We start from the raw sequence: 56,511 nt of genomic DNA on the forward strand, positions 1-56,511 counted from the left end.
GTACATCTTCTTCAGCCGGGCATTCTCGGCTTCCAGTTCCTTCATCCGGGCCATCATCGACACGTCCAGGCCGCCATACTTCGCCCGCCACTTGTAAAACGTCGCCGTGCTGATCCCCAATTCCCGGCACAACTCCGGCACCGGCAGCCCAGCTTCAACCCGCTTCAGCGCCTCAATGATCCGGCTGTCCGAAAACTTCGACTTCTTCATGCAGAACTCCCCGTTAACGAGAAAATTCTACTTCTGAACCCCTTCATTGGCCGGGGGGATTACCGTCGTCGAAGGGCGCAGGCGCTTGCCGATCCTCGGCAGCCTCTTCTCGTGGTGCGGCGTCGATCGTCGCCCGGCACGGCAGCGGTTGGCGAGCCAGCCGAAGTGGCGGATGCGCATGAAGCCCTTGGGCAGCACATGCAGCAGGAAACGCCGGAGCGGTTCTTCGCCCGGCAGATTCCGCTTATACCGTCTCCAGCCGCTCCACCCGCTGAAATCCCCGTGGCAGCGGATTGCCGCGCCGCCCTCTCGACCCCCGGTAATGATCCAGGTCAGCTGGCTGCAGTGTGAGGGTGCGCTTGCCGGCGGTGGCGCGCAGCGCCGCGCCGGCGGGCAAGGCGGCCATGGCGACGAGGTAGTCCTGGCGCGCTTCGAGGTCGGCCGGGGTGATCTGGATCAGCTTGCTGCCTTTGCCTTTGTTGAGGCGGGGTATTTCCTCCGCCGGGTAGACCAGCAGCCTCCCTTGCGCCGAAACGAAGGCCAGGCGGTCGCCATCGGGGTTCGCGACACGCAGCGGGGGCATGACCTTGGCGTGATCGGGCACGGTCAGCAGCGTCTTGCCGGAGCGGTTTTTCGATCCCAGTTCACCGAGCTGGACCAGGAAACCGTAGCCGCCGTCGGTGGCCAGCAGATACCAGTCTTCCTCCGAGCCTGCCAGCACGGCGACGAAGATGGCGCCCGGCGGCGGGTTGAGGCGGCCGGTCAGCGGCTCGCCCTGGCCGCGGGCGGAGGGCAGGTCGTGCACGGCCAGGCTGTAACTGCGCCCGGTGGAATCGAGGAAATAGGCGGGCTGGGTGGAGCGGCCCAGTGCGGCGCACAGGAAGCCGTCGCCGGCGCGGTAGCTCAGGGTCGCGGGATCGACTTCGTGGCCCTTGGCCGAGCGTATCCAGCCCTTCTCCGAAAGGACGATGGTGACCGGCTCGCTGGCGATCAGGGCGGTGGTGTCCAGGGCCTGGGATGCCTGGCGGGCGACGATGGGCGAGCGGCGGGCGTCGCCGAATTTCTCGGCGTCCTGCCGCAGTTCCTGCTTGATCAGGGCATCGAGTTCCGTCCGGGAACCCAGGGTTCTTTCGAGCCGGGCGCGCTCCTGTTCGAGCGCCTCCTGTTCACCGCGGATTTTGATTTCCTCCAGCCGGGCCAGATGGCGCAGCCTGAGTTCCAGGATCGCCTCGGCCTGCAGATCGGTGAGGCCGAAACGCGTCATCAGCACCGGCTTGGGCTCGTCTTCGCCGCGGATGATGGCGATGACTTCGTCGATGTCGAGGAAGGCGAGCAGCAGCCCTTCCAGGATGTGCAGCCGCGCCAGCACCTTGTCCAGACGATGCTGGAGGCGGCGACGGACGGTCTCGGTGCGGAAGCTCAGCCATTCCGTCAGGATCTCGCGCAGATTCTTGACCTGGGGCCGGCCGTTCAGGCCGATGATGTTGAGATTGACGCGGTAGGAGCGCTCCAGGTCGGTGGTGGCGAACAGGTGTGACATCAAGGGTTCGACCTCGACCCGCCGGGATTTGGGCATGATGACCAGCCGGGTCGGGTTCTCGTGGTCGGATTCGTCGCGCAGGTCCTCCACCAGCGGCAGCTTCTTGGCCTGCATCTGCGCGGCGATCTGTTCCATCAGCTTGGCGCCGGACACCTGGTAAGGCAGCGCGGTGACGACGATGTTGCCGTCCTCCAGCTCGTAGCGGGCGCGCAAACGCACCGCACCGCTGCCGGTCTGGTACAGCTTCAGCAGCTCCTCCCGCGGCGTGATGAGTTCGGCCTCGTTGGGGAAATCGGGACCGCGGATGCAGCCGCACAGTTCCTCGACCGTGGCTTCGGGCCGATCGATGAGGAGGATGCAGGCCTCGACCACCTCCCGCAGATTGTGGGGCGGAATGTCCGTCGCCATGCCGACGGCGATGCCGGTGGCGCCGTTGAGCAGGAGATTGGGCAGGCGGGCCGGGAGGAGCTGCGGTTCTTCCAGCGTGCCGTCGAAATTCGGCACCCAGTCCACGGTGCCCAGATCCAGCTCGGACAACAGCGACTGCGCATAGGGCGTCAGCCTCGCCTCGGTGTAGCGCATCGCCGCGAACGACTTGGGGTCGTCGGGCGAACCCCAGTTGCCCTGGCCGTCGATCAGCGGGTAACGGTAGGAGAAGGGCTGCGCCATCAGCACCATGGCTTCATAACAGGCCGAATCGCCGTGCGGGTGGTACTTGCCCAGCACGTCGCCTACGGTGCGGGCGGATTTCTTGGGCTTGGACTGCGCCGACAGGCCCAGTTCGGACATGGCGTAGACGATGCGCCGCTGTACCGGCTTTAGGCCGTCGGCGATGTGCGGCAGGGCGCGGTCCAGGATGACGTACATGGCGTAATCGAGGTACGCCTTCTCGGTGAAATCCCGTAAGGGAATGCGCTCGTAATTCGCGACTTCGTTCATGGTGGATGCTTGCCAAGGGTCAGATGTCGGCGAGATTGCCCTTTTCCTCCAGCCAGACGCGACGGTCCCCTGCCCGCCGCTTGGCCAACAGCATGTCGAGGCGCTCATCGGTCGCAGCGGCGTCGTCCAGCGACAACTGCACCAGCCGCCGGGTGTCGGGATTCATGGTGGTTTCGCGCAGCTGGACGGGGTTCATCTCGCCCAGGCCCTTGAAGCGCAGCACATTGACCTTACCCTTGATCTTCTCGGCCTCGATACGATCCAGCACGCCCTTTTTTTCGGCCTCGTCCAGCGCGTAATACACCTGTTTGCCGACGTCGATGCGGTACAAGGGCGGCATGGCGATGAACACGTGGCCGGCCTTGACCAGGGCGCGGAAATGGCGCAGGAACAGGGCGCACAGCAGGGTGGCGATGTGGTTGCCGTCGGAATCGGCATCGGCCAGCACACAGATTTTGCCGTAGCGCAGGCCACTCAAATCGGTGGCACCGGGGTCGACGCCGATGGCCAGGCTGATGTCATGCACCTCCTGCGATGCGAGGATAGCGCCGGATTCCACTTCCCAGGTGTTCAGGATCTTGCCGCGCAAGGGCATGATGGCCTGGAAATCCTTGTCGCGCGCCTGTTTGGCCGAACCGCCGGCGGAATCGCCCTCGACCAGGAACAGTTCGGTGCGGCTGACATCCTGTGCCGCGCAGTCGGCCAGCTTGCCGGGCAGCGCCGGCCCGCTGCTGACCTTCTTGCGGGTGACCCGGCGGGCGGCCCGCAACCGCTTCTGGGCGCTTTCGATCACCAGCTCGGCGATGCGCTCGCCGACCGCGGGATGCTGGTTCAGCCACAGGCTGAAAGCATCCTTCACCACCCCCGAGACGAACGAAGCGCATTCGCGCGAATTCAGCCGCTCCTTGGTCTGGCCGGCGAACTGCGGCTCCTGCATCTTTACCGAGAGGACGTGATTGCAGCGTTCCCAGACGTCGTCCGGCACGATCTTGAGGCCGCGCGGCAACAGATTCCGGTACTCGCAGAATTCCCGCACTGCCTCGGTCAGTCCCGTGCGTAGGCCGTTGACGTGGGTACCGCCCTGCACCGTCGGCACCAGGTTGACGTAACTCTCGGCCACCGGCGCCGCGCCTTCCGGACACCAGAGCACGGCCCACTCCACCGCCTCCTGCCGACCCTCCATCGCGCCGGTGAACGGCTCATCCGGAATGCAGGCGCATCCCTGCAACTGGTCCAGCAGGTACTGCGGCAGACCATTCCGATAACACCAGGTTTCGGTTTCGCCGCTGGCGTCGTCGGTCATCCGGATTTCCAGCCCTGGGCACAACACAGCCTTGGCGCGCAGCAGATGTTTGAGACGCGAGCGGGAAAACCGGGCATTGTCGAAATAATGTGCCTCCGGCCAGAACCGCACCGTCGTACCGGTTGCGCGCCTGGGCGTCGTGCCGGTCTCGGTGAGATCCTCCACCTTTTCGCCCTTTTCGAAAGCGATGGCATGGACTTTCCCGTCACGTCGCACTTCGACCTCCAGCCGCAGCGACAGCGCATTGACCACAGAGACGCCGACGCCGTGCAGGCCGCCGGAATAGCGATAAGCCTTCCGGGAGAATTTGCCGCCGGCATGAAGCCTGGTCAGGATCACCTCGACACCGGACACGCCAAGTTCGGGATGGATGTCCACCGGCATGCCACGGCCATCGTCCCGCACTTCCAGGCCGCCGTCGGCCAGGAGCCGGATCTCGATGAGGCGGGCGAAACCGGCCAGCGCCTCATCCACTGCGTTGTCGATGACCTCCTGGGCGAGATGGTCGGGGCGGGTGGTGTCGGTGTACATGCCTGGCCGGCGGCGGACCGGATCCAGGCCGCTCAGGACTTCGATGGCTGAGGCATCGTAAACTTCGTTCATGGGGTGAGATGGCGATACGGACAGGGTGGAGAGAGACGAGGCGGCCGTCGCGAACCGCGGCGCATTTTAATCAACTTGGCAAGTTTGAGATAATGCCGTGTTCGGCCGCGACGCAAAACCGGCTTCCCTCAGTTTCGACTACCGCGCAGACCTGCCATGGCCCGCAAACCGCCAAGCTTTGAAGAAGCCCTCACCGAGCTGGAGCAGCTGGTGGAACGCATGGAACAAGGCAACCTGCCGCTCGAGGAGTCCCTGAAACTGTTCGAGCGGGGCATCGAGCTCACGCGGACCTGCCAAAAATCGCTGCAGGATGCCGAACAAAAGGTCCAGATCCTGCTAGAGGAAAACAGTTTACCCACTTTGAAGCCTTTTCGTGATGAACCCTGAACGATCTCTGAGCGATTTCATGCGGTCCAGCCAGGAGCGGGTGGAACGAGCGCTGGATGCACGCCTGCCGGCCGCCGACCGCATGCCGGAGCGGCTCCATCAAGCCATGCGCTACTCGGTGCTGGGTGGCGGCAAGCGCATGCGCCCCCTGCTCACCTACGCCACCGGCCAGACCATCGGCGTGGCGGCAGACCTGCTCGACGGCCCCGCCTGCGCGGTTGAATTCATCCATGTCTATTCGCTGATTCACGACGATCTGCCGGCGATGGACGACGACGACCTGCGTCGAGGCAAACCGACCTGCCACAAGGCCTATGACGAGGCCACCGCGATACTCGCGGGAGACGGCCTGCAGGCCCTGGCCTTCCACGTCCTCGCCCAGGATCCCAGCATCGCCGTGCCGGCGGAAAACCGCATCGCCATGATCGAAACCCTGGCAAAAGCCAGCGGCCCCGCCGGCATGGTCGGCGGCCAGGCGATCGACCTGGCTTCGGTGGGTAAGAAGCTGGACCTGCCGGGGCTGGAGAACATGCATATCCGCAAGACCGGCGCCCTGATCCGTGCCAGCGTGCGGCTGGCCTGCCTGGCCCGTCCCGGTCTGCCGGCTGAACAATTCGACCGCCTGGACCACTACGCCAAGTGCATCGGCCTCGCTTTCCAGATCCAGGATGACATCCTCGACGAAGAGAGCGACACCCAGACCTTGGGAAAAACTCGAGGCAAGGACCGCGACCACAACAAGCCCAACTACCCGGCCTTGCTGGGGCTGAGCGGCGCCAAGGAAAAAGCGGAAGAAATGCACGAGGCAGCCCTGGAAAGCCTGGCCGGCTTCGGCCCCGAAGCCGATCTGCTGCGCGAACTCGCCCGCTTCATCATCCAGCGGCAGAGCTAGCGGCGAGCCGCGCTTTCCTTGGGCTTTCCTTGATAAGGAGAGGGTCGCAGTTACATAATTTCCGAGTAACCCACTTTACTTAATTAAGTCTGGACAACCGAAGTCTCCGGCCGGACCGAGCAACCTGGAACGCGATTACATGACCGAAACCAAAAGATATGCCCTTCTCGAAGCGGCAGACCATCCCGCCGCACTGCGCAACCTGCCGGAAGACAGGCTGCCTGAGCTCGCCGAAGAACTGCGGGGCTATCTCCTGGAAAGCGTGAGCCGGTCGGGCGGGCACCTGGCCGCGGGACTCGGGACGGTGGAGCTGACCATCGCCCTGCATTACGTCTTCAACACCCCCGAAGACAAGCTGGTCTGGGACGTCGGCCATCAGGCCTATCCGCACAAGATCCTGACCGGGCGGCGCGCCCGCCTGCCGACCATCCGCAAGAAGGGGGGATTGTCGGCCTTCCCCAATCGGGCCGAGAGCCCTTACGACTGCTTCGGCGTCGGCCATTCGAGCACCTCGATCAGCGCGGCCCTCGGCATGGCCGTCGCAGCCGCGCTGGAACGGCGCCCCATCCATGCGGTGGCGATCATCGGCGATGGCGGCCTCACGGGGGGCATGGCCTTCGAAGCACTCAACCATGCCGGCACGCTGGATGCGAACCTCCTGATCATCCTCAACGACAACGAGATGTCGATCTCGCCCAACGTCGGCGCGCTCAACAACTACCTGGCGAAGATATTGAGCGGGAAGTTCTACTCCTCGGTGCGTGAAAGCGGCAAGCATCTCCTGGGCCGCCACATGCCCGGCGTTTGGGAGCTGGCGCGGCGCGCCGAAGAACACGTCAAAGGCATGGTGGCGCCGGGAACGCTGTTCGAAGAACTGGGCTTCAATTATTTCGGCCCGATCGACGGTCATGATCTGGACACCTTGATCACGACCTTGCGTAACCTGCGGGATCAGAAAGGCCCCCGCTTCCTGCACGTCGTCACCCGCAAAGGCAAGGGTTACGCACCCGCGGAGAAGGATCCCGTGGCCTACCACGGCGTCGGCGCCTTCGACCTCGACGCCGACGAACTGCCCAAGTCCAAGCCGGGAACGCCGAGCTATACGGAAGTATTCGGCCAGTGGCTGTGCGACATGGCGGCGCGCGACCGGCGGCTGCTGGGCATCACGCCGGCGATGCGCGAAGGCTCGGGGCTGGTGGAATTCTCACAGCGCTTCCCGGATCGCTATTTCGACGTCGGCATCGCCGAGCAGCATGCCGTGACATTCGCCGCGGGACAGGCCAGCGAAGGCTACAAGCCGGTGGTGGCCATCTACTCGACCTTCCTCCAGCGCGCCTATGACCAGTTGATCCACGACGTCGCCCTGCAGAACCTGCCGGTGCTGTTCGCCATCGACCGCGCCGGCCTGGTCGGACCGGACGGCCCGACCCATGCCGGCAGCTTCGATCTGAGCTTCATGCGCTGCATCCCCAACATGCTGATCATGGCGCCCTCGGATGAAAACGAATGCAGGCAGATGCTCTATACCGGCTTCATCCATGACGGCCCGGCGGCCGTGCGTTATCCGCGCGGCAGAGGCCCCGGCGTCAGGCCGGAAGAAACGATGACTGCCTTCCCCGTCGGCAAAGGAGAGGTGCGCCTCCGCGGCAAGGGTACCGCCATCCTGGCCTTCGGCACCCCCCTGGCCGCCGCACTCGCGGTCGGCGAGCGGATCGGCGCCACGGTGGCCAACATGCGTTTCGTGAAACCCCTGGATGAGGCGCTTATCCTGGAGCTGGCAGCCACCCACGACCGCATCGTGACCGTCGAGGAAAACGCCATCGCCGGCGGTGCCGGCAGTGCGGTCGGCGAATTCCTCGCCGCCCAGCACTGCGGCATTCCGGTCTGCCACATCGGTCTCAAGGACGAATTCCTCGACCAGGGCACCCGGGAGGAACTCCTGGCCATCGCCGGCCTCGATCAGGCCGGCATCGCCCGATCGATCGACGCATTCATCCAGGCCACGGCTGCCGCAGACAAACCACGGCGGGCCCGCGGCCAGGCCAAGGACAAACACTGATGGACAGGCTGCGCGCGAAAATTCGGGACATCCCGGACTTCCCCAGGCCCGGCATCCTGTTCCGGGACATCACCCCACTGGTCAAGGATCCGGCGGCGCTGAGGCTGGCCATCCACCAGCTCGTCCACCCCTTCGTAGGCGAAGACATCACCGCCGTCGCCGGCATGGAAGCCCGGGGATTCATTTTCGGCGCGCTGGCGGCCTGGGAGCTGGGCGTCGGCTTCGTACCCCTGCGCAAACCGGGAAAACTTCCCTACAACGTCCAGTCCATCGACTACGATCTGGAATACGGTTCGGCCCGCCTGGAAGTCCATCTGGATGCGTTGGGAGTGGGCGACCGGGTGCTGATGGTCGACGACCTCCTGGCGACCGGCGGCACCGCCCGCGCCAGTTGTTCGCTGGTGGAGAGCCTCGGCGCCGAAGTGGCAGCCTGCGCCTTCGTGATCGAGCTGGACGCCCTCGAAGGCCGGGAGGCCTTGCACGGCCGGCGCGTGCATTCGCTGCTGCATTACTGAGCCAACGATAACCGTGCGGATACAAAAAAGCCGGCTTCGAAGCCGGCTTTTTTTGCGGGCGGCCGACCCGGCCGATTACTCGACGGCCTCGATGCGGATCGTCGGACGCGCCTTGACGGGCGCCGCTTCGGACGCGCCGGTTTCGTATTCCGGCTCCGGCTCGGGCGCCATCCTTCCTTCCGTTTTCGGCCCGAACAAAGCGACCCAGGCCGCTTTCCAGGGACGGCGCATGGCGTCTTCCACTGCGCTGGCCTCGTAGCCGCAGTGCGCCATGCAGTTGGCGCATTTCGGATTTTTCGAATTGCCGTACTTGTGCCAGGGGGTCTCCTCCATCAAGGCGCGGAAGGAAGGCGCGTAACCTTCATCCACCAGCAGGTAGCACGGTTTCTGCCAGCCGAAAACGTTCCGGGTCGGGTTGCCCCAGGGCGTGCAGTTATAACTCTGGTTGCCCGCCAGGAAATCGAGATAGAGTCCTGAATGATTCAAACGCCAGCCGCGGCCGCGGCCCAGCTTGAACACCTTGCGGAACAGCTCCTTGCTGTCGCGCATCCGGATGAAAATGTTCTGCTGCGGCGCGTGCTCGTAGCTGAAACCGGGGGCGATGGTCACCCCCTCGACCCCCAGACGCTGGGTGTGATCCAAGAACTCGGCCACCTCCTCGGCCGACTCCCCCTGAAACAGGGTACAGTTGATGGTCACCCGGAAACCCCGGGCAATCGCCATCTCGACGGCTTCGACGGCCCGGTCGAACACACCGGCCTGACAGACCGAGGCATCGTGCCGCTCACGGTTGCCGTCCAGATGGATCGACAGCGTCAGGAACGGGGACGGCTCGTAATCGTCGATCCGTTTCTTGAGCAGCAGGGCATTGGTGCAGAGATAAACGTATTTCTTGCGTGCGATGATGCCGCGCACGATCTCCGGCAATTCCTTGTGAAGCAGCGGCTCTCCCCCTGCGATCGACACGATCGGGGCATCGCATTCGTCAACGGCCTGCAGTGATTCCTCGACGCTCAGGCGTCGGTTCAATATCTCATCCGGATAATCGATTTTCCCGCAGCCGGCGCAGGCCAGGTTGCAACGGAACAGCGGCTCGAGCATCAACACCAGAGGATAACGCTTGACACCGAAAATCTTTTGTTTGAGCAGATACTTCGCGACGGTCAGTTGTTGACGCAGTGGAACGCCCATTCGTTTCTCCTCGATTCTTCAGCTAAGGACGGAACGGGTTGAGACCACCGCTCCGACGACCATTTCATGTCAGCCCTGGCATGCCGACCCAACCATCGCCCGCAAAAGACAGCCTGACGGGATCACAAGGGGACGGTTTCCTAGTCTGGCACTAGGAAATGTGCCCGGATTGTAACAACAATCCTTTTTTCTTGTTCAAAAATGGGGATTGCGGCATTCCCTTGAATGGGAACGCATGTTAGCATCCAGTTGCATATTACTCAACTCATCTTTGATAAAAAAACAACAGAACTTGACTCAAGCCCGCGAACCTGTAGAATTTTATCCCTTTTACAAGGAGTTAGCCCCCGTGGCCGACTCGCGCCCGAGCAACCGACGCCTACCCTAGATGAGCGGAACACCCCCCTCACAGCCCGCCAGACATGAGCATCTGTCGGACGACGAATTCCAGGCCCATTTCCTGGACGGCGTATCCCGTACTTTCGCTTTGACGATCCCGAGGCTGCCGGAAGGTTTGGCCCGTCCGGTATCCAACGGCTACCTGCTGTGCCGTATCGTCGACACCATCGAAGACGAGGTGGCGCTGACATCGACCCAAAAGCGGCGATATTGCGAGCATTTCGCCCGGGTCGTCGCCGGAACGGCACCCGCTGCCCCGCTCACCGACGAACTCTTTCCACTGCTCTCCGACCAGACCCTGGCCGCCGAGCGGGAGCTGATCGCCGCCATTCCGCGCGTCATCAGCATCACCCATGGCTTCGCCGCGCCGCAGCGGGAGGCACTGGCCGAGTGCGTGGCCACGATGTCTAGAGGAATGGCCGAGTTTCAGGACAAGGACCTGCGGCACGGTCTCGAGGACCTGCGACAGATGGGCGATTACTGCTATTACGTCGCCGGCGTGGTCGGAGAAATGCTGACTCGGCTGTTCTGTCACTATTCCCCGGAAATCGCCGCACATCGGTCGCGGCTGATGGAACTCGCGGTGTCCTTCGGACAGGGACTGCAGATGACCAACATACTGAAGGACCTGTGGGATGACCATGCGCGCGGCGTCTGCTGGCTGCCGCAGGAGGTGTTCACGGAATGCGGTTTCTCCCTCACCGAGCTCCGGCCGCACCACGCCAACCCCGATTTCGTCCGCGGCTTCGAGCGACTGATCGGCGTGGCCCACGCCCACCTGCGCAATGCGCTGGAATATACGTTGCTGATCCCGCGCCATGAAACCGGCATCCGCGAATTCTGCCTCTGGGCTCTGGGAATGGCGGTGCTCACGCTGCGCAAGATCCATCGTCACCCCTATTTCAGTGATTCCGCCCAGGTGAAGATCACACGGCAGGCAGTCAGGGCGACGATCGTCACCTCGCGGCTGACCCGCGGCAGCGACACCTTGCTGAAAGCCACGTTCCGGCTCGCCGGTCTCGGCCTGCCCGCCGCGGTGCCTGCCGCTGTGCTGCAGCCCCGGCCCATCGACATTTGAATTCGCACCGAACCGTCAGGAAACATCGCCCATGTTGAGAGAAGCGACAGCAATATCCAACCTCGAACCGCCGCTGACCGCCTCATACGTCGAGTCCCCTCTCGATGCGGCGATCCGGCAGGCCAAGGACCGTCTGCTGAGCCTGCAGCACCTGGAAGGCTATTGGGTGTTCGAACTCGAAGCCGACTGCACCATCCCGGCCGAGTACATCCTGATGATGCATTTCATGGATGAAATCGACGCGGCACTGCAGGCCAAGATCGCCAACTATCTGCGCAGCCACCAGAGCGCCGACGGCAGCTATCCGCTGTTCCGGGGCGGCGCCGGCGACATCAGCTGCACCGTCAAGGTCTATTACGCCCTCAAGCTGGCGGGCGATTCCATCGACGCCCCCCACATGAAGAAAGCCCGTGAGTGGATTCTTGCCCAAGGCGGCGCCGCCCGCTCCAACGTCTTCACGCGCATCATGCTCGCCATGTTCGAACAGATTCCGTGGCGCGGAATCCCTTTCATCCCGGTGGAAATCATGCTGCTGCCGAAGTGGTTTCCCTTCCATCTGGACAAGGTGTCGTACTGGTCGCGCACGGTGATGGTGCCGCTGTTCATTCTGTGCAGTCATAGAGTGACCGCGCGCAATCCATCCCGGACCCATGTCCGCGAACTGTTCACGGTCGATCCGCAGAAGGAGCGCCATTATTTCGACCACGTCAAGACGCCGCTCGGCAAGGCCATCCTCGCGCTGGAGCGGTTCGGACGGATGCTGGAACCCCTCATTCCCAAAGCCGTACGCAAGAAGGCCACCCAGAAAGCCTTCGACTGGTTCACGGCCCGGCTCAATGGCGTGGATGGGCTCGGCGCGATATTTCCGGCCATGGTCAATGCCTATGAGGCGCTGGATTTCCTCGGCGTCCCTCCAGACGACGAGCGCCGCCGACTCGCTCGCGAATCCATCGACCGGCTGCTGGTGTTCCAAGGCGACAGCGTCTACTGCCAGCCCTGCGTCTCGCCGATCTGGGACACCGCCCTCACGTCCCTCACCTTGCAGGAAGTGGCACGTCATACCGCGGACCTCCGGCTCGATGCGGCTCTCAGCAAGGGCCTCAAGTGGCTGGCCTCGAAGCAGATCGACAAGGACGCGCCCGGTGACTGGCGGGTCAACCGGGCCGGTCTGGAAGGCGGTGGCTGGGCGTTCCAGTTCGGCAACGACTATTATCCCGACGTGGACGACAGCGCTGTCGTGGCCCACGCGCTGTTGGGCTCGGAAGATCCCAGCTTCGACGACAACCTGCGGCGGGCGGCCAACTGGATCGCCGGCATGCAGTCCCGCAACGGCGGCTTCGGCGCCTTCGACGCCGACAACACGTACTATTACCTCAATTCCATCCCCTTCGCCGACCACGGCGCCCTGCTCGACCCGCCGACGGCAGACGTGAGCGCCCGCTGCGCCATGTTCCTCGCCAGATGGGTGAACCGGCAACCGGAGCTGCGTCCCGTCCTGGAGCGCACGATCGATTACCTGCGCCGGGAACAGGAAGCCGACGGCTCCTGGTTCGGCCGCTGGGGCACCAACTACATCTACGGCACCTGGTCGGTGCTGCTGGCCTACGAGGCCGCCGGTGTTCCGAACGACGACCCCAGCGTGCGGCGCGCCGTGGCGTGGCTCAAGAGCATCCAGCGCGAGGATGGCGGCTGGGGGGAAGACAACTTCAGCTACCACGATCCGTCGTACCGCGGCCGCTTCCACACCAGCACTGCATTCCAAACCGGATTCGCCCTGATCGCGCTGATGGCGGCGGGCGAAGCCGGCTCACCGGAAGTCCAGGCCGGCGTCGATTACCTGCTCCGCCAGCAGCGGCCCGACGGATTCTGGAACGATGAATGCTTCACCGCACCGGGTTTCCCCCGTGTGTTCTATCTGAAATATCACGGCTACGACAAATTCTTCCCCCTGTGGGCGCTGGCTCGTTACCGTAACGAACGCTACGCCCTGGCGTGATTCGGATAGGTGTCGTCGTCGCCCTGCCGGCCGAAAGCCGTACGCTGACGCGGCGCCCGCTGCGCCGCGGCAAATTGCTCGCCGTCAGAGACACGCTCCATTTCTGCCTGTCCGGCAGCGGTCCGGACAACGCGACGAAGGCCGCACGCCGGCTGGTGGAAGCCGGCTGCAATGCACTGGTCAGCTGGGGATGTGCCGGCGCTCTCGAAGAACATCTGCAAGCCGGTGATCTCATCCTGCCCGCCGAAGTCGTGAACGCCGACGGCACGGTGTGGCCGGCGCATCCCGGCTGGCATCGGGAAGCGGTGCGGTACGCAGAGGCGCTGCCTTGCAGGGTGTCCACCGGGCGGATGACCGCCAGCGGCGGCATCGTCCATGGCCGCGAAGCCAAACGGACGTTGGCGGCCGCCACCGGCGCCGAAGCCGTCGACATGGAAAGCGGAGCCGTGATCCATACCGCCACGGTACTGGGATTGCCGGCCCTGGCGATCCGCGCCATCGCCGACGATGCGGCGACGGCGATTCCCCGCAGCGTGCTCGACGCGCTCGACCCGCATGGCGACACCCGGCTGCCGAAACTGGTCTACAACCTGGCGCGGCGACCGTCGGACATTCCCGACTTGCTCCGCTTGGCCATGGCTTTCAAGGCGGCATCGGCGACCCTTCGCGCAATGGGCCCCCACTTGCACGCTCCCGGAAAATTCTGACTCAAGCAATGTCCAAAGGAAAAAAGACCGCAACGCAGGAAGCCCGGACGAGTTTTCTCATCCGACTGATGCACGGCTGGGAATCCCGGGTGCTGACCCATCCCTGGCTGATCCTGTTCGTCGCGTTTGCCGCCTGCGGCGTGACGCTGCAGTACACGATGAAATACCTGACCGTGAATACCAACACGGCGGACACCCTCTCGACGGAACTCCCGTTCCAGAAGAACAGGATCCGGTTCGAAACGGAATTTCCCCAGGACGTCTCCACCGTCGTGTTACTGGTCGAGGGCAAAACGCCCGAACAGGCGTCGGATGCCGTCGACGCCCTCCAGCAGAAGCTGGCCGGGCAACCGGCAACGATCGAGTCGGTCTATGTGCCCGACGGCGGCGATTTCTTCGCCCGCAACGGACTCCTTTATCTGAACCTGGAAGACCTGGAAAAGGTCAGCCGGGATCTGTCCGCCGCCCAGCCATTCTTCGGACGGCTGGCCGAAGACAACAGCCTCGACGGTTTTTTCGGCATCTATGCCCAGGCGTTGGACGCCAAGGAATCGGACCTCCCGGTGGAACTGGGCGCCTTCACCCGCCGCCTCGACGAGGCATTTCGAGCCGCGCTGGAGCAACGGCCCTACCGCCTGTCCTGGCAACAGTTGATCATGGGGCAAAAGGAAGGCCTCGGTATCACCAAGCGTTTCATCGTCATCCGGCCGAAACTCTTCTTCGAGGAACTGATGCCGGCGGCAAAGGCCATGGCCACCATCGACCGGGCCATAGACGACATCCGCGCCGACACCCTGTCCGACGTCCAGGTACGCAAGACCGGCGAAGTCGTCCTGGAATACGAGGAAATGCTGACGGTGCAGGAAAGCGTCACGGTCGCCGGCCTCGTCTCCACCGTGCTGGTCTGCCTGACACTGTGGTTGGCCTACCGGTCGTTCAGGCTGATGTTCGCCACGTTCCTGACACTGGGCATGGGTTTGGTGTTTTCCATGGGTTTCGCCACCCTGGCGATCGGCCAGCTCAACCTGATCTCGATCTCCTTCACCGTGCTGTTCATCGGCATGGGGGATGCCTATTCGTCCCATTTCTGCCTGCGGTACCGGGAGCTGATCCTGCGCGGCATGCCGCAGCGGGCCGCCTTACGCGAAACCTTCGCGTCGACGGGCTCGGCGCTGCTCCTGTGTACGCTGACCGCTGCCATCGGCCTCTACGCGTTCATCCCGACGGCCTACTCCGGCGTCGCGGAACTCGGCATCATCGCCGGCACCAGCATGTTCATCGCCCTGGCGACCACCTTCACCGTGCTGCCGGCGATCATGAACATATTGCCTTACAAGCCTTCCCGCCGCGCGGTCCAGCACAGACCGCGCGCGTTGACCCGGGCCCTGCTTTCCAACTGGCCGATGCGCTATGCCGGGCCGATCCGGATACTGACCCTGATCCTGGGCGTCGCGGCCGCTGCCCTGCTGAGCCGCATCATGATCGACTTCAATCCGATCAACCTGCGCGATCCGTCCACCGAATCGGTCAAGACTTTCAAGTATCTGCTCAAGTCTCGCGACACCTCGCCAATGACCCTGGCCTCGCTCGCCTCGAACGAAGAGGATGCCCACGCCAGGATTCGACGGTTCGAGGAACTCACTTCGGTCGACAGCGTGCGCAGCATATTCGATTTCGTTCCCGACCGGCAGGACGAAAAACTTGCCGCCATCGCGGATCTGGCGCTGGTGCTCGGACCTCAGCTGCAGAATTTTCCGGCCGCCTCCGAGGCCAAGCCGAACCTGCAGACCCTGGAAAAACTGCATGCCGCGCTGCGCAAGCGCCTCGAAAAAAGCCACGATCCCGATGTCGCCGCGCTGGACGGCAGCCTCGAACGGCTCCTCGAACAACTCCGTGCATCGCCCCCACAGGCGGTTCAGGACCGCCTCGACGCTCTCGAAAAAAGCGTTCTGGGAGGCTTGAGGAAAACCATCACCCATCTGAGTACCAGTCTGGAAGCCGAGCCGATCACTCTGGACTCCCTTCCCGCGGACATCCGCGAGCGCTGGATCAGCAAGGACGGGCTCTACCGCCTGCAGATCTTCCCCAGATACGACCTGAATGATCTGGACAAACTGCGTGAATTCATCCAGCAAGCCCAGACGGTGGACCCCGACGTGACCGACCTGCCGGTGACCTACCTGGAATCGATGAACGCCGTCATCGTCGCTTTCGCCCAGGCGTTCGGCACGGCGCTCGGTGCGATCACGCTTCTGCTGCTGCTGATACTGAGAAACCTCAAGGATACCCTGCTGGTCCTGTTGCCCCTGCTGCTCGCCTCTCTGTTCACCGCAGCCGTGACGGTGCTCATCCACGTGCCCTTCAATTTCGCCAACATCATCGCCCTGCCGCTCCTGTTCGGCCTGGGCGTAGACAACGGCATCCACATGGCGCACCGGCTGCATTACCTGAAATCCACGCACGATGCCTTGCTGGATTCCAGTGAAGCCAAGGGCGTGTTCTACGGCGCTCTGACCACCGTATTCAGCTTCGCCAGCCTCGCCTTCACCCCGCACCCAGGCATGTCGTCCATGGGCATCCTGCTGGCCATCGGCCTGATGCTGTCCCTGGTCTGTGCCCTGATAGTGCTGCCGGCGTTCGCCGCGCGGCGGGTCAAGGTCTGAGGGGCTTGGTGTAGAATGCGAGATTTGACAATTTACCAAACCCGAGGTTGTCGATGTCGAGTCGTATTGCCGACCTGCTGAAGAACCGCAGAGGCGAAAATTTCGATCTGCATGAGAAACATCTCAATACCCAGATGGTCCGGGTGTTGAAGACGATCGGCTACGACCGGGTGTACGTCCGGGCGCAGGGCCCTTACCTCTACGACGATCAGGACCGCGAATACCTGGACCTCCTCAGCGGCTTCGGCGTGTTCGCCCTGGGACGCAACCATCCCCAGGTGGTCGGGGCGCTCAAGGACGTGCTGGATGCCCAGCTTCCCGATCTGGTGCAGATGGACGTATCCCTCCTGAGCGGCCTGTTGTCGGAAAAGATTCTGCAGCGCTGCCCCGGCGACTTGTCGCGGATGTTCTACTGCAACTCCGGCGCCGAAGCCGTGGAAGCGGCCATCAAGTTCGCCCGCTACACCACCAAGCGGGAAAAGATCGTGTATTGCGAACACGGCTTCCACGGCCTCACCCTGGGAGCGCTTTCGCTGAACGGCGAGCAGGTGTTCCGCGACGGCTTCGGCCCGCTGCTGCCGGCCTGCACCGCCGTACCGTTCAACGACCTCGGCGCCCTCGAGGCCGCCCTCCGCCACAACGACGTAGCCGCCTTCATCGTCGAGCCGATCCAGGGCAAAGGCGTCAACCTGCCGGATGACGGCTATCTGGCCGAGGCCGCCCGCCTGTGCCGGAAGTACGGCGCGCTGTTCGTGGCGGATGAGATTCAGACCGGCATCGGCCGCACCGGGAAATTCTGGGCGATCGAACACTGGGGCGTGGAGCCGGACATGATCCTGATGGCGAAGGCACTGTCCGGCGGATTCATTCCGGTCGGTGCCGTCGCCATGAAAAAGCACATCATGGAGGCGGTGTTCAACCGGATGGACCGCGCCGTGGTCCATGGCTCGACCTTTTCCAAGAACAACATGGCGATGGCGGCCGGCATCGCCACCCTCGACGCCATCGAAGAGGAAGGTCTGGTCGAGAACGCGGCGCGGATCGGCGAGCAGATCACTGCCGGAATCCGGGCGATGGCCGACCGGTACGAGCTGCTGCACGCGGTGCGAGGGAAAGGCATGATGATCGCGGTCGAATTCGGCGCGCCGAAGAGCTTTTCGCTCAAGGCCGCCTGGAGCCTCCTGGAAACTGCCAACAAGGGCCTGTTCAGCCAGATGATCACCATCCCGCTGTTCAAGAATCACCGCATCCTGAGCCAGGTGGCGGGGCATGGCATGAACGTGGTCAAGTTCCTGCCGCCGCTGGTGATCGGCCAGAGGGACGCCGACTGGATACTCCAGGCCATGGACACGGTCATCGCCGATTGCCACAAGGTTCCCGGCGCCATCTGGGACCTGGGCAAGAACCTGACCAGCCACGCCCTCAAGACCAAGGCCGGCTGACCCTTCACTCAATCGGACAGGTAGCCATGTTCCTTCACGCCATCCAGCCATTCGGCAAGCCCCTCCGGGGCATCGCCCTGAGCCTGCTTGCACTCAGCTCCGAGGCCTGGAGTCATGCCGTCGTCACCGAATCGTCGCTGACCAAGGAGCCGGTGGAGCCCCACCACGCAACCAAGGTGGTGCTGTTTTTCAACTCCGGGGTCGAACTCGCGCTCTCGCGGGTGTTCCTAGTCAGCAAAGGCGACGTGTTCCACCCCGTCCACATCGCCAAGGGCAAGAAAGCGGGCGAGATGCTGGTCGACATCCCCCCTCTGGAACCCGGCGACTATGCCCTGAAATACAAGGTGTTCGCGGCTGACGGGCACTTCACCGAAAACGTGATCCGTTTCCGCGTCGATAACCCGTAACCCGAGGTCGCTCCCTCCATGTTCATACAAGGCTTGGCCAATTTCATCGATGACTTCCTCGGCGGCTTGATGCTCATCAGCTATGCGCTGATCGTCGGCAGCCTGATCTGGGCCGCCTGGATCCTGCGGATCTGGGACAGAGCCGTGGGGGACGACGGCGCGCCGGAACCGGTCGTCGCCGTTTGCGTCCGTCTGCTGAAGGGAGGCGCGATCACGCTGGCGGCCATGCAGGGCACCAAACTGCTGATCAAGGGCGTGCTGCTCGCCGCGACGCTCGGCGATTTCCCTCTCGAGGCCTATTTCGGGACGGTGCAGTTCATCGCCGGCCTGCTCCGCTTCTTCCTCTCGTGTGGATTCATTTACGTGGCCGGGCGACTCAGCGTTTCGCCGACTGACCGTTCGGCCTGGAACACCGCAGCGATCCTGACCGTGCCGCTGGTGATCAGCGGTGCCTGGCTGGTGCACGGCGTCGGGCGTTTCGAACACCGCGAACGGCTCATGATACTGACGGTGATCCACCAGCTGGCCGCTGCGGTCTGGGTCGGCGGCGTCGCTCAGCTTCTGTTCCTCTGGCATTCCCGGCGCTCGGAACGGGAGGCTCATCAGTTCTGGCCCCGCGCCATCACGCGTTTCGGGTGGCTGGGGGCGGCCTCCGTGCTGCTGCTGGTTTCCACCGGGCTGCCGCTGGCCGTGGAATACATCGGCTCGCTGGACGGACTTTTCGGCACCGGCTATGGCAGCCTGGTGGCGACCAAGGTCGCACTGATGGCAGGCGCACTCTACTTCGCTTACCGCAACCACAAGGCCGGGAAGGAGTGGAAGGAACGCGGCGCCTCCGCCGATCTGACCGGCAAGGTGCCGTATTTCATCGAAGCCGAGACTTTCGTACTGGTGGGCGTCCTGTTCGTCGCCGCCACACTGTCGTCGCAGCCGCCCTCGGTGGATATCAAGGACACCACGGCGACGGTCTCGGAAGTGGCCTACATGTTCTCACCCCGCCTGCCCAAGATCAGCTCCCCGACCCATGAGCAGCTTCTGGCCGGTGAACCAGGCAGAGTCGCGGTGGTCGACAAGGTCCCTTCGGTCGCCGCCACCGAGTGGTCGGACTACAACCACAACATCTCCGGCATCTTCCTGACCGGTATGTGTCTGGTAGCGATGCTGTCCTATACCGGACGCTTCCGCTGGACCCGTTACTGGCCCGTGGGATTCATCGGCCTGAGCATCTTCCTGTTCTTCCGCAGTGACGCCGAAACCTGGCCGCTGGGGCCGATCGGATTCTGGGAGAGCACCTTCGGCAACGGCGAGGTTTTCCAACACCGCATCGCCACGCTGCTGGCGTTCATGCTCGGCGTCCTGGAGCTGCGCGCCCGCACCCGACCCGATGCCCACCGGCTGCGCTATATGTTTCCGGTCCTCAGCGCCTTCGGCGGCATTCTGCTGCTCACACACTCACACGCCGAATTCGAGCTCAAAAGCGAGTATCTGATCCAGTCGACCCACACCGCCATGGGCCTCCTGGCGGTCGTGGTCGCCAGCGGACGCTGGCTGGAGCTCAGACTGGCGGCTGCGCCGGTGGTGTCTTCGCAGTCTGCCTCGAGCCGCTTCGACACGGGTCAGGTGGCCGGCTTCCTGTCGATCCTCGCCATGTTCGTGATCGGCAATTTCCTGATGTTCTACCGGGAGCCGCTGTACTGACCCAGGGAGGACCACGGCGCGCAGAAAAAAAGCATCCCGCAGGATGCTTTTTTTCTGCCGCCCATCGCAGGGCGAGTCAACTCTTGGAGTTGTTTTCGTTGTTGGCGTAGTCGGTGATCTTCTGAGTCAGCTTGCTCATGAGCACATCAAAACCCTCCCGGTCGATGACGCTGGTGTACTGGGCTTTTTTCAGCGCCAGATCGCTGATGCCGTCGACGACGATGTTGATGATCTCCCACTTACCGTCGAACTGGTTGACCATGTAGTCGAACTTCACGGGAGTTTCCTTGGGCGCCACCATTTTGTAGCGCACCACCACGCGGTCGGGCTTGACCGCCTGATCCGAATCGTACTGGAACTGTTCGCCGGCGTAGCTGTTGAACTGAGCGGCATAGGTGGCAATGCTCAGCTCCGTGAGCTTTTTCACGAACTCCCGCTTCTGGTCATCATTCAAGGTCTTCCAGTGCGCCCCCAGGGCAATCTGGGCCACGGCTTCGAACTGGAAGACCTCGCGCACGATGGGATCAAGCTTCTTGTACCGGCCTTGATAACCCAATTGTTTTGCATTTCTCATCACGTCGATGAGCGCGCCGTTCAATTTATCCACCACCGCGCGCGCGGCCTCCGTACCGGTGTCGGCGGTGGCGACCCTCCCCGCCGACAACATCAAGGCCAGCGCCAACCCGCCAAGCATTCGTAAGAACATGGGATTCCTCACCATAGGCATATTTGCAACAAAATATACCATAAGACCCACATCCCCCGAACCGGTTTTGAACCAAATGGCGGCATCGCGCTCCCTTCGATGCAGGCGTCGCGTTTGAAAGACGGGAGGATGATACGCCCGGGAACACCTTCCCGGGGGAAACGGCAGGGCGCCTACCGCCGCTGCAGACGCAGGGAATTCAATACCACGGAAACGGAACTGAAAGCCATGGCGCCCGCCGCGATCATGGGACTCAACCGTCCCATGACCGCGAGAGGAATCGCGATCGTGTTGTAGCCGAAGGCCCACGCCAGATTCTGATGGACGACCCGCAGTGTGAATTGGCTCAGCGCCATGCCGTCCGCCACCCGGCTGATGTCGCCCTGGCTGATGATCATGTCGGCGGTCTGGATCGCCACGTCGGTGCCGCTACCTATGGCGAAGCTCACGTCCGCGGCGGCCAGCGCGGGCGCATCGTTGACGCCGTCGCCGATCATCCCCACCCGCTCCCCTTGCTCCTGCAGGGCGCGGATGATCTCCAGCTTACGCTCCGGACGGGCACGGGCGGTCACTTCCGCAATGCCCACCTGCTGCGCAATGTGCTGGGCAGCCGCTTCCACGTCGCCCGTCACCATCAGGGTGCGGACGTTCAGGTCCTGCAGTCTCTGAATGGCGGCCCGCGCATGCTCCCGGGGCCGGTCCGCGATGCCGAACACTGCCGCGAGCTTGCCGTCCAGCGCCATGAAAACCGGGGTCTTGCCCTGCCCGGCCAGGTTCGCGACCGGCTCTACCGCCGCCGTAAGACCGACGCCGGACTCTTCCAGCCATTCAGCGTTGCCTATCAATACCTCACGCCGATCCACCCGGGCACGGATACCTCGTCCCGGCACGCTGTCGAACGCATGGGAAACCAGCGGTTCGGCTCCGACGTCCCGAGCCTTGCGGACGATCGCCCGTGCCAGGAAATGCTCGGAATCGATTTCCGCCGCCGCCGCCAGGCTCAGCAACCGGGTCTCGCCCAGCCGCGCAAACCGGATGAGGTCGGTGACTTCCGGCTTGCCTTCGGTGATGGTGCCGGTCTTGTCGAACACGATCGCAGTGAGTTTCGACGCCATCTCCAGGCTTTCGCCATTGCGGATGTAGATGCCCTTACGGGCGGCCTGCCCCGTGCCGACCATGATCGCCGCCGGCGTCGCCAACCCCAGTGCGCAGGGGCAGGCGATGAGCAGCACCGCGATGGCATTGGCGAAGGCCCTGGCCGCGGGCGCGCCGAGCCAGACCCAGCCCAGGAAGGTGCCGGCGGAAATCACCAGGACGGTCGGCACGAACACCGCGGAAACCCGGTCCACGGTCTTCTGGATCGGCAGCTTCGAGGACTGGGCCTGCTCCACCATGTGGATGATCCCGGCCAGTACCGTGTCCTCCCCCACGGCCGTGACCCTGACCTGGAGCGCGCCGGAGCCGTTGACGCAGCCGCCGATCACCCGGTCGCCGGGCCGTTTGATGGCGGGAACGCTTTCACCCGTCACCATGGATTCGTCGATCCCGGAAATGCCGCTGAGAACCTCGCCATCGGTGGGCAGACGGTCACCGGGACGCACCCTTACCACGTCTCCCACCTGCAAAGATTCGACCGGCACCTCGAATTCCTCGCCGTCCTTCAGGAGCGTAGCGGTGGCAGGCTGCAGGTCGAGGAGACGCCGAATCGCTTCATGAGCGCGCCCGCGGCTGGTCTCCTCCACGTAACGCCCGTACAGCACGAAACTCACGATGGCGGCCGCGGCCTCGAAATAAAGCTCCCCGCGCCGCGTCAGCAAGGCCACGACACTGGAACCGTAAGCCGCCCCGACGCCCAGCGCGACCAGCGAGTCCATGTTGGCGGTACCCTGACCGGCGAGTTTCCATGCCTTGGAGAAAAACGAGCGGCCGCTGCCGAGTACCACCGGTGTCGTGAGGATGGCGCTCAGCCAGGCCCATACCCGTCCGTGCGGCATTACCATACCGAGGACGATGACGGGAGCGCTGAGGAGGACCGACACCAGAGCCTGACGCCGCGCCTTACGCAGGCGTTCGGCTTCCCGCGCCGCCATGAGTTTGCGCTGGACGATGCTGTCGGCCGCATGGGCGCGATAGCCGAGCCGCGCGATGGCCGCCATGACTGCATCGCGGCCGAGGACGGCCCGGACGGTGGCGGTTTCCGTGGCGAAATTGACTGATACGTCGCGGATACCCGGCTGCCGCTTCAGCATCATTTCGATGAGCAGCGCACAGGAAACGCAGGTCATTCCTTCGATCGCGAACTGCCACTCCCGCACCGGCCCGTTACCGACCGGGATCCCGGGCGTTTCCGGCGCCGGTCTACGGCGGCCCAGGCTGGCGATCAGGTGATCCGCCACCTGCAGCAAATTCGCACGCGGCAGCTGTTCCGGATTGAAGCGGATCGCCACCGAGCCGAGGTCCGCCACCACCCGCACGGACCGTATGCCGGCATGCTTGAGCAGGAGAATCTGCAAGAGGTAACAACGCTCCGGGTCCTTGCGCAGCGCCGGCGCCTGGATCCGGATACGCCGCCGCAAGGCATGCACGACTTCCAGATTGGGCCAGGCATGCGCGAACGGCGCCGCCGGAGCTCGGGGCGTCGAAGTATCCAGCCCTGCGGAGTCAGACATTGCGGGGGCGCCGGGACCGGACCAGCAGGAAAATCAGGTAGAACACCGCCATCCACTCGTAGCGATAGCGCAGCGGCTGTCGCAGCCAGTGCTGGGTGATGAGATGCCAGTGCAGCTTGATGAGATAGAGCACCAGCACATCATTGAAGAACTCTATGAATCCTCTTTCCCGCGCTGGCGTCAGCAGCCTGGGCGATTTTTTCAGGGTCCGCCCGGCGACTATTTTCATGGCCGCCAGGGTTTCGCCCGCTTCCTGCGCTTTTTCCCGCAGCCAGCCGAACGGCCGGCCGCCCACGATGCCCACCCTTCCCGGCACCCGACCCGACTGTCCGACACCGGCATCGACGAGTTGGGCCAGCCGCCGCGCAATGACTTTGAGATCGCACACGGCGATGTCGAAACGCACCGATAGTTTGCGGCTGCCCGGCGACAGGCTGACGCGGTAAACGCCGTCGAGCGCCCGCAAAGCAGCCTCGATCTGAGTCCGGGCCGAAACCTCGCAGAGCGGGGCCGGCAGCTCGAACCGCACGTGGCCGACACCGTTGTAACGCAAGATGATCTGTTTTTTCAGTGACATGATCTCATCGACGCATCGCCTCGGACTGCCCGCTGGTTTCATCCACCTGTTCAGGCATCACCCCGCTCGGACCCCTCCTGGCGTTCGGCCAGCAGGTCTTCCAGATTTTCCCGCTGCTGAAGGATGAAATCCTTGCCGCCTTCGGCTACGCTCATGGCCGAGCCGATGATTTCCTTGCGGTATTTGTGAATGTAATAGCCTGCGGCCATGCCCAGGCCGAACAGCACCAGCGGATGGGTGAACACCCGCTTGAACAGCGAGCGGCCGGTGTGCGTCCCCGCCGTCGCTGCCGCGCCCACCGCCGCACCCTTGGCCACCGTGGCGACGTTGTGCGACGACTGGACCAGCTGGCGGGCGCCGTGCATCACACCGTGATTCATCATGCCCTCCATACCCGCCATCGGCCCCATCATTCCGTGCTCCATCGCCTTGGCCGCGCCCATCGCCGCGTCCGCCATCGTCTTTCCGCCGTGTACATGAGCCATGATCTAGTTCCTCGCTGACTTTGCCGAACAATCCGACGCCCCTTCGAGGGGAGCGGTCGAGAGCCGTGTCCGATTATCGGTCATCGCTCGAAAGAGGTAAATCCGGCGATCCTGCGCGGGCGGGTCCGGCCTCCGGCAGGATATCGGCCTCGTGCAGCATCGCGTAGATGCCCTGGCAGCCTTCACAGCAGAAGACCTTGAGCCCGCTGGTGGTATTGAGGGGAAAGCCCGGCGGGATCACCGGCAGACTGCACAGGTCGCAAACACGCGGTTCGGTGTCCATCCCTCGCCTCCTTGACGTCTCTAACGAAAAATCAACGAACTCGAGCAGTTATAATAATAAAAAACTCCGCGGCAGCTTGACAGCTTGCGGAGTCTGCACCGGGATTCCCGGCGGGAAGGTTGGAATTCAGTGACAGCTGAAGCTCATGGTCGCAGCTTCGGCGCCGTCGCCCGACCCCCGGATGGCACGGCTGGAAGCCTTCATGAGGGCGATCCGGAGTGCCCCGGTCAAACTGGTCCCCAAACCGACCTGGGTCGCGATCGCAGGCACCAGAATCAATGAAGCGAAAGCGAGACCGGTGCCGATCAGCAGGGGTCCGAGGGGCGCATCCTGCTTCCGCGTGCGGGCCGTTTTTGACTTTTCGACGGTTTTCACATGGGCTACCTGGGAAGTTTTCATGTTCGGCTCGCTCTGATGGAAATGAATGCTGCGACGAAACAATCTTTTTCAACATTCGTGCCCAATACCCAGCCGATTGATTCGCAACGAGCCGCGACGCGACGGTGAAGCGGCGACGCATGAAGTCATGGCGTATCACACAGGCAGGCTGCGTGATATCACGCACTTTTGAAACCAATCTTTCCTCCCCCGCTCGCCAAGATCCGGCGACCGGCGGGATTCGACCTACGGACAAACTGGCAGAAAACCTGCACGCTTTATAATCTCCAGGCATCCTGGCCGTCCTCACACATCTTCCGTACCACTACCCATCGGAACTATGAACTCGACCAACGCAGCGAACCGGCAGTCCCTCGCGAGCCCCTCGACCTGGCTCAGACGGCCTGGCACGATCGTCCTGGGAATCCTGGGCGTCATCGTCATCCTCTTCCTGGACGAACGCATGGGTACCCTGGCCCAGATGCCGGAGTTGGGGCGCGACATGAACTACTGGCTGCTGTTCGTCACCGGTCTTCTGACCGGTTTCCACTGCGTCGGCATGTGCGGGGCTCTGGTGCTGGCGTATGCGGCCAAACCCGCCAGCGGCGGCAGACCCACTCCCTTCTCCCATCTGCTCTACGGGACCGGCAAGACCCTGTCCTATACCTTGATCGGAGCGGGTTTCGGCCTGATCGGCTCGATATTTTCCTTCTCGCCGATACTTCGGGGTGCCATCGGCATCGCCGCCGGCCTGTTCCTGGTGCTGTTCAGCTTAGGGATGCTGCGCTGGATTCCCGCCCTGAGCCATTTCCAGATCAAGACCCCAAGCTTCCTGCTGCGCTTCATCGGCGCTCAGTCGAGGCGGTCCCACAGCCCCTTCGTCATCGGCCTGCTCAACGGTCTCATGATCATCTGCGGCCCGCTGCAAGCCATGTACGTCATGGCCGCGGGCACCGGCAGCCCGCTCGAGGGCGCCCTGCTGATGTTCTTTTTCGGTCTGGGGACGCTGCCGGTGATGCTCAGTTTCGGATGGTTCGCCACGCTCATCTCGGCCGGGCTGAAACCCAGGCTGGTCCGGTTCTCGGGTGTCATCGTGCTGATCCTGGGGATACTGATGGTTAACCGCGGCCTCAAGGCCAGCGAAAGCGGGTTCGATTTCCACTCCCTGGTGGTAAGACTCTCCGGCTTCACCGAATCACGCTGGGGATTCGTCCTGGCCACGCCGGATGCCCCCATGTCACCGGACATGTCCGGGATGCATCACAACCACTGAATGTCCGCTTTCCCCGGCGGCTCGAGGAATCGACCGAACGAGAAGCGGCCCGCCACCGCCGATTTTGAGTCGGCCCGCCGGGCCCGCTAGAATCGGCGCTTCCTCTCTCAATCTCCTCGGGCGAACCTCCATCTTGCACGACACCGAATTCGAAACCCGCGCGGCCGAACTCATCGAAGCCGGCCGCTTCATCGACGACCGCGGTTGGGTTCCCGCCACCAGCGGCAATTTGTCCGCCCGCCTCGGCGACGGCCGGATCGCCATCACGGTTTCCGGCCGGCACAAAGGCCGGCTGCGCCCCGAGGACATCATGCTGGTGGACGCCGCAGGCCGTTCGCTCGATGGCAGAAAGCCCTCGGCGGAAACCCTGCTGCACACCGGGATCTATCGGCGCTATCCAGAGGCCCACGCCGTGCTGCATCCACACTCACCCGCTTCGACCCTGTTGTCGCGGCTGGTGTCCGGCGCGGTCATCCTGGAAGACTACGAGTTGCTGAAGGCCCTGGCCGGCATCGATACCCATGCCACCCGCATCGTTGTTCCGGTCTTCCCCAACGATCAGAACATCCCCCGCCTCGCCCTGAAAATCGAGGAATACCTGGTCCGGCACGACGGGGTTCACGCCTACATCATCGCCGGCCACGGCTTCTACACCTGGGGAAAATCGGTCGCCGACGCGCTGCGCCATGTGGAAGCACTGGAATACCTCTTCGACCTGGAAACCCGCATGCACGGAGTCAAACGATGAGCCTTCTGACCATACACCCCGAGTCCGGAACCTCGGCGCCGGAGATCATCCGCGAAGGCGATGCCATCGCCGCACGGCTGGCCGAAATCGGCGTTTTGTTCGAGCGCTGGCAAGCGGACCGGGCATTCGAACCGGATGCCGAGCAGCAGACGATCCTTGCGGCTTACGCCGATTCGGTCGAACGCCTGAAGGCGAAATACGGTTTCGAATCGGCCGACGTCATCAGCGTCGGCCCCGATCATCCGCAGAAGGACGAACTGCGGGCGCGCTTCCTGAGGGAGCATACTCACGGCGATTTCGAAGTTCGCTTCTTCGTCGAAGGCCGCGGCCTGTTCTACCTCCACCCCGGCGACCGCGTCTACGCCATCCTGTGCGAGCGGGGCGACCTCCTGAGCGTCCCTTCGAATACCCGCCACTGGTTCGACATGGGCGCCGAACCCTGCCTGAAGTGCATCCGGCTGTTCACCACCGCGGAAGGCTGGGTCGCCGATTTCACCGGTAGTGACATCGGCGACCGCTTCCCCCGGCTCGAGGATTACCTGAAGCATTACGCATGATCCGCGCGATTCTCACTGACATCGAAGGCACGACCTCCTCGCTGTCCTTCGTGAAGGAAACGCTGTTTCCCTATGCCCGCGCCCGCACGGCCGACTTCGTGCGCAGCCATGCCCGAGACGCCACCGTGCAGGCCCTGCTCGCCGATGCCAAGGCGGCGGCCGGCGACCCCTCAATGGACGATGAACACGTCATCGCCCGGCTCGTCCGCTGGATCGACGAAGACCGCAAGATCACGCCGCTCAAGGCGCTCCAGGGGCTCATATGGGAAGAAGGCTACCGTAACCGCGACTTCTTCGGGCATGTGTACGACGACGCCGTGCGACGGCTCAAAGCCTGGCATGAACAGGGCATCAGCCTGTATGTGTTCTCCTCCGGTTCGGTGCACGCCCAGCGCCTGCTGTTCGGCCATACCGCCGCTGGCGATCTGCAGCCCCTGTTTTCCGGCTACTTCGACACCCGGATCGGCGCGAAGCAGGAACCCGCCGCCTATAGCGCCATCGCCCGGGAACTGAATCTGCCGCCGTCGGAAATCCTGTTCCTGTCGGACATCGAAGCCGAACTGGACGCCGCCAGGGAAGCGGGCTACAAGACGTTCATGCTGGTTCGGGAGGGCGGGGCCAAGGCGAGTCATCACCCACAGGGGGCGGATTTCGACGCCATCCGACCGGAACTCCTCTGATCCTCGGAGACTGCGCCACTCACGCGACCGCGGCGACTCGTAACGGTTTCGTAACATTCAGAGGGTTGATTTCGCGCGTTCGTAGCGCTTAAAGTTCGGCCTTTGCCCGATCGGGGTGCGTCGATGCGCCCCCGGGCCACCAGGATGTCGCAAAAGCCACTGGCATCGGCTCCGGCCGCAGCGGCTTTTCCCGCACCCTGTCATCAAGACGTTCGACTACCGATAGGGGTAATCATGGGATTCAATTCGTCCTTGCGCGCGCCGTCGCGCGCATCCGAACCCAATCTCAGCCGCCGCAGTTTTCTCACCCGTGCAGGGATCGCCGCCGCCGGGGCCCTGCTGATTCCCAGCTTCGACGCCTATGCGTACTCCTTGAGCAGGGAACGCACCCTGTATCTCTACAACAAGCATACCGGCGAAGACATGACCCTGGTGTGCTGTCCGGAACGGAACTACGACCGAGCTCTGCTGCGGCAATTCAGTCACTTCCTCCGGGACCATCACGCCGATGAGAGCCATCCCATGGATCCGGGGCTGATCGACATTCTCTACGCGATCTCCGCGATGACCCGCTCCAGCGGCACCTTCGAAATCATTTCCGGCTATCGCGCGCCGGAAACCAACCGGATGCTGCGCAGACACAGCCACGGGGTGGCGGAACACAGCCTGCACATGGAAGGGAAGGCGATCGATCTGCGCATGAGCGACGTCAGCACCCGCACGATCCGCAAGACCGCATTGGCGCTGCAATACGGCGGCGTAGGTTATTACCGCCGCGCCGATTTCGTGCATCTGGACACGGGACGCATCCGCTCCTGGTAAGGCCCTGGGCCGGGCACGCTGGACAGGTCGGGCCCGCTTGCGCAAACTATGCGGGACCCGCCGTACGGTCGCCGGTGCCCTCCGCGGCCGGCCCAGCGCTTGCCCGGTTCCCTTCAGGATACTCCGGCCGCAGGACGAGACGGTTCGCCCACCTTTGGAATGGATACTCGCCTACGCATGAAAACCCTGCGCCTCATCCTGCTGTGCCTGATCTTCACCACCGCCCAAAATGCCGCAGCCATGGGACCGAACACGCTGAAGGGCCCCATGAGCTTCATCGAAGTGCTCAACGAGGTATTGGTCATGCGGCCGGTCGGCCTGGTGGCCACGATCGTCGGCACGACGCTTTTCCTGGCAACCAGCCCCTTCACCGGCATCGCCTCGGCGGCCGAGCCACACGACGCCTTCCGCAAGGCCGGCGATGCTTTGGTGGTGGGACCGGCGGCGTTTACTTTCTCCCGCCCGTTCGGCGTCTACGGCTACAACCCCAAAGGGGTTTATCCTGAGCGCCGGCCGGACTGAGCGCGGAAATTCGCAGGCCATGGATCCCGATTTCTGGCACGAGCGCTGGCGGCAGAAGCAGACGGGCTTTCACCAGACACAAGTCAATCCGCTGCTCGAGACCTTCTGGCCCCGATGCATCGGTCCTGCGCGGCCCAGGGTTTTCGTTCCCCTCTGCGGCAAGTCCCTGGACATGGTCTGGCTGCGGAATCGGGGGCATCCCGTACTCGGGAACGAACTCAGCCCCATCGCGGTCGACGAGTTCTTCCGGGAAAACGGCCTGTCGGCGGTTACGACACCGCTCGGAAACGGCTTCGCCCGCGCCGATGGCGGCGATATAAGCCTGCTGTGCGGGAACTATTTCGACTTGACTCCGGACCTCGTCGGCAAGATCGGAGCGATCTACGACCGGGCAGCGCTGGTGGCGATGCCCCCGGAAATGCAGGGCCGCTATGCCGAGCAGATCTTCCGGCTGCTGCCGGAAACCCCGCCCATGCTGCTCATCACGCTGGAATACGACGCCGAGGAAATGAGCGGCCCGCCGTTCCCCGTCCCTGAGGAAGCGGTGGTTCGCCTGTTCGGACCAGCCTACCGGATCGAGCTGCTGTCGGCGCGCGATGCGTTGGAAGGGAATCCACAGCTGCGCGCCAAAGGATTGAGCCGCCTGACCGAAAAGGCCTATTGGCTGCGGGCCCAGGCCTCGGCCTGAACCATGAGGGCAGGCTCAGCGGCGCCCGCGGCCGCCCGAGCGTGGCCCCTTGTCCAAGGCGACATAGATCGTCTTGCCTTCGTAATCGGAACCGTCCAGAGCCTCGATGGCCTTGCGGGCCTCGTGGCCTTCCATGCTGACCGAAGCCGTGCCGCGCGCCTTGCCGGTGAACATGTCGCGGCTGAGCTGCAGCTCGAAGACCTTGCCGTAGCCGGTGAACAGTTCCTTGAGGCCCGCCTCGGTCGTTTGGGGCGGTAAATTTCTGACAAAAAGTTTCAACATGGGCTGGGCACCTTCATAAAGGAGGGTCGAGCGGAGCGCTGCGACGAAGCGCGGCGTCGCGCTGAGTGAAGAGGAAAAAACAGGCCGCTTGAAGCGGCCTGTTTTCGTCAGTAGCGGTACGCGACAAGCGGGCTTGCCGCCCGCATGCCATCCCGGCACAACGAGATGGTGGTTACAGAACCACGACGTTCTCGGCCTGCGGCCCTTTCTGGCCGGCGACCTCGGTGAAGCTCACCCGCTGGCCTTCTTTCAGGGTCTTGAAGCCTTGGCCCTGGATCGAACGGAAATGAACGAAAAGATCACTGCCGTTTTCACGCTGGATGAAACCAAATCCCTTGCTTTCATTGAACCATTTAACGGTTCCCTGTTGCTGTTGTGACATATCGAATCTCTCGAAAAAATGGGTGGAAACGTAAAGCGTAGTATTACGGCGAGTGGGCAGGTGGAGCGGGTATGGTTCCGGGTGGAACGAACGCTACTGAAACTTGCGTGGCACGGACCCCAATACGACGGGGCTAAAGTAAAGTAATTCGGTACCGTTTTCAAGAAAAATCGAAAAATACGGATCGAGTGCTCACCGAAACGGATGGAAGGCGGACAGCCAGCCCCAGTAAACGGCCAGGTTCATCAAGGCCAGGGGCACACCCGCCATCGCAAACGTGTGGAAGCCAAGCGTAACTCGATGTTTTTCCGCATGCTGAGCGATGATGACGTTGCTGGCCGCGCCGAGGATCAGAAAATTCCCCGCCACCGTGCTGCCGGCCGCCAAAGCCATCAGCGCCTCGGTCGAAATACCGGCTTCGCGCAGCATGGGCAGATAAAGCGCAACCAGAGGCACGTTCGAGACCAGTTGGCTAAGCCCGGCACTCAGGCCGAGGACGGTGGGAACGTCCGTCGGATCCAAAGGCCATCGGACCATCCAGGACTGGATGGCGCCGCTTTGCCAGACGCTCGCCATCAGAACGAACATGGCCGGGAAGAATGCCAGGGTCGGCCAGTCGATCCGCCGCAGCAACGACCGCCGTTCCGAGCCAAACAGCAACACGGGGGTTGCCGCGGCGAGGGCGATCCAGCTCAACCGCATCCCCTTCTCGCCGCATGGCAAATGGCGCCAGGCAATGAGCGCAACCATCAGCCAGAGTCCCGCTCTGGCGAGCCTTGCCAGTCGCCAGTCCAGCATCTCGACGGGCGTATGGACCAGACGCGCTCCCCGCAGACTGCCGCGGTAGAGCCAGCGCAGCCACAACCACGCCAACCCCAGGTTCACCACCGTCGGCACGCCGAGCATGCCGAGAAAAGTCGGAAACGGATCCGGCAGGCCGGTCATGGTCGCAATCAGCAGATTCTGGGGATTGCCGATCGGACTCGGAACGCTCCCCAGAGTCACCGCAAAGGCCAGCGCAAGCAGCATCATGCGCGGATCGAGATCGTGCTCCCGAGCCAGCCGCAGCACCAGCGGCGTGCCGACGATGGCTACGGTATCGTTCATCAGCAGCGCCGATGCCAAACCGCCGCCGCACAGCACCACCAGGACCAGCCCCTGGGCCGAGCGGAGACGGGAAAACCACCGATAGGCCAGGTAATAGAGGTAGCCGCTCGCCACCAGCGCGTCCCCCAACACGAACATCCCGAACAGGAACAGCATGACGTCGGGATCGATCGCCGCAAGCGCCTCGCGCCAGCCGATCTCTCCCGTCGCCAGCACCGTCAGCGCCCCCGCGCACATCGCCTGCCATATCCTGACCGGCAAGCCGCCGATGGTTCGGGCCGCGATCAGACAGAAGACCACGCCGAGCGTAACGAGGGAGATATTCATGGACGACTTTGAGAAAAATTCTGCCTATGGTAGAGGCCGCACACTTCCACACCGGTGTGCCCGTCAAACCAAGGAAGCACGGGAAAAAAAGGCGTATCTTACCCTACTCGCCGCGGCCGGCTCCGGGATCGTTGCAGTTTCGGCCCAGGTGGGCGAAACCGGACGGTCCAAGACCAAAGGGCACCTCGAAAAACCCCCAACCTGACCCGCCCGGTAAAATTGCTGCCATCGGACCGTGACCTGTGACCAGAGCGCCATGAACAAGCGCAGTGCCATCAAGACGGACCTGTTTGCGGACACGCATCGTCGGGAGAAGCTCGACAAGCCGGGCGGCCCGCTCATGGCAATCGAAGCCTGTATCGACTTTGCCGCGCTGGCGGCGGAAGTCGACCGGATAGCGCCCCGCCCGGTCGGTCCCGAAGGAGATCGGTCGCCGCTTCCCACCGAAACCATGGTGCGCATTCGGGTTCTGAAGCGCCCGTACGACCTGTCCGACGAGCAGATGGAGTATCAGCTGCTGGATCGCATGAGCGGCAAGCGCTGCTGCGGCCTGGTCCAGGCCATGAACATCCCCGACCGGACCACGGTGTGGCCGTCCGGGAACCGGACCGGCGAAGCCGGCGCCAAGGCGGTCTTCGAGGGCGTCACGGCGCAACTGCTCGAGAACGGCTTCATCGCCCGGGCGCCGGATCATCAATGCCACGCGGGTTCCGGCGCCGAAGCAGCACTTCACCCGGAATGACAGGGAAACACTCAAAGAGGGTGACATGCCAGCCGCCTGGAAACCCGCCAAGCGCCGCCAGAAAGACCTGGATGCGGCCTGGCCCAGGAAGCATGGCCAGTGCCACCATGGCTACAAGCTCTATGGCCGCATAGCGCCCGAAGTGGGCCGCATCGCCGCTGCCCACGGCGGTCCGGAACGAGAATCGGGCGAAGCTGCCCGGAAAAGCCGCAGTTTGTCGAGGAATTGGAGCCGGACTCGGTCAGTGGAACCGCCCGGTGGCGAATTCACTGGAAATCGTGGGTCATTCGAGGGGCCCAAGACTTTTCTTGAGATTGTCCAGCCCGGCGCGGAAAAACCTCTGCATCGCCGCAACGGCGGCCTCGTCGTTCAGCTCGTCCGGCGGGAAGTTTCCGGTATCGCCGCGATAGAGCCGACTCTTCCATTCGATCTGGCTGCCCGTCTCGGTGGCCTTGACCTTGAGCACGGCGGAGTAGGAACTGGCCGGCAGCGCCTTGACGTTGTCCTTGCCCAGCCGGTAGGTGTATTCGTGGGCTGCCGGGTCGTAGGCATCAAGTTCCTCGGTGAGCTGCTCGCCGTTGGGAAAATGGAGGATGCGCTTCTCGCCGGTGGTGTTGCCGCCGGTGCTTTCGCTCTTGGCCAGAGCGGGATTCCACTGCGCGATGGCACCGAAATCCTTCACGGCGTTCCAGACCCGGTCCACGGGAGCCGCGATCTCCACGGTCTCGACGACCTTTTGGGGGGTGGGTCCGTGCGCCAACGAAACGGAGGCGAACAGCAACGCGGTCAGGATGAGCATCGGTTTCATGAAGTTTCTCCTTGTTCTTCAGTTTGAGGTTGAAAATCCAGGACGCGGCAGCAGCACCCGCAGATACACCGCCATCAGTACGGCGAGCGCCAGGGCGGCGGGAATCCAGCGGACGTCTGTGGCGATCCGCTGGCGCCGCGCCAAGGCCGGTGCCGTGAGAGCGCGGCCCAGTCCTTCGGGCGATTCCAGGCGGTGGTAGCCTAGGCCGGCGGCTTCGGCGAGCTGGCGCAAATATCCTTCCTTGAGCTGGGACAGATGTTCCGTGCCCCCGGCTCTCTCGCTGCCGAAGGGAGCGTTGCGGGCGTGGTAGCCCTCGATCTGCTCGGGCGGCAGCTCCGACAGGCCGAAGCTCGAGCGCTGCGGGACTTCGTCCTCGCCATAAACGCCCGAACGCCGTCCCGACTCGTCGTACTTGGGGATGGGCGAGAGGCTCAGTCCTCCCACTCCGACGATCAGCCCCCGGACCTTGCCTCTGAGGTCGCTGAAGCCCGGGCGGTAACGGGGATTGAGTGGCGGCGCCTCATGGCCGTCGGTGACGAAAATCACGTCCGCATCGCCGCGCCCCAGCAAATCCAGGGTGTTGTGCAGACCAGCGGCGATCAGACTGTCGGCAGCCCAGGCCATGCGCCAGTCGAGCTGTTCGATGGCGGCGCTGATGGCGGAAAAGCCGGCGCAGGTTTCGATCGGCTCGAATAGCAGCGCCGGCTCGCGTTCGGTGAAAACGCCCAGCCCCAGGGTGGAGCCGCAGGGCAGGTCCGCCGCGGCGCCAATCAGGCTTTGCCTGACGAATTCCAGCCGCGACACGGCGCGCGCGCCTCGCCGGTAGTCCTCGACGTTCATGCTGCGGGTGATGTCGACGACGACGATGTGGCTGAACACCGGCCGCTCCAGCACCAGCCGGAGCGGGAAACAGGCGGCTACCGCCAGAAGGAGGGCTACAATCAGGCCGGCAAAAACCGGATCGGCAACGCGCTTCCGCCAGATGCTCAAGGCAGGCCTCGCGGGAATCCGGGCAAACCGGTCCACAGCCGTTTGGATTCAGCCGCGGGCGCCTCGTCATCGGCAGGGCTGACCCGGTCCATTTCGGGCATGAGGCGCATGGCCACTTCCAGGTTGTATTTGGCGTCCCAGTGGCCGGGTGCCAGCGACAAGGCACGCCGGTAGGCTTCCTTGGCCAGTTCGGCGAAGACCCGGGCCTGGTCCATTTCCGATTTTTCGACGCGGTCCAGAGCCTGGGCAAGCTGCAGATTGCCCTGGTTGTAATACACGTCGGCGCGGAAGGCGCCATCGCCCCGGGTCTCCAGCAGGTTCAGCAGCTCCAGCGCGTCGCCGTAGCGCTCGTGCCGCACGAAATACACGGCCCGCGCCAACAGGACTCGGGGCGATGCCGCCGCCAGCCGTTCCGGCGCGATGTCGTGCCCCCCCAGCAGCTCGGCGATATCGGCATTGGCCGCCGCGGCCTTCCGCCATTGCCTGAGCTCCAGCAGCGCCGACAAGGCCAGCATCAAGGTCAGCCCGGCCGCGATCCGAACACGCCAGTCGCCTCTCATCGCGCCACCTCCATGCCCTTCGCGGCGACCAGCCAGGCCAGCGCCAGCGCCGCCGCCAGATAACAAAAGGCTTGCAGATCCCGCCGCGGCACCCGCTCGGCATAGCGCAGCGGCCGCTGCTCCTCGCGGTCGACGTCGGCGATGGCGCGCTCGAGGGCGTCGGCGTCTTCCGCCTCGTAGGCGCGGTAGGGGATGCCCAGACTGCTGAAAAACAGATGCAGATAGCGCTCGGGCCGCGCCTGGGCGTTGTCGTCCTCCGGGTTGTCCGGAGTTTCGAAGATACCGTGGCTGCCCGCGGTGCGCAGGAATATCCAGTACAGCCGTACGCCCTTCTCCTTGAACCAGCGGCGCAGCTTCAGCTCGCTGTCCGGGTCCACCTCGGCGGCGCCGTCGGACACCAGCAGGACGATACGCGAACCCGCGCTCGAATCGTCGCCGAAATACGAAAGCGCCATCGCCAGCCCCTTGCTCACATGCGTCTGCGCCAGACCCGGCAGCTTCATGGCGTGGACCGCCGCCAGCACCGCAGCCTTGTTGTCGGTCAGCGGCAGCACGAACAACGGGGAGGTGCTGAAGGCGGCGACCCCGACCAGATCGTTGCGTCCGCTCGAGACGAAACCGCTCAGGAGGCGCTCCGCCGCGGCGGACTTGGATTCCTCGCCGCCCGTGGGGGTACGCCCGGCGAAGCTGTCATCCATGCTGCGGCTGCGGTCCAGCAGCAGCACCATGTGGGCGCCGTAGCCGGTGCGTTCGACGGTATACTCGCGCCGATGCAGACCGGCACTGCCCAGCAGCAGCGCCAGGATGGCGCCGGCACCGGCGAGGCGCAGACTCAGGTCGACGGCCCGCGACGCAGTATCGACGGGCAACAATGCATGCCAGGAACACGGGGCAGGACGCAGCGGCAACCGCCACAACGGAAGCAGCATCAGCGGCAGGCCCCACAGCAAGTACGGCGTGTCCAGCGCCCAATCGGTCATGGCCGCCTCCTTTCGGCAAGCTGGCACGAACGGGCCAACGCCTCCATGCGCGCCAGGTCGAACGACGGCACCGGTGCGCCCTCTCCGAAAAAGACTTCATACGAGGCCAGGAAGAAGTCCTGGATCTCGTCCCGCAAGAGATCGTAGGCCGGATGGCTCCGGAAGAACTCGTCCAGCCCTTCGATGAACAGCGGCTCACCCGAAGTCCGATTGAACGCCTGGTGCAGACAGGAAAAACCTCTGCGCAATGCCTCCCGGCTGTCTCCCAGGCCGCGCAGATCCCGCAGCACCCGGCGGGCCTCGGCGAAATGGCGGCCGCGCGACACGAACGGCAGCCAGGCGCTCAGATAGGCCCACCAGGCCAGCGCGCCCGTGGCTGCGAGGCCGGAACCGACGCTCGCGGCGGCGGGGCCGAGAGTCGGCAGCGGCGCCGGTGCGGCGTCCGGACGCATCGACGGGCCTTCGGCGCGCAGCACCGACAGCTCCCGGATCGGCGCGGTGGTGAAAGTCCAGTCCGGGACCGCCAACCGTTCGCCCGAACCGGCCAGTTGCAGCTCGAAGCCGGGAATCGTGAGGTTCTTCACTTCCAACGGGGCGTAGAAGGTCTGGTATTCCAGCGTCAGTATCCGGCGCCTGCCCTCGCGGCGGACTTCGACCCGCCGCAGCAGCAGCCAGCGGTTGATCCAGCCTTCCCTGGGCAGGGACGCAGCCTCTATTCCCTGCCCCGCATCGGTTTCGACCCGCACCTCGTGGCGGATGAGATCGCCGATGACGTAGCCGAAGGCGCGGGGCGTGTCGAACGAGAGCGAAGTGGCGCCATGAAGTGGAACCGATACCAAGGCCGCGACCGGCAGGAGAGACCAAACCACAATTGCTCCGATTCTGGAAGCCGCATGGGAAATCAGGCGTATCACACCCTCATCCCCACCCCCTCTCCCAAAGGGAGAAGGGAGTAAGTCCCCTCTCCCTTTGGGAGAGGGGCAAGGGGTGAGGGCAAACCACACCGGACGACGCTCCAAGCACCGGCATACGCTCCTCCCCCATTCCTTCGGAAACATCAGCCTGCATGGAAGTAGCGTGTGACCGCGTCGGGATCGAAGCCGCCGGACAGAAACAGCGGTTCCCTGCCGAAGCCTCGCAGCATCGCAGCCAGCCGCTCGCGGCGCTCCTGGAAGGTCTGCGACAAACGGGCGCGCAAGGCCGGGCGCAGCCACATCAACCGTTCCATGCCATTCTCCATGTCCTGCATCCGGGCCAGTCCGGACGCCTCCGGCGCCGATTCCTCCGGATCCCACAGCACGACCGGGACGACGTCGTGATGCGCCAGGGATTCCATGACCTGCTTAAGGAAGCCCAAGGGAAAGTGGAAGTCCGACTGCAGAAACACCAGTCCGCGCCGCGACGGCAGATAGCGGACGGCGTGCAACAGCCCGCGCGCGCTGCCGCCCGTGGGTCGGAAACCGCGCAGACGCTCCGCCAGCATCAAGGCGGCTCCCACCTGCCGGGTCGGCGGCAGATGGAAATCCGGAACGCCACGGTCGGACAGTCCGACGAAACCCATGACATCCCCCGTCCGGTACGACGACAGCGCCAACCCCTCGGTGAAATCCGCCAGCACGGCCGTTTTCGATGCGCGCCCGCGGTAGCCCATCGAGGCGGACAGGTCCGCCAGGGCGTAAACCGCGATCCGCCCCCGCTGCTCGTGCAGACGCACCCAGAAGTGGCCGCCAGGGTCGCCGAGGCTGGCCCGCAGATGCAGCCTGCGGGGATCGGGATGCGCCTGAAACGGCACCAGCCGCTGAAAGGCATGCACGCCCCCGCCCTGCCGGCTGGGATGGGCGCCCGGCTGGACGCCGTCGGCGCGCCAGGTCAGCCGGTAATGGAATTCCTTGTGCTTCATGGCGCCGCGATCCGGCGGATCAGCTTGCCGACCAGCTCCGGGATCAGCTCGGCGCGGCGGTATTCGTAGACCGGTTTGAGGAAGATGCGGTGGCCGACCGCCGGAGCGAACACGTATTGAACGTCCTCCGGCTCGACCCGGTCCCGGCCACTGAGCCACGCCTGCACCCGCGCCAGCCGGACCAAGTAGCTCATGCCGCGGGGACTGGAACCGGCCTCGATCATGTCGCCGGAATCCGCCTCGTGGAGAGCGATGCCGAAATCCTCCGGCCGCCGGGTCGCGCGCCACAGATCCTGGACATAGGCTCTGAGACGGGCGCTGACGTGGATGCCGCCTTGCAGGGCCTCGGCAATGCCGTTGAGTTCACGGAACGAGAGCGTATCGGCCGGCGCGGACGCGACCAGCCGGTCGGGATCGTAGAAACGCGGGTCGAACAGGATTTGGTCGATATGCGCAGGATCGGCCGGCGGCTCGATGGCGATTTCGAGCATGAAGCGGTCGCGCGCCGCCGCGGGCAATTCGAAAGTCTCCTCCTTTTCCACCCGGTTGCGGTCGGCGAACACCTGCAGGTACGGAAACCGGTACTCGCGGTTGAAAGCCGACACGCTGCGCTCGGCCATGACCCGTAGCAGGAGGGAATGCACCTGGGGCCGGGCGCGGTTGATCTCGTTGAAGAAAAAAATGGAAAGCTGCTCCCCGTGCTTGAGCAAAGGCCCCGGCGCGACGCCCGGCCTACCTTGCTCGTCCAGGTAGGTGTAATAGACCAGATCGTTCGGCATCAGGTCGATGGTGCCCTCGATCCGCTCGTAATCGCCGCCGATGCCGCGCGCCACCGCACGGAGCAAGGTGGTCTTCCCGACGCCGACGCCGCCTTCGAGCAGCGCATGGCCGCGGGCGAACACGGCCAGGGTCAGCAGGCGGATCGGGCGCTCCTGCCCGAGCACGACTTGCTGCAGCCCCTGTTCGAAGCGTTTGGCGCGTTCCAGGCCGTCGGCAAGGGGGGTGTCTAGATTCATGGGTGAGTGCCTATCGGCGGCTTTCGATAAGAGAGGTAGCAAGCCCCCAACCCCTCTCCCGGAGGAGAGGGGATTCACTCCCAAAAAGGGCCGGGGATGAGGGCGCGGTTCGATATACCCTTGCCGCCATGTACACGCTGCCGACAGCGTTACACCGCTGCCGTCATTTGATGTCTTCGACCTTGTAGACGAACTTGCCGGTCTTGGCGTAGTTCTCCACGCGCTTCTGGTTGCGGGCTTCCATCGCCTTGATCGACTCCGCCTGCTTGTTGAGCTCGTTCGGGTCGTGCTTGGGGTCGTACTTGCTGCCGGCGACCTTGTCCGGATAACCGGGCTTGGGCTCCCAGCAGTTTCCGGGCGCCTTGCAGTGGGTACCGTCATAGGCCTGGACACCCGCCGCGAACGAAACGGCCATGGCAGCCGCGACGAAACTCGTTTTCTGCATCATGAGGAATGCCTCCTGTCTTGAGGTGAAAGATTTGAGGGCCGTCATTTCAGCCATTCGGCCTTGGCTGGATCGCCCCGGTAAAGGCTGCGGATCCAGGCCATGATCTTGAGCATTTCGTCATTGTTGAGGTTGACGTACTGCGGCCCCATCATGCCCTGCGCGCCGCCGAACAGGATTTCGAACAAACCGACGTCGGTGGCCGCGCGGGGATAGGTCCAATAGTCGTCCGCCAATCCCGGACCGAGCTTGCCTTCGGCCTCATGGCCGTGGCAGCCGGAACAGGCTGACAGATACAGACTATGTCCCTGTTCCACTACCTCCTTGTTGCCGTTGTAAGGGTTCTTGCCGGTCTGCAGGAACTGCTTGACGGCTTGCGTGTCGCCGCCGGCCTTGGCGTAGGACAATTCCAGCGTCTCGCCGGTGACGGCATGCCGCAGGGTAATGTCGGCCTGCGCGGGCAGCGCCAACAACCCGGCGACACACATGCCAGCCACGTCGAACCTCGCATTCTTCAGCTTCATTTTCTCTAGCCTTTCCTTCGATCATGGGAAGCCGTCCTGGCCGGTTTTTCATCCATGGGCAACAGCGGAATGCCTTCCGCCTCCAGCACCGCATTCACTTCCTTGCCGAATCGGGCCAGAACCTGGTCGATCTGCTTGAGCAGGGCCTCCTCGCCCTTGCGCACGCCGACGGAAGTCGAATAGTGGTGGGGCACTTTCTCGCCGTCGGACCGCCGGTTGTCGTCGGGGATGACGGTCATGGCCAGCCCCGCCCCTCTGACATAGCGCGCCGCCGCCGGCCCCCACAACACCGCGACTTCGGCGTTGCCGTCGGCGACTTCCGCCACCAGCTTGGCCGGGTCGTAGCGCACGTACTGGTTACGCCGCGACTTGAAACCGACCAGGGAGTGCATGTAGTTGAACATGTCGTTGTAGCGGCCGATGGTGCGGATCATCGTCTCAGCCGGGGTATCCGGCATGAATGCGATCCGCTTCACGGTCTTCAGTGCCGCGCTGTTCCAATCTTGGATGCTCAGTCCCGTGTCCTTGCGGTAGACGAATACGTAGCCGGACCGGTAATAAGGAGTGCTGGTGAGCATCCGCGGGTCGCCGGCATCGACGCCGATGACCACATCGCACAAACCCCTGTCCAGATAATCCCGGACGAAATAGCGGGCATCGGTCCACCACACGTTCTCGACTGGCCGTCCCAATCCCTTTCCAAGGAGCTCGGCCAACTTATTTTCGAAGCCCTCGCCGGCCTTGTCCGAATACGGCATCTCGTTTTCCGCGGAGCAGACCTTGAGCGGTTCGACGCTCGTCGCTGCCTGCACGCATCCCACGACCGCGAGGTAAGCGGCCCACCCCGCGGCTGCAATACGGTTCATTCGCATGGTTCATCCTTTCGACAGCATGGGATAGGGGCGCTCCCCCGGAGCGCCTCCACCCCTTCGGCTCAAAGCGAGAACACGAACACCGATCCACCCATCTGGGTGTAATGCGCCAGTTCCCTGAACGCACCCACAGCCCCCAGACCTGCGGTCGGGTCCTTCAGGTCGAATACCAGCCCTACTCCTGGCCAGCCGCCGACGCCGGAGTAGATGGCAATGTATTGCTTGCCGTTGTGCTGATAGGTGATGGGATGGCCGATCACGCCGGAGGGCAACTGGAACTGCCACTTCAGCTCGCCGGTACGGGTGTCGCGGGCCTTGATGAAGCCGTCGAGGGTACCGTAGAACACGAGGTCGCCGGCGGTCGCCAAGGTGCCACCCCAGACCGCAAACTTCTCCGGCACTTCCCATTCCATCTTGCCGGTGACCGCGTTCATCGCCTTGACCTGACCCAGCATCCCCTTGGGTCCCGGATACATGTTGAGGGTCGCCCCCACAAAGAACTGGCCGGCGCGGTAGGGCAGCATGAACGGCTCCCAGTCCATGCAGATGTGGTTCACGCCCATGAAGAACAGCTTCTTGTCCGGATCGTAGGACTCGATGCCCTGGTTGTGATAGCCCATGGCCGAGGGACAGATGCCTTTGGCATTGTGGTCCATGCGGGTGCTGTACTCCGGATCGCGGATCGGCAGGCCGGTCTTCAGATCGACCTTTTTCACCCAGTTGACGGTGTCATCGATCTTGAAGGCATTGACCAGGGCGCCGGTTTCCCGGTTCAGCGTATACACCAGACCGTTGCGGTCGGGATGGGTCAGCAGCGGCGTCAGCTTGCCGTCCACTTCCTGTTCGGACAGACCCATGTAGTTGACACCGGCGTAATCCCACTCGTCGTGCGGCGTCTTCTGGTAGCCGAACTTGGCGCGGCCGGTGTCGGCGTCGCGGCCCCAGATGGTCATGGTCCATTTGTTGTCGCCGGGCCGCATGGTCTCGTTCCAGGGTGCCGGATTGCCGGAACCGTAGTAGATCATGTCCAACTTGGGATCATAGGCATACCAGCCCCAATTGGTGCCGCCGCCGATCTTCCAGGCATCACCCTCCCAGGTTGAGAGCCCCAGGCCGAACTGACCGTAATGCGGGTTGTCCTTGTTGAAGTCCTTGTCCAGCAACAAGTCTTCGTCGGGACCGGTGGCATAGGCCCGCCACTCCTGCTTGCCGTCCTTGATGTTATAGGCCGTGACGTAGCCACGCACGCCCAGCTCGGCCCCGGCCGAACCTACCAGTACCTTGTCCTTCACCACGAAAGGCGCGCCGGTGAGGGTGGAGCCCATGGCGATGTCGGAATTTTCCATCTTCCATATCTCTTCGCCGGTCTTGGCGTTGAGTGCGACGATGTGGCCGTCGAGCTGGTTGAGGAAGATCTTCGCCGGACCGTGCTCGCCGGCCGGCACGTAGGCCAGACCGCGGTTGACCACGTCGCAGCAAGCCACCGCGCGGGCCGCCGGATTCTGCTTGGGCTTGTACTGCCACAGCATCTTGCGGGTGTCGTTCAGGTCGACTGCATAGACGTTGTTGGGGAACGGCGTGTGGATGTACATGATGCCGTCCACCACCAACGGCGCACCTTCGTGGCCATGCAACGTGCCGGTGGACAGGGTCCAGGCCACCTTCAGGTTCTTGACGTTGTGGCTATTGATTTCCGTCAGCCGGCTGAAGTGGGTGGCGCTGTAGTCCTTGGTCTGCATGACCCAGTTCCGGTCGTCCTTCGACAGCCGGTCCAGCTCCGAATTGGCGTGCGTGGATTGCGCGGCTAGCACGGCGGCCATCGCCAGCATCGACCCGCCGCAGCCACTTGCCAGTTTGCAAATTTGCATGTGTCTCCTCCAAGAATGATTGATGCCGACCCTGCATCGGCGCTCTACGAACAGCGGCGGAGATTCTGGGACAGATCATGTCGGCGGCGTTACGGAATAACCCCTCGAAGCCGCCTTGAAAAACTCTCGAATGCTCGCTGGAAAAACTCCCACGGCGGGCGGTTCCGCTCGAATGCCCCGGATCCGTCGGGAATATCTCCCTGTCACAAGGACCGCCGATCGAGGCAAACTAATACGATCTTTCCCGGGAGCAAGCGCCCTTGAGTCTGCGGTTTCGCCTGAACCTCATGATCGGTCTGGTCATGCTGGCCATCATCGGCATGGGCACCCTGTTCGTGGTCCACAACGCGCGCCGGTCGGTGGCCGAGGAAGTCCGGTCATCGGTCAACCTGGCGTTACAGCTGATCGATGCCGGCCTGGAACAGGCGGTGGCGGCGGGTCGCTCGCCGGTCGAATGGATCGCCCAGCTCGCCCGGCTCGACCACGCCCGCCACCTGAGCCTCAGCATCCATCAAGGCGAAAGGACGATCATCGATCTGCCCTCCTCTGCCGGCCCCGCGGAGGGTGAGGAAGCGCCCGCCTGGTTCGCCTGGGCCGTCGCGCCGGACCCCCTGGTGGCGGAGAAACATCTGCACCAGATCGGCAACCCGATGATCCAGATCACCGTTGACGCCAACCCGGCCGACGAGATCGCCGAGGCCTGGATCGAAGCACGGGGGTTTCTGCTGCTGATGGTGGCACTCGCCGTCACGGTGTACCTGGTCGTCCACACCACCCTGGGCCGGGCGTTCAAATCCGTGGGCATCATCCTCGAAGGGCTGGAAGACCTGGAAAACGGTGATTACAGCCGCCGCCTGCCGGAGTTCTACCTGCCGGAATTCGCCCGCATTTCGAGGGCCTTCAACCACACGGTCGGCACGCTGGAAAAAACCCGCGAGGAAAACCGTGCGCTGGCCCAACGCTCACTGGCGATTCAGGAGGAGGAACGGCGGTACCTTGCGCAAGAACTCCACGACGAGCTCGGCCAGTCGCTGAGTGCCATCAAGGCGATCGCTGCATCCCTGCGCAAACCGGAGCGGGACGACGGACCGAACGCCGATGCCATCGGCGCCATCCAGTCGATTTGCGACCATCTGTTCGCCGTACTGCGCACCCTGATGCAACGGCTGCGCCCCTTGATGCTGGACGAGTTGGGACTGAAGGCGTCCCTCGAAGACATGATCGAAAACTGGCGCGGTCGCTATCCGGGCATCGCGCTGGACTTCAGCTGCGATGACGGCATCGACGAATGCATCGGCGACGGCCGGATACATGTGTTCCGGATCGTGCAGGAAAGCCTGACCAACGTGGTAAGGCATTCCGGCGCGGCCAAGCTCGGCATCCACCTCAACCTGATCGAGGCGACCGGTGAACGGCCCGAAGTCCTCCTGCTCGAGGTCAGTGACGACGGAGCCGGCTTCGACCCCGCCCGGGTCCCGGCCGGCTTGGGCCTGCTCGGCATCCGCGAACGGGTGGAAAGCCTGCGCGGCCAGTTCAGTCTGAGCACCCGTCCCGGCGCCGGCGTCACCCTGCGCATCGAGATTCCCTGCGAAGGCACATGCCCATGAAATCCAAGATTACCGTGATGCTGGTGGATGACCACGCCGTGGTCCGTGCCGGCTACCGCCTGCTATTGTCCGGCACGCCGAACATCGAGGTCGTCGGTGAAGCCGAGCGGGGAGAGGAAGCATGCCAGCTCTATGCCGACACCCGTCCGGACGTGATCGTCATGGACCTCTCGCTGCCCGGCATCGGCGGACTGGCTTCGATCCGCCGCATCCGCAGCCGGGACACTTCGGCCCGAATCCTGGTGTTCAGTATCCATGACGAGCTGATTTACGTGGTGCGTGCGCTGGAGGCCGGCGCGCGGGGCTACATCACCAAGAGCTGCGCGCCGGAAATCCTGGTCGAGGCCGTGGCCCGCATCGCCTCCGGCGAATCCTTCCTGGAACCGGAAATCGCCCAGCGCCTGGCCATGCAGACTCTGGGGGGAGCCGAAGCCACGACGGCGCTCAACACGCTGTCGGCCCGCGAGTTCGACGTCTTCCTGCTGCTGGCCAAGGGCTACACCACCCGCGAGGTCGCCGAAGAACTGCGGCTCGGCTATAAAACCGTCGCCAATTACAGTACCCTCATCAAGAGCAAGCTGGGCGTGAACACCACCGCCGAAATGGCCCGCCTCGCCTACCAGAACGGGATATTCAAGACGTAACGACGATGGCCGAAACCGCGCATTATTCCCAACCCTTCGCCGAGCTCCTGGCGAACGAACGGCTGAACAGCCTGGTACCGGGCGCCCCCAACCTCGGCATGCGGCCGCGGCTGGATGCGTTGCGGATCGAAACGGCTTTCGAGCCCCGAACGGTCCGCGATCCGGACATGGCGCGGTGCTGTCTGGCGGCGGTCTGGCTCTATCACGATTTTTTCGATGAAAGCCACCGCATCAGCCAGGGCATCGCTACGACCAGCGGCAGCTACTGGCACGGCATCCTCCACCGCCGTGAGCCGGATGCATGGAACGCCAAGTATTGGTTCAAGCGCGTCGGCAGCCACCCGGTTTTTCCCGAAGTGACCGTCGCCGCGCGTGAGCTGGCCCAAGCCGAACCGCCCTCGCACGAGACGGAATTCCTGCTGCGGCAGACCGCCTGGGACCCCTTCGCCTTCATCGACCTCTGCGACACCGCCCGCCTCGGCCATACGCCGGCCGAGCCCTTGTGCCGGCGCATCCAGCTCGCGGAATGGCGGATACTGTTCGATTATTGCTACCGACGGGCCGTGGGGGACTGAAAACTCCGACTCAAGTCACCCGCAACACCTTCGCCCCGCGAATCCGGCGTTGCTTGAGGTCGAGCAGCGCCCGGTCGGCATCCTCGAACGCGTACTCCTCCGTCTCGGGACGGATGCCCATTTCCGCCGCCAGCGCCAGGAACCCGGCCACGTCACTGCGCGCCACGTTGGCGACCGACTTGATTTCCCGTTCCATCCACAAGTGCCGGGCATAGTCGAGTTCGGCGAGACAGGCGCGGTCGTCCGGCGCCTTGCGGATCGCATTGACGACCAGCCGGCCACCGGGAGCGAGGTTGGCGAGCGCTGCGACCACCGGCTTCCACGCCGGCGTCGTGTCGATGATGGCGGCCAGCGGGGCGGGAGCAATGTCAGCGGTGTCGCCGGCCCAGACCGCGCCCAGCTGCAGCGCGAACGCGCGCTCCTCGGGATGACGCGCGAAGACATAGACTTCCGAATCGGGAAACCGGTGCCGGGCCATCATCAGCACCAGATGGGCGGAAGCCCCGAACCCGGTGAGCCCCAGCGGCTGGCCGTTTTTCAGCCCGCTGAGATTGAGCGAACGGTAACCGATGGCGCCGGCGCACAGGAGCGGCGCGGCTTCGGCATCGGTGAATCCCTCCGGAATGCGGAAGGCAAAGGCCGCCGGGACGGTCATGTACTGGGCGTAGCCGCCGTCGACATCGCGCCCGGTGGCACAGAATGCGAAACAGAGGTTCTCCCGTCCCGACCGGCAGAATTCGCATTCTCCGCAGGCAGAAAAGATCCAGGCCACACCGACGCGGTCGCCCAAAGCGAATTCCGCCACGCCGGAGCCGAGAGCCGCGATCCGACCGACCGCTTGGTGTCCGGGCACGACCGGCAGGCGCGGCGGCGCGGTGCGGCCCTCGATCTCGTCGATTTCGGTGTGGCAGACGCCGCAAACCGCCACCCGCAGCAGGATTTCGCCAGGGCCGGGCTCCGGCACCGGGAGGTCGGTGGCGCGTAGCAGAGTTCGCGACGAGTCCAGCGGGCCGATTCGGTCGATCACCCAAGCTTTCATAACCCCCTCCGGCTCTGGCTCCCACCCTCTATGCCAGACTCTTCACCACCACCTCGTAAACATCCTTGGACACCCCGTCCAGCCCGGCGATGCGCTGCAGCTGGCGACGCATGGCTTGCTGCCGCCCCTGATCGTAGCGGCGCCATTGGGTCAGGGCTCCCAGCATGCGGGCGGCGACCTGAGGATTGATGGCGTCGAGGGCGACGATCTGGTCTCCCAAGAATTCATAGCCGCTGCCATCGGCCGCGTGGAAATTGACCGGGTTGGCCTGCGAGAACGCGCCGATCAGCGAACGCACGCGGTTGGGATTACGCAGATCGAAATCGGGATGTGCCGTCAGTGCCTTGACCTTCTCCAGGGTACCGGGCAGGTGACAGCTCGCCTGCAGGCCGAACCATTTGTCGATGACCAGGGCCTCCTCCCGCCAGCGGGCGTAGAATGACTCGAGACAGTCGGCTTTGTCCGGATGGGCGCTGTTGACGATCGCGCCCAGCGCCGCGATCTGGTCGGTCATGGTGCGGGCCTCGCGGAACTGGCGGACGCAGAGATGGTAAGACTCGGGAGTCTCCAGCTCCGCGATGAAACCGAGGCAGGCATTCTTGAGCCGGCGCCGGTTTCTCTCAGCCGGCTCGAGGCCACCCGTTTCGGCCGCGTGATGCTCCCGGTAGAGCCTCAGGAAATCCTCGGCCAGCGCGGTGGCCAAGGTTTTGCGGACAGTCTGGCGGGCCCGGTGGATGGCGTCCGGATCGGCCACGCTCATCAGGGAGGCGACATAGTCTTCCGAGGGCAAGCCGAGCAGCAGCGCCTGATAGGACAGGTCTGCCGCCGGTTGCGCCAGCAAGGTTCGGAAGGTCCCGATCAGGTTCGGGTCGAGGCTCTGCGGATTTTCGCCTGCCCGGATGCGCTCGATGAGGCCGAGCATCACCTGGACCATCAAGCTCTGGCCCGCGTCCCAGCGGTTGAAGGCGTCGGTGTCATGGGTGAACAGGAAGGCCAGTTCCTCGGCACTGCGCTCCATTTTCAACCCGACCGGCGCGGAAAAGCCGCGCAGGGCGGAGACCACCGGGCGTTCCGGGACGTCCAGGAATTCGAACACCTGTTCGGCCGCGCGCACGTGCAACACCCGGGTGGTTGGCCCGGCATCGGCCTCGCCCGCCAGTCGCAGCGGCAATTCGCGCCCGTCCCTCGCCAGCAGCCCGAGGGCCAGTGGGATGTGCAAGGGCTGTTTGACCGGCTGGCCCGGAGTGGGCGGACAGGACTGGCGCACCGACAGGCGCAGGGTCCGCGTCCCAGCGTCGTATACCGGATCGAGCCGCAGCTCGGGCGTGCCGGCCTGGCTGTACCACAAGCGGAACTGGCTCAGATCGATGGCGTTGGCGTCCTCCATGCAGCGCACGAAATCGTCGCAGGTCACGGCCTGCCCGTCGTGGCGATCGAAATAGAGGTCCATACCCTTGCGGAAACCCTCGGGGCCGACCAGGGTCTGGATCATTCGCACCACCTCTCCCCCCTTTTCGTAGACGGTGAGGGTATAGAAATTGTTGATCTCGATGTACGACTCCGGACGCACCGGATGCGCCAGAGGGCCAGCGTCCTCGGCGAACTGGCGGGTCCTGAGCAGGTTCACGTCCTCGATGCGCTTGACTGCCGGCGAGCTGCGGGAGGCTGAGAACTCCTGGTCGCGGAACACGGTCAGCCCTTCCTTCAGGCTGAGCTGGAACCAGTCGCGGCAAGTGATGCGGTTGCCGGTCCAGTTGTGGAAATATTCGTGACCGATGACGCCCTCGATGTGCTCGTAGTCGGCGTCGGTGGCGGTGTCGGGCCGCGCCAGCACGAACTTGGTGTTGAAGATGTTGAGCCCTTTGTTCTCCATCGCTCCCATGTTGAAATGGCTCACCGCCACGATCATGTACAGATCGAGGTCGTACTCGCGGCCGAAATGCTCCTCGTCCCAGCGCATCGCGTGCTTGAGTGACTGCATGGCGTGATCGCACTTGTCCAGATCGTGCGGTTCCACGTAGATCCGAAGCGCGATTTCGCGGCCGGATGCGGTGACGAAACGGTCTTCCCGGCAGGCCAGCTGTCCCGCCACCAGGGCGAAGAGGTAACAAGGCTTCTTGAAGGGATCCTCCCACTTGACCCAGTGCCGGCCGTTCCTGAGTTCTCCGCGGGCGACCGGATTGCCGTTCGAGAGCAGCACCGGATAACGGCTCTTGTCCGCCACGACCGTCGTGGTGAACAGCGACATCACATCGGGCCGGTCTATGTAGTAAGTGATGCGGCGGAAGCCGTGCGGTTCGCACTGGGTGCAGAACATGCCATTGGACAGGTACAGGCCTTCCAGCGCGGTGTTGGCTTCCGGGCTGATCCGGTTGACGATTTCCAGCTCGAACGGCCGGTCCGGCACCGCGTGGATCACCAATCCGGTCTCACTGGCGCAGTACTCGCCCTCGTGCAGCATCCGGCCGTTGAGCTTGACGGATTCGACTTCCAGGCGTTCGCCGTCGAGCGTGAGCACGGACCGCCGGTCTTCCACCGCCGGATCGTGGCGCAGCTTCAACCGGGAAGTGACGCGGGTGGACTGGGGATCCAGCTCGAAGAACAGGTCGACGGCGTCGACCAGATATTCGGGGGGCTGATAGTCCTTGAGGTAGATGGTCTTCGGGGAGGCTTCACGCATCGTTGCGAATCTTGGTTCTGGGAAAAGCGTAAGTCCCGATGATACGGCCTAACCCGCTCCGCTCCAAACCCGTGGCCCGATTCAATCCTGATACATTCCTGAAATTCTGCCGAAACCGGCCTTCGGGATCATGCCATCGCCGGGTGAGACAGCCCCGGCCGTATCCGTTGACAACCCGATCAGGAGATCCCCATGAAACGTTATCGTTCCCCCCTGCAAAAATTGATCGCAGCCTTCGTGTTCGCGGGACTGGCTTCTGTTGTATCGACGGCCGGCGCGTTCCCTCCGCCCAAACCCGATCCGGAGGAACGTCTGGCCGGGATGCTTTGGCGCATCCATGGCGAACTGAACCTGAACGGTGACCAAGAGAATCTTTGGAAACGCGCCGAAGACGACACCCGTCAGTTGACGAAGTCGCACCGCGAACGCTTCGATGCCGCCCAGAAGGACATCAAGTCGGCGCTGAGCGATGGCAACGCCGATCTTCGCGCCCTCTTCGACAGACTGGACGCGGACAAGAGCAGCATCGAAGCCAGGATGAAGGAAAACCGGAAACTGTGGCTGAACTTCTACGACAGCCTGGATGCGACCCAGAAAAAAACCGTAAACGCCCAACTGCTGGCCGAACTCGATAAAATGGGCCCCATGCCGGCCGACGGCAAATGCCGATTCAGTCCCGGCAAAGCCGAAGGCGATCCGCTCCCTCCGAAATAACAGCTCCATGCAGGCACCGACCACACGTATTCTGATCGTGGATGACGACGTCGAGATTCGGAATCTGCTCGGCGGATACCTCTCGCGCTTCGGCATGGAAGCCGTCGGTGTCCATGATGGCGCGGCGATGAAAAAGGCGCTGGCGGAAAGTTCGTTCGACCTCGTCGTGCTGGACCTGATGCTGCCCGGCGAAGACGGCCTGACCCTGTGCCGGTCGCTCCGTGGCGAGAGCGACATTCCGGTCATCATGCTGACGGCCAGGGGCGATCCCATGGACCGGGTGGTCGGCCTGGAACTCGGCGCCGACGACTACGTAGCCAAGCCGTTCGAGCCGCGTGAACTGGTGGCTCGCATCCAATCCATCCTCCGGCGCGCCCGGCACGAGCGCGAACCGGAAAGCCCCGAATCCTCCGACATCGCCGTGGAATTCGAAGGGTGGCGGCTGCACCGGGTGCTCCGGCAACTGACCTCGCCCGAAGGCATGGTCGTTCCTCTCTCCAATGCCGAGTTCCGCCTGCTGAGCGTGTTCATCGAGCGTCCCAACCGCATCCTGACCCGCGATCAGCTGCTCGACTATGCCCGCGGCCGGGCCATGGAAGTCTTCGACCGCAGCATCGACCTGCTGGTCTCCCGGCTGCGCCAGAAACTGCAGGATGACCCCAAGAATCCCAAACTCATCAAGACCATCCGCGGCGAAGGTTATTTCTTCAGCGCTCGGGTAAGCAAATGCGGCGCCTGATCCCGGACACGCTGTTCACCCGGCTGTTCCTGCTGCTGCTGGTGACCTTGACGGCCAGCCATTTCCTGGGCATGGCGGTGGTGTTCAACCTGGAGCTGTCCGAGCCTCCGCCCCCCCCGCCTCCCCCTTCGCCCCTTCCGGCCCCTCCTCGCCTGCCGCCATTGCCGGAGTGGCTATCGCGACCTCCGCCAGTCGACTTCCCGCCACCGAAGGACAACTTCGGGTGGCGCGTGCCGGGGCAGGAGCCTGCGCCGACGCCCACCGTCACCCCGCTCCCCGGCGACGCCCCCGGGACCCGCCTGCCCCTCCCCTACCGTCCGCACGGCGGCTGGATCAGCGCGGCGATGCGGCTCATCGCCCTGGGCCTGACGGCCTGGATCGGCGCCCGCTGGCTGTCCCGGCCGATCAACCGCATCGCCCAGGCCGCCGAGCATTTCGGCGACAGCCTCAGCACCCAGCCATTGGAGGAAAGCGGTCCGGCCGAAGCCCGCCAGGCTGCCCGCGCACTCAACCGCATGCAGGCGCAGCTGCTCGAGCAGATCCGCCAGCGCAGCCAGTTCCTGGCGGCAGTGTCCCACGATCTGCGCACGCCGATCACCCGTCTCAACCTCCGCGTCGAAGGCGTCGAGCCGCCCGAACTCCGCGAAAAACTGCACGAGGACCTGCGCGAGATGTCGATCATGTTGGGATCGACCCTGGATTATCTCCGCGGCCATGTCGAACCCGAACCGCTGCAGCCGCTGGACGTCGAAGCCCTGGTGAACTCGCTCGCGGAGGACGCTCAGGATCAGGGCCAGCAAGTCAGTGTCAACGGCAAGGCCAAGCCCATCATGGCCCGTCCCGTCGCGCTGCGGCGCTGCCTGGACAACCTGATCGGCAATGCTCTGCGCTATGGCCAGAGCGCCGAGATCACACTGAAGGATACGCCCGGCACCCTGATCATCGAAGTCCGGGATCACGGCCCGGGCATCCCCGAGGACCATCTCGAAGCCGTGTTCGCACCGTTCGTCCGGCTCGAAACCTCCCGCAACAGGGCCTCCGGTGGCACCGGCCTGGGCTTGTCCATCGCCCGGGACGTCGCCCTCAGCCATGGCGGTCGCCTGACACTGCGCAACTGTCCCGAAGGCGGGCTCATCGCCCGCCTCAACCTGCCCCGGAAATGATCGCCCGCCCTCTGTATCGGGGCGCATACAAACAGGAGATAAGAGGGACAACCCCGGACCCCACGATGGCGACGTACCTGCAACCGGCGCACTCCTCCGGGGCCCGACATGAATCCAATCGAGAAGATATTCCTCGTTCTGGCTGCCGCCGCATTTGCGGTCATCGGCGGACTCAGCACGCGGGTGCCTTCCGTTGGGCCTCCACCCCCTTCCGCCCTGCCGTGGCTCGCCGTACCCAAATAGCCGGGCGCAAGGTGCGACCGCTTCCCGGCGTCCGTTTCTTATTTCCCGCTAAACTTGAGTCGAAGAGAGGATAATTCCTTTCCGTTCGGCAGGCCCGCCTCAACCCGATGGAGAAACGCCATGAGCGGCCCCAAGTTCAGCGACATCACCCTCCCTCCCGATCTGACCGGTCACGGCAAAGGCACCGGCCCAGTGCGCCGCCGCCGTCCGATCTACGTCGACCTGCTGCCGCCCTGCAACAGCGCCTGTCCGGCCGGCGAAAACATCCAGGCCTGGCTGGCCGAGGCCCAGGCCGGCCGCTACCGGCGCGCCTGGCAGATCCTGATGCGGGACAACCCGATGCCGGCGGTGCACGGCCGCGTCTGCTACCACCCCTGCGAGTCCCATTGCAACCGCAACGAAGTCGACGAGGCGGTGAGCATCCATGCGGTCGAACGCTTCCTGGGTGACCTCGCACTGCGGGAGGGCTGGGAGGCGGAGACCGAGGCGCCGCCCAGCGGCCGGCGGGTGCTGGTGATCGGCGCCGGACCCAGCGGGCTGTCGGCCGCCTATCATCTCGTGCGCCTGGGACATGAGGTCGAGATCCACGAGGCGGGCCCCCTGGCCGGCGGCATGATGCATTTCGGTATCCCCGCCTATCGCCTGCCCCGTCGCGAACTGGAGCAGGAAATCCAGCGCATCCAGCGGATGGGGGTCAAAATCCGGCTCAATCACCGGGTCGATGACGTACTCGAGGAGCAGACCAATGGACGTTTCGATGCCGTCTTCCTCGCCATCGGAGCGCAGCTGAGCAAACGGGTCGAGATCCCCTCCCGCGATGCCGGCAAGATTCTCGATGCAGTCAGTTTCCTCCGTCAGTCCGCCAGCGGCGATCCGCCGAAACTGGGACGCCGGGTCGCAATCTACGGCGGCGGCAACACCGCCATGGACGCCGCCCGCACCGCCAAGCGCCTGGGTGCGGAAGAAGCCCTCATCATCTACCGCCGCGACCGCGAGCACATGCCGGCCCATCCGTTCGAGGCCGACGAGGCGCTGGAGGAGGGCGTCAAGATCAATTGGCTGCGCAGCATCAAGCAGATCGACCAGACCCACATCCAGGTCGAGGTCATGCGCATCGACGAACACGGCTACCCGCAGCCGACGGGAGAATTCGAGACCCTGGAAGCCGACGCCCTGATCCTCGCCCTGGGGCAGGACACCGACACCGCCTTCCTGCACAGGATCCCCGGAATCCGCTTCAAGGAAGACGGCACGGTGCTGGTCGACGCCAACCTGATGACCGGCAAGGCCGGCATCTTCGCCGGCGGCGACATGGTGCCCAGCGAGCGCACCGTGACGGTCGCGGTCGGCCATGGCAAGAAGGCCGCCCGCCACATCGACGCCTATCTGCGCGGCACGACCTATGCCCCACCCCCCAAACATCCCATCGTCGGCTTCGATCAGCTCCACGTCTGGTACCTGACCGAGGCCGACCAGCGCGAACAACCCGTGCTCGACCCGGTCGTGCGGGCCTATGGCTTCGACGAGGTCGTGCAGGGGCTGAGCGAGCCCGAGGCGCTGTTCGAAGCGCGGCGCTGCTTCTCCTGCGGTAACTGTTTCGAATGCGATGGCTGCTACGGCGCCTGCCCCGAGCAGGCCATCGTCAAGCTGGGCCCGGGCAAACGCTACCGCTACGACTACGACCGCTGCACCGGCTGTGCCGTATGCCATGAACAATGTCCCGCCCATGCCATTGAAATGATCAGCGAACCGGGAGCTTGAGACCCATGCATTCGACCATCGAAACCACGCTCGACGGCAATGAGGCGGTGGCTTACATCGCCTACCGGATCAATGAGGTCTGCGCGATCTATCCGATCACCCCGTCCTCCACCATGGCCGAGCTGGCCGACCAGTGGGCGGCGGAAGGCAAGACCAATATCTGGGGCAACGTGCCGCTGGTGGTGGAGATGCAGAGTGAAGGAGGGGCGGCCGGAGCGGTGCACGGGGCGCTGCAGACAGGCGCCTTGACCACCACCTTCACAGCCTCGCAGGGACTCTTGCTGATGATCCCGAACATGTACAAGATCGCCGGCGAGCTCACCCCGACGGTGTTCCATGTCGCCGCTCGCTCGCTCGCCGCTCAGGGCCTGTCCATCTTCGGTGACCATTCCGACGTTGCCGCCGTGCGCCCCACCGGCTTCGCCCAGCTCGCTTCCGGATCGGTGCAGGAGGCGCACGACATGGCTGCCCTGGCCCAGGCCGCCAGTCTGGAATCCCGGATTCCCTTCGTGCATTTCTTCGATGGCTTCCGCACGTCGCACGAGGTCAACAAACTGACCCTGATACCCGACCAGACCCTCCGGGCTCTGATCGACCCGGTCCGTGTCCGCGAACATCGGGCGCGAGCCCTGAATCCAGACAACCCCTTCATCCGCGGCACCGCCCAGAACCCGGACGTCTATTTCCAGGGCCGGGAGACCGTCAACCCGTTCTATGCCCGTTTGCCCGAAATCGTGCAGTCGCAGTTCGACAAATTCGCCGGACTCAGCGGCCGGCAGTACCGGCTGTTCGATTACTTCGGCGATCCCCAGGCCGAGCGGGTCGCAGTGGTGATGGGTTCCGGAGCGCTCACCCTGCGCGAGACCGTCGCCTTCCTGTGCCGGCGGGGCGAGAAGGTCGGCGTGGTGCAAACACGCCTTGCTCTGCCCTTTTCCGCGCCTCACTTCTTGGCTGCGTTGCCGCCGAGCGTCCGGGCCATTGCGGTGCTGGACCGGCTCAAGCTGCCAGGTGCCATGGGTGAGCCGCTCTATACCGACGTCGTCACGGCGCTGGCAGAAAGCGGATCACCGGTCCGGGTCATCGGCGGGCGCTACGGTCTCTCGTCCAAGGAATTCACGCCGGCCATGGCCAAAGCGGTGCTGGACGAACTGGCCCGGCCGCAACCGAAGAACCATTTCACCGTCGGCATCCGTGACGACGTATCCCACACCAGCCTGGATTACGACGAACGGTTCGAGATCGAGCCGGAGGACGTGGTGCGCGCCCTGTTCTTCGGCTTGGGCGCCGATGGCACCGTCGGCGCCAACAAGAACAGTATCAAGATCATCGGCGAATCCACTCCGCTTTACGCGCAGGGCTATTTCGTCTACGACTCGAAGAAATCCGGCTCCCGCACCGTCTCCCATGTACGCTTCGGTCCCCGCCCGATCGAATCGCCCTATCTGATCCGCTCGGCCGGCTTCATCGGCTGCCATCAGTTCAACTTCGTGGAAAAGATCGACGTGCTGGAGCACTCCCGCCCGGGAGCGGTGTTTCTGCTCAACAGCCCCTACGGACCGGACACCGTGTGGGACCACCTGCCCCGCCCGGTGCAGGAACGTATCATCGCTCAGAACATCGCTTTCTACGTCATCGATGCGTCCAAAGTCGCCGCGGAATCCGGCATGGGCAGCCGTACCAACACCATCATGCAGACCTGCTTCTTCGCCCTCTCCGGCGTGCTGCCGCGCGAGGAGGCGATCGAACGGATCAAGACCTCGATCCGCAAGACCTACGGCAAGAAAGGCGAGGATGTGGTCAAGAAGAACTTCGCCGCGGTGGACCATACCCTGGCGCATCTGTATCGGGTGGAGGTGCCGGCGCGGGCCACCAGCCGCCTGGAAATGCCGCCGCCGGTGCCGCCCGAGGCGCCGGATTTCGTCCAGCGGGTAACGGCAGCCATGATGGCCGGGGCCGGGGATACCCTTCCGGTGTCCGCCCTGCCGGTAGACGGCACCTATCCTTCCGGCACCACCCGCTGGGAAAAGCGCAACATCGCCGACACGGTCCCGGTGTGGGAACCGGACATCTGCATCCAGTGCGGCAACTGCAGCTTCGTCTGCCCGCACAGCGTCATCCGCGCCAAG

Annotated in this window: 52 protein-coding genes and 2 pseudogenes (1 of these 54 only partly in view); 27 read left to right on the forward strand and 27 right to left on the reverse strand. The window is 64.0% G+C overall.

All coding sequences use genetic code 11. From position 1 onward, the window contains the following. The 4 genes and pseudogenes from ACSHWJ_RS14250 to parE all read right to left on the reverse strand — a co-directional run. Positions 1-210 (reverse strand): transposase (locus ACSHWJ_RS14250; RefSeq protein ID WP_432539960.1); only part of this gene is annotated, 210 nt, incomplete at its 3' end. A 135-nt stretch (positions 211-345) separates the two neighbouring features. After that, a pseudogene (locus ACSHWJ_RS14255) lies at positions 346-447 on the reverse strand (transposase); the annotation flags it as partial. A 7-nt stretch (positions 448-454) separates the two neighbouring features. Then, positions 455-2,689: a DNA topoisomerase IV subunit A gene (gene parC / locus ACSHWJ_RS14260; protein WP_432539959.1), complete on the reverse strand. Its 2,235-nt coding sequence runs from the start codon at positions 2,687-2,689 to the stop codon at positions 455-457. A 19-nt stretch (positions 2,690-2,708) separates the two neighbouring features. Beyond that, positions 2,709-4,595: a DNA topoisomerase IV subunit B gene (gene parE, locus ACSHWJ_RS14265; RefSeq protein ID WP_432539958.1), complete on the reverse strand. Its 1,887-nt coding sequence runs from the start codon at positions 4,593-4,595 to the stop codon at positions 2,709-2,711. A 156-nt stretch (positions 4,596-4,751) separates the two neighbouring features. On the opposite strand from parE, the gene ACSHWJ_RS14270 reads away from it, so the two are divergent. The 4 genes from ACSHWJ_RS14270 (at position 4,752) to ACSHWJ_RS14285 (ending at position 8,448) form a co-directional block, all read left to right on the forward strand. Next, positions 4,752-4,982: an exodeoxyribonuclease VII small subunit gene (locus ACSHWJ_RS14270; RefSeq protein ID WP_010960143.1), complete on the forward strand. Its 231-nt coding sequence runs from the start codon at positions 4,752-4,754 to the stop codon at positions 4,980-4,982. Next, positions 4,972-5,874: a (2E,6E)-farnesyl diphosphate synthase gene (gene ispA, locus ACSHWJ_RS14275; protein WP_010960142.1), complete on the forward strand. Its 903-nt coding sequence runs from the start codon at positions 4,972-4,974 to the stop codon at positions 5,872-5,874. Before ACSHWJ_RS14270 ends, ispA begins: the two co-directional genes overlap by 11 nt. Before the next feature lie 139 nt (positions 5,875-6,013). Then, positions 6,014-7,933 (forward strand): 1-deoxy-D-xylulose-5-phosphate synthase, encoded by a 1,920-nt coding sequence (dxs, locus tag ACSHWJ_RS14280; RefSeq protein ID WP_010960141.1) that lies wholly within the window; start codon positions 6,014-6,016, stop codon positions 7,931-7,933. After that, a complete protein-coding gene (locus ACSHWJ_RS14285; protein ID WP_017365091.1) occupies positions 7,933-8,448 on the forward strand; it encodes an adenine phosphoribosyltransferase in 516 nt (171 codons plus the stop codon). The genes dxs and ACSHWJ_RS14285 overlap by 1 nt, the downstream gene beginning before the upstream one ends. A gap of 75 nt (positions 8,449-8,523) precedes the next feature. Here ACSHWJ_RS14285 and hpnH read toward each other — a convergent pair whose 3' ends face one another. Next, the gene (gene hpnH, locus ACSHWJ_RS14290; RefSeq protein WP_432539957.1) at positions 8,524-9,639 is read right to left on the reverse strand and encodes an adenosyl-hopene transferase HpnH; all 1,116 of its coding nucleotides are present in this window, start codon (positions 9,637-9,639) and stop codon (positions 8,524-8,526) included. Between the two features lie 388 nt (positions 9,640-10,027). On the opposite strand from hpnH, the gene ACSHWJ_RS14295 reads away from it, so the two are divergent. Genes ACSHWJ_RS14295 through ACSHWJ_RS14325 form a run of 7 tightly spaced genes read left to right on the forward strand, consistent with a single transcriptional unit; the run spans position 10,028 to position 20,029 of the window. Then, positions 10,028-11,116, forward strand: a complete 1,089-nt coding sequence (locus ACSHWJ_RS14295) for a phytoene/squalene synthase family protein (protein ID WP_432539956.1) — start codon at positions 10,028-10,030, stop codon at positions 11,114-11,116. A 31-nt stretch (positions 11,117-11,147) separates the two neighbouring features. Continuing rightward, entirely contained in the window at positions 11,148-13,112 is a 1,965-nt protein-coding gene (shc, locus tag ACSHWJ_RS14300) for a squalene--hopene cyclase (protein WP_432539955.1), read from the forward strand. After that, positions 13,109-13,819 (forward strand): phosphorylase family protein, encoded by a 711-nt coding sequence (locus ACSHWJ_RS14305; protein ID WP_432539953.1) that lies wholly within the window; start codon positions 13,109-13,111, stop codon positions 13,817-13,819. The genes shc and ACSHWJ_RS14305 overlap by 4 nt, the downstream gene beginning before the upstream one ends. Before the next feature lie 8 nt (positions 13,820-13,827). Continuing rightward, positions 13,828-16,482: an MMPL family transporter gene (locus ACSHWJ_RS14310; protein WP_432539952.1), complete on the forward strand. Its 2,655-nt coding sequence runs from the start codon at positions 13,828-13,830 to the stop codon at positions 16,480-16,482. A 53-nt stretch (positions 16,483-16,535) separates the two neighbouring features. Continuing rightward, positions 16,536-17,924, forward strand: coding sequence for an aspartate aminotransferase family protein (locus ACSHWJ_RS14315; RefSeq protein ID WP_432539951.1), 1,389 nt, complete (start codon positions 16,536-16,538; stop codon positions 17,922-17,924). Between the two features lie 26 nt (positions 17,925-17,950). Then, positions 17,951-18,331: a copper resistance CopC family protein gene (locus tag ACSHWJ_RS14320; protein WP_432539950.1), complete on the forward strand. Its 381-nt coding sequence runs from the start codon at positions 17,951-17,953 to the stop codon at positions 18,329-18,331. Positions 18,332-18,349: 18 nt separating this feature from the next. Continuing rightward, positions 18,350-20,029 carry a copper resistance D family protein gene (locus ACSHWJ_RS14325; protein WP_432539949.1) on the forward strand — a complete coding sequence of 560 codons (1,680 nt, stop codon included), beginning with the start codon at positions 18,350-18,352 and terminating at the stop codon, positions 20,027-20,029. A 76-nt stretch (positions 20,030-20,105) separates the two neighbouring features. On the opposite strand, the gene ACSHWJ_RS14330 is transcribed toward ACSHWJ_RS14325, so the two are convergent. From ACSHWJ_RS14330 to ACSHWJ_RS14355, 6 genes are all read right to left on the reverse strand, one after another. Continuing rightward, positions 20,106-20,735: an HpnM family protein gene (locus tag ACSHWJ_RS14330; protein WP_161625722.1), complete on the reverse strand. Its 630-nt coding sequence runs from the start codon at positions 20,733-20,735 to the stop codon at positions 20,106-20,108. A gap of 173 nt (positions 20,736-20,908) precedes the next feature. Beyond that, on the reverse strand, positions 20,909-23,404 hold the full coding sequence (locus ACSHWJ_RS14335; RefSeq protein ID WP_218801072.1) for a heavy metal translocating P-type ATPase: 2,496 nt from the start codon (positions 23,402-23,404) through the stop codon (positions 20,909-20,911). Next, positions 23,397-23,981 carry a cation transporter gene (locus tag ACSHWJ_RS14340; RefSeq protein ID WP_010960129.1) on the reverse strand — a complete coding sequence of 195 codons (585 nt, stop codon included), beginning with the start codon at positions 23,979-23,981 and terminating at the stop codon, positions 23,397-23,399. The genes ACSHWJ_RS14335 and ACSHWJ_RS14340 overlap by 8 nt, the downstream gene beginning before the upstream one ends. Before the next feature lie 50 nt (positions 23,982-24,031). Next, on the reverse strand, positions 24,032-24,466 hold the full coding sequence (locus ACSHWJ_RS14345; protein ID WP_154656616.1) for a hypothetical protein: 435 nt from the start codon (positions 24,464-24,466) through the stop codon (positions 24,032-24,034). Positions 24,467-24,539: 73 nt separating this feature from the next. Further along, on the reverse strand, positions 24,540-24,749 hold the full coding sequence (locus ACSHWJ_RS14350; RefSeq protein WP_432539948.1) for a heavy metal translocating P-type ATPase metal-binding domain-containing protein: 210 nt from the start codon (positions 24,747-24,749) through the stop codon (positions 24,540-24,542). Between the two features lie 126 nt (positions 24,750-24,875). Next, the gene (locus tag ACSHWJ_RS14355) at positions 24,876-25,148 is read right to left on the reverse strand and encodes a hypothetical protein (protein WP_017365082.1); all 273 of its coding nucleotides are present in this window, start codon (positions 25,146-25,148) and stop codon (positions 24,876-24,878) included. Positions 25,149-25,467: 319 nt separating this feature from the next. Between ACSHWJ_RS14355 and ACSHWJ_RS14360 the strand changes: the two genes are divergently transcribed. From ACSHWJ_RS14360 to ACSHWJ_RS14390, 7 genes are all read left to right on the forward strand, one after another. Further along, positions 25,468-26,400 (forward strand): sulfite exporter TauE/SafE family protein, encoded by a 933-nt coding sequence (locus ACSHWJ_RS14360; protein ID WP_432539947.1) that lies wholly within the window; start codon positions 25,468-25,470, stop codon positions 26,398-26,400. 64 nt (positions 26,401-26,464) lie between these two features. Continuing rightward, the gene (locus ACSHWJ_RS14365) at positions 26,465-27,148 is read left to right on the forward strand and encodes a methylthioribulose 1-phosphate dehydratase (RefSeq protein WP_432539946.1); all 684 of its coding nucleotides are present in this window, start codon (positions 26,465-26,467) and stop codon (positions 27,146-27,148) included. After that, positions 27,145-27,705 carry a 1,2-dihydroxy-3-keto-5-methylthiopentene dioxygenase gene (locus tag ACSHWJ_RS14370; RefSeq protein WP_432539945.1) on the forward strand — a complete coding sequence of 187 codons (561 nt, stop codon included), beginning with the start codon at positions 27,145-27,147 and terminating at the stop codon, positions 27,703-27,705. The genes ACSHWJ_RS14365 and ACSHWJ_RS14370 overlap by 4 nt, the downstream gene beginning before the upstream one ends. Then, on the forward strand, positions 27,702-28,385 hold the full coding sequence (gene mtnC, locus ACSHWJ_RS14375) for an acireductone synthase (protein WP_432539944.1): 684 nt from the start codon (positions 27,702-27,704) through the stop codon (positions 28,383-28,385). Before ACSHWJ_RS14370 ends, mtnC begins: the two co-directional genes overlap by 4 nt. Before the next feature lie 234 nt (positions 28,386-28,619). After that, positions 28,620-29,207, forward strand: a complete 588-nt coding sequence (locus ACSHWJ_RS14380; RefSeq protein ID WP_432539943.1) for a YcbK family protein — start codon at positions 28,620-28,622, stop codon at positions 29,205-29,207. Positions 29,208-29,384: 177 nt separating this feature from the next. Continuing rightward, positions 29,385-29,729, forward strand: a complete 345-nt coding sequence (locus tag ACSHWJ_RS14385; protein ID WP_432539942.1) for a hypothetical protein — start codon at positions 29,385-29,387, stop codon at positions 29,727-29,729. Between the two features lie 19 nt (positions 29,730-29,748). Beyond that, on the forward strand, positions 29,749-30,417 hold the full coding sequence (locus tag ACSHWJ_RS14390) for a thiopurine S-methyltransferase (RefSeq protein ID WP_432539941.1): 669 nt from the start codon (positions 29,749-29,751) through the stop codon (positions 30,415-30,417). Positions 30,418-30,432: 15 nt separating this feature from the next. Here the strand turns inward: ACSHWJ_RS14390 and ACSHWJ_RS14395 are convergent, their stop codons facing one another. The 3 genes from ACSHWJ_RS14395 to ACSHWJ_RS14405 all read right to left on the reverse strand — a co-directional run bounded on the left by ACSHWJ_RS14395 (position 30,433) and on the right by ACSHWJ_RS14405 (position 32,515). Then, on the reverse strand, positions 30,433-30,699 hold the full coding sequence (locus ACSHWJ_RS14395) for an RNA recognition motif domain-containing protein (RefSeq protein ID WP_026045904.1): 267 nt from the start codon (positions 30,697-30,699) through the stop codon (positions 30,433-30,435). 172 nt (positions 30,700-30,871) lie between these two features. Further along, positions 30,872-31,081 carry a cold-shock protein gene (locus ACSHWJ_RS14400; RefSeq protein ID WP_010960118.1) on the reverse strand — a complete coding sequence of 70 codons (210 nt, stop codon included), beginning with the start codon at positions 31,079-31,081 and terminating at the stop codon, positions 30,872-30,874. A 192-nt stretch (positions 31,082-31,273) separates the two neighbouring features. Then, entirely contained in the window at positions 31,274-32,515 is a 1,242-nt protein-coding gene (locus ACSHWJ_RS14405) for an SLC13 family permease (RefSeq protein ID WP_432539940.1), read from the reverse strand. Between the two features lie 256 nt (positions 32,516-32,771). Between ACSHWJ_RS14405 and ACSHWJ_RS14410 the strand changes: the two are divergent. Then, positions 32,772-33,378: pseudogene (locus tag ACSHWJ_RS14410) on the forward strand (transposase); the annotation flags it as partial. A 162-nt stretch (positions 33,379-33,540) separates the two neighbouring features. Here the strand turns inward: ACSHWJ_RS14410 and ACSHWJ_RS14415 are convergent. From ACSHWJ_RS14415 to ACSHWJ_RS14465, 11 genes are all read right to left on the reverse strand, one after another. Beyond that, positions 33,541-34,065 (reverse strand): SRPBCC family protein, encoded by a 525-nt coding sequence (locus ACSHWJ_RS14415; protein WP_010960116.1) that lies wholly within the window; start codon positions 34,063-34,065, stop codon positions 33,541-33,543. A gap of 18 nt (positions 34,066-34,083) precedes the next feature. Continuing rightward, the gene (locus ACSHWJ_RS14420) at positions 34,084-35,055 is read right to left on the reverse strand and encodes a vWA domain-containing protein (RefSeq protein ID WP_432539939.1); all 972 of its coding nucleotides are present in this window, start codon (positions 35,053-35,055) and stop codon (positions 34,084-34,086) included. After that, the gene (locus ACSHWJ_RS14425) at positions 35,052-35,615 is read right to left on the reverse strand and encodes an MxaK protein (RefSeq protein WP_432539938.1); all 564 of its coding nucleotides are present in this window, start codon (positions 35,613-35,615) and stop codon (positions 35,052-35,054) included. Before ACSHWJ_RS14425 ends, ACSHWJ_RS14420 begins: the two co-directional genes overlap by 4 nt. Beyond that, positions 35,612-36,595: a vWA domain-containing protein gene (locus tag ACSHWJ_RS14430; RefSeq protein WP_432539937.1), complete on the reverse strand. Its 984-nt coding sequence runs from the start codon at positions 36,593-36,595 to the stop codon at positions 35,612-35,614. The genes ACSHWJ_RS14425 and ACSHWJ_RS14430 overlap by 4 nt, the downstream gene beginning before the upstream one ends. After that, positions 36,592-37,464, reverse strand: coding sequence for a nonribosomal peptide synthetase MxaA (locus tag ACSHWJ_RS14435; RefSeq protein ID WP_218797419.1), 873 nt, complete (start codon positions 37,462-37,464; stop codon positions 36,592-36,594). Before ACSHWJ_RS14435 ends, ACSHWJ_RS14430 begins: the two co-directional genes overlap by 4 nt. Positions 37,465-37,652: 188 nt before the next feature. Next, positions 37,653-38,495 (reverse strand): DUF58 domain-containing protein, encoded by an 843-nt coding sequence (locus tag ACSHWJ_RS14440; RefSeq protein WP_218797418.1) that lies wholly within the window; start codon positions 38,493-38,495, stop codon positions 37,653-37,655. Continuing rightward, positions 38,492-39,511 carry an AAA family ATPase gene (locus ACSHWJ_RS14445; protein ID WP_218797417.1) on the reverse strand — a complete coding sequence of 340 codons (1,020 nt, stop codon included), beginning with the start codon at positions 39,509-39,511 and terminating at the stop codon, positions 38,492-38,494. The genes ACSHWJ_RS14440 and ACSHWJ_RS14445 overlap by 4 nt, the downstream gene beginning before the upstream one ends. A gap of 163 nt (positions 39,512-39,674) precedes the next feature. Further along, a complete protein-coding gene (locus ACSHWJ_RS14450; protein WP_010960109.1) occupies positions 39,675-39,959 on the reverse strand; it encodes a methanol dehydrogenase [cytochrome c] subunit in 285 nt (94 codons plus the stop codon). 41 nt (positions 39,960-40,000) lie between these two features. Then, the gene (moxG, locus tag ACSHWJ_RS14455) at positions 40,001-40,480 is read right to left on the reverse strand and encodes a cytochrome c(L), periplasmic (RefSeq protein WP_010960108.1); all 480 of its coding nucleotides are present in this window, start codon (positions 40,478-40,480) and stop codon (positions 40,001-40,003) included. Positions 40,481-40,485: 5 nt separating this feature from the next. After that, positions 40,486-41,346, reverse strand: a complete 861-nt coding sequence (gene moxJ, locus ACSHWJ_RS14460; protein ID WP_282213542.1) for a methanol oxidation system protein MoxJ — start codon at positions 41,344-41,346, stop codon at positions 40,486-40,488. A 68-nt stretch (positions 41,347-41,414) separates the two neighbouring features. Beyond that, complete coding sequence (locus tag ACSHWJ_RS14465) at positions 41,415-43,220, reverse strand: methanol/ethanol family PQQ-dependent dehydrogenase (protein ID WP_010960106.1); 1,806 nt, start codon at positions 43,218-43,220, stop codon at positions 41,415-41,417. Between the two features lie 260 nt (positions 43,221-43,480). On the opposite strand from ACSHWJ_RS14465, the gene ACSHWJ_RS14470 reads away from it, so the two are divergent. From ACSHWJ_RS14470 to ACSHWJ_RS14480, 3 genes are read left to right on the forward strand one after another with little or no spacing between them, the layout of a single operon-like run. Further along, positions 43,481-44,827 carry a histidine kinase gene (locus ACSHWJ_RS14470; RefSeq protein WP_432539936.1) on the forward strand — a complete coding sequence of 449 codons (1,347 nt, stop codon included), beginning with the start codon at positions 43,481-43,483 and terminating at the stop codon, positions 44,825-44,827. Continuing rightward, positions 44,824-45,471 (forward strand): response regulator, encoded by a 648-nt coding sequence (locus ACSHWJ_RS14475; RefSeq protein WP_010960104.1) that lies wholly within the window; start codon positions 44,824-44,826, stop codon positions 45,469-45,471. The genes ACSHWJ_RS14470 and ACSHWJ_RS14475 overlap by 4 nt, the downstream gene beginning before the upstream one ends. A 5-nt stretch (positions 45,472-45,476) precedes the next feature. Further along, positions 45,477-46,046: a hypothetical protein gene (locus tag ACSHWJ_RS14480; protein WP_432539935.1), complete on the forward strand. Its 570-nt coding sequence runs from the start codon at positions 45,477-45,479 to the stop codon at positions 46,044-46,046. 10 nt (positions 46,047-46,056) lie between these two features. Here the strand turns inward: ACSHWJ_RS14480 and ACSHWJ_RS14485 are convergent, their stop codons facing one another. Both ACSHWJ_RS14485 and pepN read right to left on the reverse strand, forming a co-directional pair. Beyond that, positions 46,057-47,085 (reverse strand): zinc-dependent alcohol dehydrogenase family protein, encoded by a 1,029-nt coding sequence (locus ACSHWJ_RS14485; RefSeq protein WP_017365064.1) that lies wholly within the window; start codon positions 47,083-47,085, stop codon positions 46,057-46,059. A gap of 28 nt (positions 47,086-47,113) precedes the next feature. Beyond that, entirely contained in the window at positions 47,114-49,765 is a 2,652-nt protein-coding gene (gene pepN, locus ACSHWJ_RS14490; RefSeq protein ID WP_432539934.1) for an aminopeptidase N, read from the reverse strand. 192 nt (positions 49,766-49,957) lie between these two features. Here pepN and ACSHWJ_RS14495 point away from each other — a divergent pair, with 192 nt between their 5' ends. The 5 genes from ACSHWJ_RS14495 to nifJ form a co-directional block, all read left to right on the forward strand. Beyond that, on the forward strand, positions 49,958-50,479 hold the full coding sequence (locus tag ACSHWJ_RS14495) for a hypothetical protein (RefSeq protein WP_282213546.1): 522 nt from the start codon (positions 49,958-49,960) through the stop codon (positions 50,477-50,479). 7 nt (positions 50,480-50,486) lie between these two features. Beyond that, positions 50,487-51,218 carry a response regulator gene (locus tag ACSHWJ_RS14500; protein ID WP_218797412.1) on the forward strand — a complete coding sequence of 244 codons (732 nt, stop codon included), beginning with the start codon at positions 50,487-50,489 and terminating at the stop codon, positions 51,216-51,218. Further along, a complete protein-coding gene (locus tag ACSHWJ_RS14505) occupies positions 51,206-52,381 on the forward strand; it encodes an ATP-binding protein (RefSeq protein WP_010960099.1) in 1,176 nt (391 codons plus the stop codon). Before ACSHWJ_RS14500 ends, ACSHWJ_RS14505 begins: the two co-directional genes overlap by 13 nt. Positions 52,382-52,744: 363 nt before the next feature. Then, positions 52,745-54,385 (forward strand): NAD(P)-binding protein, encoded by a 1,641-nt coding sequence (locus ACSHWJ_RS14510; RefSeq protein WP_010960098.1) that lies wholly within the window; start codon positions 52,745-52,747, stop codon positions 54,383-54,385. A 5-nt stretch (positions 54,386-54,390) separates the two neighbouring features. Next, positions 54,391-56,511 carry the 5' portion of a pyruvate:ferredoxin (flavodoxin) oxidoreductase gene (gene nifJ, locus ACSHWJ_RS14515; protein ID WP_432539933.1) on the forward strand. The gene runs 1,446 nt beyond the window's last position, so only the first 2,121 of its 3,567 coding nucleotides appear in the window; its start codon is at positions 54,391-54,393; its stop codon lies off the right edge, out of view.

The sequence above is a fragment of the Methylococcus sp. S1M genome (assembly GCF_051295855.1).
GTDB classification, from domain to species: Bacteria; Pseudomonadota; Gammaproteobacteria; order Methylococcales; family Methylococcaceae; genus Methylococcus; species Methylococcus capsulatus.

Excerpts from the sequence above, each read along its gene's own strand:
- parC (WP_432539959.1), bottom strand. The coding sequence starts at position 2,689 with ATGAACGAAGTCGCGAATTACGAGCGCATTCCCTTACGGGATTTCACC.
- parE (WP_432539958.1), bottom strand. The coding sequence starts at position 4,595 with ATGAACGAAGTTTACGATGCCTCAGCCATCGAAGTCCTGAGCGGCCTG.
- ACSHWJ_RS14270 (WP_010960143.1), top strand. The coding sequence starts at position 4,752 with ATGGCCCGCAAACCGCCAAGCTTTGAAGAAGCCCTCACCGAGCTGGAG.
- ispA (WP_010960142.1), top strand. The coding sequence starts at position 4,972 with ATGAACCCTGAACGATCTCTGAGCGATTTCATGCGGTCCAGCCAGGAG.
- dxs (WP_010960141.1), top strand. The coding sequence starts at position 6,014 with ATGACCGAAACCAAAAGATATGCCCTTCTCGAAGCGGCAGACCATCCC.
- ACSHWJ_RS14285 (WP_017365091.1), top strand. The coding sequence starts at position 7,933 with ATGGACAGGCTGCGCGCGAAAATTCGGGACATCCCGGACTTCCCCAGG.
- hpnH (WP_432539957.1), bottom strand. The coding sequence starts at position 9,639 with ATGGGCGTTCCACTGCGTCAACAACTGACCGTCGCGAAGTATCTGCTC.
- ACSHWJ_RS14295 (WP_432539956.1), top strand. The coding sequence starts at position 10,028 with ATGAGCGGAACACCCCCCTCACAGCCCGCCAGACATGAGCATCTGTCG.
- shc (WP_432539955.1), top strand. The coding sequence starts at position 11,148 with ATGTTGAGAGAAGCGACAGCAATATCCAACCTCGAACCGCCGCTGACC.
- ACSHWJ_RS14310 (WP_432539952.1), top strand. The coding sequence starts at position 13,828 with ATGTCCAAAGGAAAAAAGACCGCAACGCAGGAAGCCCGGACGAGTTTT.
- ACSHWJ_RS14315 (WP_432539951.1), top strand. The coding sequence starts at position 16,536 with ATGTCGAGTCGTATTGCCGACCTGCTGAAGAACCGCAGAGGCGAAAAT.
- ACSHWJ_RS14320 (WP_432539950.1), top strand. The coding sequence starts at position 17,951 with ATGTTCCTTCACGCCATCCAGCCATTCGGCAAGCCCCTCCGGGGCATC.
- ACSHWJ_RS14325 (WP_432539949.1), top strand. The coding sequence starts at position 18,350 with ATGTTCATACAAGGCTTGGCCAATTTCATCGATGACTTCCTCGGCGGC.
- ACSHWJ_RS14330 (WP_161625722.1), bottom strand. The coding sequence starts at position 20,735 with ATGTTCTTACGAATGCTTGGCGGGTTGGCGCTGGCCTTGATGTTGTCG.
- ACSHWJ_RS14335 (WP_218801072.1), bottom strand. The coding sequence starts at position 23,404 with ATGTCTGACTCCGCAGGGCTGGATACTTCGACGCCCCGAGCTCCGGCG.
- ACSHWJ_RS14340 (WP_010960129.1), bottom strand. The coding sequence starts at position 23,981 with ATGTCACTGAAAAAACAGATCATCTTGCGTTACAACGGTGTCGGCCAC.
- ACSHWJ_RS14345 (WP_154656616.1), bottom strand. The coding sequence starts at position 24,466 with ATGGCTCATGTACACGGCGGAAAGACGATGGCGGACGCGGCGATGGGC.
- ACSHWJ_RS14350 (WP_432539948.1), bottom strand. The coding sequence starts at position 24,749 with ATGGACACCGAACCGCGTGTTTGCGACCTGTGCAGTCTGCCGGTGATC.
- ACSHWJ_RS14355 (WP_017365082.1), bottom strand. The coding sequence starts at position 25,148 with ATGAAAACTTCCCAGGTAGCCCATGTGAAAACCGTCGAAAAGTCAAAA.
- ACSHWJ_RS14360 (WP_432539947.1), top strand. The coding sequence starts at position 25,468 with ATGAACTCGACCAACGCAGCGAACCGGCAGTCCCTCGCGAGCCCCTCG.
- ACSHWJ_RS14370 (WP_432539945.1), top strand. The coding sequence starts at position 27,145 with ATGAGCCTTCTGACCATACACCCCGAGTCCGGAACCTCGGCGCCGGAG.
- mtnC (WP_432539944.1), top strand. The coding sequence starts at position 27,702 with ATGATCCGCGCGATTCTCACTGACATCGAAGGCACGACCTCCTCGCTG.
- ACSHWJ_RS14380 (WP_432539943.1), top strand. The coding sequence starts at position 28,620 with ATGGGATTCAATTCGTCCTTGCGCGCGCCGTCGCGCGCATCCGAACCC.
- ACSHWJ_RS14385 (WP_432539942.1), top strand. The coding sequence starts at position 29,385 with ATGAAAACCCTGCGCCTCATCCTGCTGTGCCTGATCTTCACCACCGCC.
- ACSHWJ_RS14390 (WP_432539941.1), top strand. The coding sequence starts at position 29,749 with ATGGATCCCGATTTCTGGCACGAGCGCTGGCGGCAGAAGCAGACGGGC.
- ACSHWJ_RS14395 (WP_026045904.1), bottom strand. The coding sequence starts at position 30,699 with ATGTTGAAACTTTTTGTCAGAAATTTACCGCCCCAAACGACCGAGGCG.
- ACSHWJ_RS14400 (WP_010960118.1), bottom strand. The coding sequence starts at position 31,081 with ATGTCACAACAGCAACAGGGAACCGTTAAATGGTTCAATGAAAGCAAG.
- ACSHWJ_RS14405 (WP_432539940.1), bottom strand. The coding sequence starts at position 32,515 with ATGAATATCTCCCTCGTTACGCTCGGCGTGGTCTTCTGTCTGATCGCG.
- ACSHWJ_RS14415 (WP_010960116.1), bottom strand. The coding sequence starts at position 34,065 with ATGAAACCGATGCTCATCCTGACCGCGTTGCTGTTCGCCTCCGTTTCG.
- ACSHWJ_RS14425 (WP_432539938.1), bottom strand. The coding sequence starts at position 35,615 with ATGAGAGGCGACTGGCGTGTTCGGATCGCGGCCGGGCTGACCTTGATG.
- ACSHWJ_RS14430 (WP_432539937.1), bottom strand. The coding sequence starts at position 36,595 with ATGACCGATTGGGCGCTGGACACGCCGTACTTGCTGTGGGGCCTGCCG.
- ACSHWJ_RS14440 (WP_218797418.1), bottom strand. The coding sequence starts at position 38,495 with ATGAAGCACAAGGAATTCCATTACCGGCTGACCTGGCGCGCCGACGGC.
- ACSHWJ_RS14445 (WP_218797417.1), bottom strand. The coding sequence starts at position 39,511 with ATGAATCTAGACACCCCCCTTGCCGACGGCCTGGAACGCGCCAAACGC.
- ACSHWJ_RS14450 (WP_010960109.1), bottom strand. The coding sequence starts at position 39,959 with ATGATGCAGAAAACGAGTTTCGTCGCGGCTGCCATGGCCGTTTCGTTC.
- moxG (WP_010960108.1), bottom strand. The coding sequence starts at position 40,480 with ATGAAGCTGAAGAATGCGAGGTTCGACGTGGCTGGCATGTGTGTCGCC.
- moxJ (WP_282213542.1), bottom strand. The coding sequence starts at position 41,346 with ATGAACCGTATTGCAGCCGCGGGGTGGGCCGCTTACCTCGCGGTCGTG.
- ACSHWJ_RS14465 (WP_010960106.1), bottom strand. The coding sequence starts at position 43,220 with ATGCAAATTTGCAAACTGGCAAGTGGCTGCGGCGGGTCGATGCTGGCG.
- ACSHWJ_RS14475 (WP_010960104.1), top strand. The coding sequence starts at position 44,824 with ATGAAATCCAAGATTACCGTGATGCTGGTGGATGACCACGCCGTGGTC.
- ACSHWJ_RS14480 (WP_432539935.1), top strand. The coding sequence starts at position 45,477 with ATGGCCGAAACCGCGCATTATTCCCAACCCTTCGCCGAGCTCCTGGCG.
- ACSHWJ_RS14485 (WP_017365064.1), bottom strand. The coding sequence starts at position 47,085 with ATGAAAGCTTGGGTGATCGACCGAATCGGCCCGCTGGACTCGTCGCGA.
- pepN (WP_432539934.1), bottom strand. The coding sequence starts at position 49,765 with ATGCGTGAAGCCTCCCCGAAGACCATCTACCTCAAGGACTATCAGCCC.
- ACSHWJ_RS14495 (WP_282213546.1), top strand. The coding sequence starts at position 49,958 with ATGAAACGTTATCGTTCCCCCCTGCAAAAATTGATCGCAGCCTTCGTG.
- ACSHWJ_RS14500 (WP_218797412.1), top strand. The coding sequence starts at position 50,487 with ATGCAGGCACCGACCACACGTATTCTGATCGTGGATGACGACGTCGAG.
- ACSHWJ_RS14505 (WP_010960099.1), top strand. The coding sequence starts at position 51,206 with ATGCGGCGCCTGATCCCGGACACGCTGTTCACCCGGCTGTTCCTGCTG.
- ACSHWJ_RS14510 (WP_010960098.1), top strand. The coding sequence starts at position 52,745 with ATGAGCGGCCCCAAGTTCAGCGACATCACCCTCCCTCCCGATCTGACC.